We start from the raw sequence: 57671 nt of genomic DNA on the forward strand, positions 1-57671 counted from the left end.
CGCAGTACGTAAGGTGGCAGTTCAATACGCCCGACGTACAGCAGTTACAAACATTAAAGATGTAGATGGCGCAAGACAATATATTCCGTTAAAATTAAATGCAGCGGGAGTTATGCCAATTATCTTTGCTCAAGCTATTATGTTTTTACCAGTAGCTTTAGGACAAAAATATCCAGCTTTAAATAGTTTAACTGATAATTTCGGTTTATGGTACAATGTTATCTTTGCTCTTTTAATTATCATATTCAGTTATTTTTATACGGCGATTACAATCCCAACAAATAAAATGGCAGAAGATTTAAAAAGAAGTAATGGTTTTGTACCAGGATATAAACCAGGTGAAGAAACAGCTAACTTTTTAGATTCGGTATTATCTAGAATAACACTACCAGGATCTATCTTTTTAGCAGGATTATCAATTTTACCAGCATTTATTGTTAAGTTTGGGGTTGCTCAAAATTGGGCAATGTTTTATGGTGGTACTTCTTTAATCATTATGGTTGGAGTAGCAATTGATACTTTACAACAAATAAATTCATATTTATTAAATAGTCGTTACGACGGTTTAATGAAAACTGGTAACAGTAACAGAAAATCATTAAAATAATATGGCTAAGCAATCAGCAATTCAACAAGATGGAACCATAACAGAAGCGTTATCTAACGCAATGTTTCGTGTAGAATTAGAGAACGGACATATTGTTACGGCACACATTTCTGGTAAAATGCGTATGCATTATATAAAACTATTACCTGGAGACAAGGTAAAGTTAGAAATGAGTCCGTATGATTTATCAAAGGCAAGAATTACTTACAGATATTAAAAAACAAAACTGATGAAAGTAAGAGCATCATTAAAGAAAAGAAGTGCTGACTGCAAAATAGTACGCAGAAAAGGCAGATTATACGTAATTAACAAAAAGAATCCTAGATTTAAACAAAGACAAGGGTAGTTATGGCAAGAATCGCAGGTATAGATATTCCAAAGAATAAAAGAGGTGTAATCGCTTTAACATATATCTTTGGTATAGGAAACAGCAGAGCTAAAGAGATTTTAGCAAATGCAAAAATTGATGAGAGTATCAAAGTTCAAGATTGGACAGATGATCAAATTGCAGCAATTCGTGAGCAAGTTGGAACTTTCACTATTGAAGGAGAGTTACGCTCTGAAGTTCAATTAAGCATTAAGCGTTTAATGGACATCGGATGTCAAAGAGGTATTCGTCACAGACTTGGTTTACCATTAAGAGGTCAAAGAACGAAAAATAACTCTCGTACAAGAAAAGGTAAGAGAAAAACTGTAGCTAACAAGAAAAAATAATCATTGATTATTTTTTACTAATAGTAAAGAATTATGGCAAAGTCTAAAGTAACAAAAAAACGTAAAGTTGTAATAGAATCAGTTGGTGAAGCTCACGTAACTGCATCTTTCAACAATATTATTATTTCTTTAACAAACAAAAAAGGTGACGTTATTTCTTGGTCATCTGCCGGTAAAATGGGTTTTAGAGGTTCTAAAAAGAACACTCCATACGCAGCTCAATTAGCAGCAGAAGATTGTGCAAACGTTGCAAAAGAAGCAGGTTTACGTAAAGTAAAAGTGTACGTTAAAGGACCAGGTAACGGTAGAGAATCTGCAATCAGATCTATCCACAATGCAGGTATCGAAGTAACAGAAATTATCGATGTTACTCCAATTCCTCATAATGGATGTCGTCCACCTAAAAGAAGAAGAGTATAATTTATATTTTAACAAAAGTAGGATTTTAGATTATCGAAGGAGTTAGCCTTAATTCATAATCCCTACTTTAAATTAATTTGAAATGGCAAGATATACAGGACCAAAAACTAAAATTGCTCGTAAGTTTGGCGAAGCAATCTTCGGAGACGATAAGAACTTCGAAAAAAGGAATTACCCTCCAGGACAACATGGAGCAGGTAAAAGAAGAGGTAAAAAATCAGAATATGCTATCCAATTAATGGAAAAGCAAAAAGCTAAATATACTTATGGTATTTTAGAGCGTCAATTCCGTAATTTATTCAAGTCAGCTCAAGCTGCCGGAGGTATTACAGGTGAGGTTTTATTACAATATTGTGAGTCTCGTTTAGATAATGTTGTTTACCGTTTAAGTATAGCAAATTCACGTAGTGCTGCACGTCAGTTAGTATCTCACCGTCACATTACAGTAAATGGTGAAATAGTGAACATTCCATCATATAGATTAAAAGACGGAGATGTTGTTGCAGTAAGAGAAAAATCTAAATCTTTAGAAGCTATTGAAAATGCTTTAGCTGCTAATAGTAATGTTTACGAGTGGTTAACTTGGAACGCTGATCAAAAATCTGGGACTTTTGTTAAAGCTCCAGAAAGATTACAAATTCCAGAAAACATCAAAGAACAATTAATCGTAGAATTATATTCTAAATAATCCTGATAAACTTACTATGGCAATTTTAAATTTTCAAAAGCCCGACAAAGTAATAATGATAGAATCTACTGATTTTTCAGGTAGATTTGAATTCAGACCTTTAGAGCCAGGTTTCGGTTTAACCGTAGGTAATGCTTTAAGAAGAGTGTTGTTATCTTCGTTAGAAGGATTTGCCATTACATCATTAAGAGTTGACGGTGTAGAACACGAATTTTCAACAATTAAAGGTGTTGTAGAAGACGTTACTGAGATCATCCTAAATTTAAAACAAGTTCGTTTTAAAAAGCAAATCGAAGAGTCTGATAGAGAAACAGTATCTATTGCAATATCTGGACAAGAGCAATTAACTGCTGGAGATTTACAAAAATTCATTTCTGGTTTTCAAGTATTAAACCCAGATTTAGTTATTTGTAATTTAGACAAATCTGTCAAATTAAACGCAGAAATCACTATTGAAAAAGGTAGAGGTTTTGTGCCAGCAGAAGAGAACAAAAGAGCAGGTGCACCATTAGGAACAATTTTTACAGATTCTATTTACACTCCAATTAAGAATGTAAAATATGCTGTTGAAAACTTTCGTGTAGAGCAAAAGACTGATTATGAAAAATTAGTTTTTGATATCGATACTGATGGTTCAATCAATCCTAAAGATGCGTTAACAGAAGCAGCAAAAATTTTAATCCACCACTTTATGTTATTTTCAGATGAGAGAATTACATTAGAGGCAGATGAAATTGCACAAACTGAAACATACGATGAAGAGTCATTGCATATGCGTCAGTTATTAAAGACGAAATTAGTAGATATGGATTTATCTGTTCGTGCTTTAAACTGTTTAAAAGCTGCAGAAGTTGATACATTAGGAGATTTAGTATCTTTTAATAAAAGTGACTTAATGAAATTTAGAAATTTTGGTAAAAAATCATTAACTGAACTAGATGAGTTAGTGGCTAATAAAAACCTAAATTTTGGAATGGATTTAAGTAAGTACAAATTAGATAGAGATTAATCTTTCATAATTTGCTCCTCAAAGAGAGTTGAGCAAGATGAAAGCACAAAACAAAGGTCATGAGACACGGAAAGAAATTTAACCATTTAGGAAGACAAACAGCACATAGAAAAGCAATGTTAGCAAACATGGCTTGTTCTTTAATCGAGCACAAACGTATCAATACAACTGTTGCTAAAGCGAAAGCCTTACGTCAGTATGTTGAGCCTTTAATTACAAAATCAAAGGCGGATACAACTCATAATCGTCGTACTGTATTTAGTTATTTACGTAACAAGTATGCAGTTACGGAGTTATTTAAAGAAATATCTGTAAAAGTTGCTGACAGACCAGGGGGTTATGTTCGTATCATTAAATTAGGAAATCGTCAAGGAGATAATGCTCCTATGGCAATGGTAGAATTAGTTGATTACAACGAATTATACAATCCTAAAGGAGATAAAGCTAAAAAATCTACTCGTCGTAGCCGACGTGGTGGAGCTAAAAAAGCTGACACAATTCCTGCAGTTGATGTTGCAACTCAAGAAGAGGAATAAATTTAAAAAAGGTGTTTGATTTTCAAACACCTTTTTTTATATTAGTGCTAAATTTAAAAACCTTATTATGAAAAAAAACTTACTACTAATCGCTTTATTTTTTTGTGTAATCTCTTCCTATAGCCAAGGAACAAAAGCAATAACTACTGGACGAATTTATAAAGATATGATAGATACTGGTTTTTTTCGTAGTATTGTTCATCATGATAATAGAGTTGAAGGGACACCTTATTTATTTAAAAATTGGTTGAATAGTATGGCAATAACAGCAAGTGACGGGAAGAATTATACTATACCCAATTCTAATTATGATGCACTATCTGATTCTTTTGTAGCTGAGATCTCAAAAGATTCAGTATACCGCTTTAATGATTCTGGAGTTGATTATATTTTTTTGAAGGGAATTAAATATAAAAAATATAAGTTAGACGGAAAAAATAATTTCTATGCGATACTGTTTGATGGAGAAAGAATAAGTATGCTTAAAAGATATATTAGCGAGATTAAAGAAGGTAAGGTAAATCGAATGACGGGAGCAAAAATAACTAAAAATAAGTATATTTTAAAAGAAAAGTATTACGTATATAAAAATAGAAAGTTGACTAAAATAAAATTGAAAAAGAAACAAATTCTAAATTTACTAAAAGACAAAAAACAGAATGTAAAAAAATTTGTACTTAATAAAGATTTATCTTATAGTAAAGAAGAGGATATTCTTAAAATTTTTGAATACTATAATTCAATATAAAAGCAAAAGGATAAACGTTTTAGTTTATCCTTTTTTTTATATTATTTTTGTAAAACTTTTTTACACAACTAAATGAAATATCAAACTCAAAAAAAAGCATTAGTTTTATTAGCAGACGGCACCATTTTTTATGGAAAATCTATTGGAATAGAAGGTATAGCAACAGGTGAAATTTGTTTTAATACAGGTATGACTGGATATCAAGAGATTTTTACAGACCCTTCATACTTCGGACAATTAATGGTCGCTACCAATGCGCATATTGGTAATTATGGAGTTAATAAAAACGAAAATGAATCAGAAGGAATTAAAATATCAGGATTAATTTGTCGTAATTTTAGTTTTACACATTCTCGTGTAGATTCTGATGGAAATTTAAAAGATTGGTTTCAAGAAAATAATATTGTAGCTATATCAGATGTTGATACAAGAGCATTGGTTTCTTATATTAGAGATAATGGAGCTATGAATGCTATTATTTCAACTCAAACAAATAATATTGATGCTCTAAAAGAACAACTTGCTAAAACGCCTAACATGGAAGGTTTAGAGTTAGCTTCTAAAGTATCTACTAAAGAACCATATTTTATAGGAAATGAAAATGCTACTTATAAAATTGCAGCATTAGATATTGGAATAAAGAAGAATATCCTCCGCAATTTTGTAAAGAGAGACGCTTATATAAAAGTATTTCCTTATGACGCTAAATTTGAAGAATTAGAAGCATGGAATCCTGATGGATATTTTATTTCCAATGGACCTGGTGATCCAGAGCCTTTGGAAGACGCTCAAAACTTAGCCAAAGAAATTATTAAGAGAAATTTACCTCTTTTCGGGATTTGTCTAGGGCATCAAGTGATTGCATTAGCAAACGGAATTTCTACATACAAAATGCATAATGGTCATCGTGGAATTAATCATCCTGTAAAGAACTTAATTACAGGAAAGGGAGAAATTACTTCACAAAATCACGGTTTCGCAATCAATAGAGAAGAAACTGAAGCCCATGCAGATATAGAGATTACACATGTTCATTTAAATGATCATACGGTAGCGGGTATTAGAATGAAAGATAAAAATGTATTTTCTGTTCAATACCATCCAGAAGCAAGTCCTGGTCCACACGATGCTGAGTATTTATTCGATCAGTTTATAGAGAATATTAAAAAAGTACAAGTAGAAGCTTAAAATAAAATCCCGCATTGCGGGATTTTATTTTTTGAAATCGTTTTCGCAAAATCATATAAAAATTAATTATAAAGATAGCTGTATTTCGTAAATTGGCTAACCAAAAAACAAACTAAAAATATAGAATTATGAGTATGATTATCAATATTCACGCACGTCAAATTTTTGATTCACGAGGAAATCCAACTGTTGAAGTAGATGTAACTACAGAAAATGGTGTTTTAGGTAGAGCAGCAGTTCCATCTGGTGCGTCTACAGGAGAACATGAAGCTGTTGAATTACGCGACGGAGGAAAAGCTTATATGGGTAAAGGCGTTTTAAAAGCAGTTGATAATGTAAACTCAGTAATTGCACAAGAATTGTTAGGTGTATCTGTTTTTGAACAAAACATGATTGATCAGTTAATGATTGATTTAGATGGAACTCCTAATAAATCAAAACTAGGAGCAAATGCTATTCTAGGAGTTTCATTAGCATGTGCAAAAGCCGCAGCAAATGAATTAGGAATGCCTTTGTATCGTTATGTAGGTGGAGTTTCAGCGAATACTTTACCTGTTCCTATGATGAATATTATTAATGGAGGATCACATTCTGATGCGCCGATTGCTTTTCAAGAGTTTATGGTAATGCCTGTAAAAGCTAAAAACTTTACGCAAGCAATGCAAATGGGGTCAGAAATTTTTCATCACCTAAAAAAAGTGTTACACGATCGTAACTTATCTACAGCAGTTGGAGATGAAGGAGGTTTTGCACCAACTTTAGAAGGAACTGAAGATGCATTAGATACAATTGCGTTAGCAGTTAAAAACGCGGGGTATAAATTAGGGGATGAAATTATGATTGCTTTAGATTGTGCAGCAGCAGAATTCTATGTGGATGGTAAGTATGATTACACAAAGTTTGAAGGAGCTAAAGGAAAAATACGTTCGAGTAAAGAACAAGCAGACTATTTAGCTGAATTAGCAGAAAAATATCCAATTATATCTATTGAAGATGGCATGGATGAAAATGATTGGGATGGATGGAAATACTTAACTGAAAAAGCAGGTGATAAAGTACAGTTGGTTGGTGATGATCTATTTGTAACAAATGTAGAACGTTTATCAAGAGGAATTGAAAATGGAATTGCAAATTCAATCTTAATTAAAGTAAACCAAATTGGTACGTTAACAGAAACGATAGCTGCAGTTAATATGGCTCACAATGCAGGCTACACATCTGTAATGAGTCACCGCTCTGGAGAAACAGAAGATAATACAATTGCCGATTTAGCGGTAGCGTTAAATACAGGGCAAATTAAAACAGGTTCTGCTTCACGTTCAGATAGAATGGCTAAGTATAATCAATTATTAAGAATAGAAGAAGAGTTGGATAATATTGCTTATTATCCACAAGAAAAAGCTTTTAAAATTTAATTTTTTCGCTTCAATATTATAAAAGAAAACCTTGTAAGTAAAATTACAAGTTTTTTTGTTTTTTATCATATTTATAATAAAGAAAAGGTATTTTTATATATTAAAAATCTATAAGATACTATTTTCTAAATAGTACAAAAAATGGTATCTTCGTGCTTCACTGAAATAAATAAAAATTAAGATATAAAAATGTCAGATATAGCAAAACTACAGATAGGTGAAAACACTTATGAATTCCCTCTAGTTAAAGGAACTGAGAATGAAGTTGCCATCGATATAAAAACACTTCGAGGAGCGACTAATGGAGTAATTACAATCGATCCAGGATATAAGAATACAGGATCTTGCGAAAGTGCAATCACATTTTTAGATGGAGAAAAAGGAATTTTACGTTACCGTGGTTATGCTATTGAAGAATTGGCAGAAAAAGCAGATTTTTTAGAGGTAGCATATGCTTTAATTTTTGGTGAATTACCGACGAAAGAACAATTAGATAAGTTTCATGAAGATATCATGAAACAATCGGTTGTTGATGATGATGTAAAAAAGATTTTAGATGCGTTTCCTAAAAATGCACACCCAATGGGAGTTTTATCTTCATTAACATCGGCATTAACAGCGTTTAATCCTTCTTCAGTTAATGTAGATTCAGAGGAAGAAATGTATAATGCTATTGTTAAAATAATGGGTAAATTCCCAGTTTTAGTAGCTTGGACAATGCGTAAGAAACAAGGTTTACCTTTAAATTACGGATCGAAAAAATTAGGTTATGTAGAAAACGTATTAAAAATGATGTTCGAACAACCTAATGAAGAATATACACAAAACCCTGTTTTAGTAAATGCTTTAGACAAATTATTAATTTTACATGCAGATCACGAACAAAACTGTTCTACTTCAACAGTGAGAATTGTTGGGTCATCTCATGCAGGTTTATTCGCATCTTTATCAGCTGGTATTTCTGCACTTTGGGGGCCACTTCATGGTGGAGCTAACCAAGCAGTGTTAGAAATGTTAGAAGCTATTAAGGAAGATGGAGGAGATACTAAAAAATATATGGGTAAGGCAAAGGATAAAGAAGATCCTTTCCGTTTGATGGGATTTGGACATAGAGTTTATAAAAACTTTGATCCACGTGCAAAAATTATTAAGGTTGCTGCAGATGAAGTTTTAGCTGAATTAGGAGTGAAAGACCCAATTTTAAATGTAGCTAAAGGATTAGAGCAAGAGGCATTAAATGATGATTATTTCGTGAAAAGAAAATTATATCCTAATGTAGATTTTTATTCAGGTATTATTTATAGAGCCATGGGTATTCCTGTAGAAATGTTTACTGTAATGTTTGCTTTAGGTCGTTTACCAGGATGGATTGCTCAATGGAGAGAAATGCGTTTACGTAAAGAACCAATTGGTCGTCCAAGACAAGTTTACATTGGCGAAAATGTTCGTCCGTTTGTAAACATCAATAAAAGATAAATTTTATTAAAATGATAATTAGTCATTTTGAGTGAAACGAAAAATCTCAATACGATTTTTCAATTCTTTCAAAATGACTTTTTTTTGATATATATGTTAAAACTCAACGTTAAAAACGAAACTTCTAGGTTAAGGGCTGTCGTTTTAGGAACAGCAAAAAGTAATGGTCCAACCCCTACGGTAGAGGAAGCATACGACCCCAAATCTTTAGAACATATTCTAGCAGGAACATATCCAATAGAGGCAGATATGATTAAGGAAATGGAAGCCGTAGCTAAGGTGTTTGAAAAATATGGTGTAGAAGTTTATAGACCTCAAATAATCGAAAATTGCAATCAAATATTTGCAAGAGATATTGCTTTCGTAATAGATGATATTTTTATTAAAGCTAACATCTTACCAAATAGAGAAGAAGAGTTAGAAGCAATTCAATATGTTATCGATAAAATTGATCCTAAAAAAGTAGTTAGACCTCCGGAAGAAGTACATATTGAAGGAGGAGATGTAATGCTTTGGAACGATCATATATTTATAGGAACTTATAAAGGAAGTGATTATAAAAATTACATCACAGCCAGAACCAACATGGAAGGTGTAAATTTTATAAAAGAATTGTTTCCTAATAAAATTGTTAAAGAATTCGATTTGGTTAAATCGAAAATAGAACCTAGAGATAATGCATTGCATTTAGACTGTTGTTTTCAACCAGTAGGTAAAAACAAAGGAATTATTTATAAAAGTGGTTTTAGAGAAGAAAGTGATTATATTTATTTGGTAGATTTATTTGGTAAAGAAAATCTTTTTCATATTTCTAGAGATGAAATGTATTATATGAATAGTAATATATTTTCTATATCTGATGATGTAGTAATCTCTGAAAAAAACTTTACAAGACTAAATACTTGGTTGAGAGAACAAGGTTTTACTGTTGAAGAAGTTCCGTATGCAGAAATTTCAAAACAAGAAGGTTTATTACGTTGTTCAACTTTACCTTTAATAAGAGATTAGATGCATCAAACAACCAATACTATCTTAATGATTCGTCCAATTAATTTTAGGATGAACGAGCAAACAGCAGTTAATAATTATTATCAAAAAGTATTAGATAATTTATTACCAAGTACTGTAAACGCAAAAGCACAACAAGAGTTTGATGATTATGTTGAAAAACTGAAAAGTTTTGGAGTTAATGTAGTTGTGGTTTCCGATACTGAAGAGCATGATACACCAGATTCTATTTTTCCCAATAATTGGGTGTCTTTTCATCAAGATGGAACAGTAGCGCTCTATCCAATGTTTGCTGAAAATAGAAGATTAGAAAGAAGAGAGGATGTTTTAGAAGTTCTTGAAGAGAAAGGGTTTGTAATTGAAAATATTGTAGATTATACGTCTGCTGAAGAAGAAGGAATTTTTTTAGAAGGAACAGGAAGTTTGCTGTTAGACCGAATAAATAAAAAAGCTTATTGTGCACTTTCACCAAGAGCCGATGAAGATTTATTTATAGAGTTTTGTGAAGATTTTGAATATACTCCAGTAGTTTTTACAGCAAACCAAACAGTTAACGAAAAAAGGAAAGCGATATATCATACTAACGTAATGATGTGTTTGGCAGAAACTTTTGCGGTAGTTTGTTTAGCGTGTATCGATGATAAAAAAGAACGTAAAAACCTATTAAAACATCTTAAAGAAGATGGAAAAGAAGTTATTGATATAACGGAAGATCAAGTTAATAATTTTGCTGGAAACATGTTACAAGTTAGAGGTACTGATGATGAGCGTTTTTTAGTAATGAGTCAAGCGGCATTTAATAGCCTTACACAATCTCAGATTAGTCGAATAAATAAACATTGTAAAATCATTTCAAGTTCGTTAGATACTATTGAAGTATGTGGTGGAGGAAGTGCAAGGTGTATGATGGCGGAAGTTTTTCTTCCGAAGAAATAAACAATAAAAAAAATCCGCAATTGCGGATTTTTTTATTTCTAAATTTTTAAAAACACAAACTAGTTAAGATTAAACAATATTTTTAAAATTAGTGTATATTTCAAATATGAATTTACTCCTTTTAGCGGTTGCACCAGCAATGATAATTGTAGCTTATATTTATTTAAAAGATAAGTTTGAAAAAGAACCCATTAACTTTCTAATAAAGAATTTTGTTTTAGGAGCTATTGTAAGCATTTTAGTAACTATAATTTTAGGAGCTGTATTAAATGGGTATTTTATAGTGACAGACTCTAGAAATATTATACAAATTTTGGTAAAAGCTTTTGTTGTTGTTGGGTTTGTAGAAGAGTTTTCAAAATATATAATAGTACGCTATTATGCCCAAACTAATAAAGAATTTAACGAACCTTTTGATGGTATAGTATATGCAGTTATGGTGTCTATGGGGTTCGCGACATTAGAAAATGTATTGTATGTATTTCAATACGGAGCAGGAACTGGAATTATAAGAGCATTTACAGCAGTTCCAGCACATGCTACTTTTGCAATTTTGATGGGTTTTTTTATGGGAAAAGCTAAGTTTTCAAAAAATAAAAGGTTATTTAACCTCATTGGACTTTTATTAGCAATTCTTTTTCATGGAGCGTATGATTTCTTTTTATTCATTGATTTTGTTCCAGGAATTTCAGTAGGAGCATTTGTTTCACTTCTAACAGGCTTTTTTCTAGCAAATAAAGCGATTAATGTGCATCAAAAGGTGAAATAAATTTTGATGCACATTATAATTATGATAGTATTTACTGTATTTTTTATTCTAAAACTTCACCAATTATTTTTCCAGTATTTCCATTTGGAAATTCAATTTGTAATAAATTAGAAATAGTTGGAGCTATGTCTATAATTTCATATTTCTTTTTAGAACTCCCTTTTTTAATACCATTTCCGTAGAAAATCACAGGAATATGGGTGTCATATGAATAACCAGAACCATGCGTAGTTCCTTTTTTAGGATAGTTGATCGTAGACGGAGTAGGAACTAATAAAACATCACCCGAAAATTTTTGGTTGTACCCGTTTTGAAGCGTGTTTAAAATTCCAGTAGTAAAAGTGGTCGACTGCATAGTTTTAGCAGTAACTGATTTGTAAATTCCTTTATAATTAATAGCTGCGTCAGCTAAGGTTTGAGCAATTTCGTTAGCATTTAACTTTAATTGTGCTATTTTTTCTTTATTTAAAAAGATTTGAAAATTTGAAATATTTTCTATTAAATCACTCGATTTAAAATGTTCTTCAGTTACCCCATCCATAAACTCTTTAAATTTTTTATTACTGAAATAGCTGCCTGGTATTTTTACCGAATGTAAGTATGCAGGGACCTGTGTTGCTGCATGATCTGCAGTTAAGAACAGAGTGTAATTTCCTTTTCCTACTTGAGTGTCTAAAAAGTTAAAAAAACTTTCTAAATCTTTATCTAAACGTAAATAAGTATCTTCAATTTCTTTAGAAGCAACTCCAAATTGATGACCAACATAGTCGGTAGAAGAAAAACTTACGGCTAAAAAATCTGTATAGTTATTTTTTCCTAGATTTTCAGCAATAATGGCGGCTTTGGCAAAATCAGCAGTAATAGAGTTTCCCGCAGGTATAGCTTTTAAAATACTATAGTTGTTGTTTTTGCTTCTCAAAGTTGGAATGTTATGTGGAAAAACAGGCTTCTCCTCACCTTTAAAAGTTTCTTCAAAATTATTATCATCAGTAATACTTTCAGTATATGTTTTAATATCATATAAAGTCTCCCAAGGTTTGTTTAAATATTCATCGGCCTTCCCAGATTTATTAAATTCTTGAACCCATGTAGGTAAATCATTCATATAATATGAAGAGGAAATCCATTCACCTTTACTACCCCCATCAAACCAATATGCTGCATTTGCTGAATGACCTGCAGGTAAAATAGCAGAACGATCTTTAATGGCAATACCTATTGTTTTTCCGTTCATATTTTGTGCTAATCTAAGTTGATCAGTAATTGTTGTAGTTTGCAATCTATAAGGTGATTTTTTACCACCATCTGCTTCATTTCCCACAGTTTTGTAATTTTCATCATCAACACAGTATATAGATTTTTTTAAATATTTATCATACCAATTATTACCAATTATCCCATGGTTTGTAGGAGTTGTTCCTGTATAAATAGAAGTATGTCCTACAGCAGTGTATGTTGGAATGTAATTATAATGAGCATTCTCGAGAGAAAACCCATGTTTTAATAAACGTTTAAATCCGCCTTCTCCATATTTACTTTCAAATCTGATAAGGTAATCATAACGCATTTGGTCAACAACTATTCCAATAACTAACTTAGGTTTTACAACTGTTTTCTTTTCAATGGTACATCCAAAAATTAAAAAGAGAGAGAGAATAGCAAAAAGATACTTGGTTTTCATCTAGTTTGTGTTTAAAGAAAAATCAAAAGTAAAGATTTTCAACAGGAAAAACTCAAATTGTTTTCGGGTTAATGATTTTTTAATATGATAAACATTTTTATTCAAATGAATATTCTTACTACTTTAGCAAAACAAAAAGAAATTGGATGAATTATATCGAGCATATCGGTAAATATTTTATAATGTTGAAAGAGGTTTTTAAAAAGCCTCAAAGAGCTAGAGTTTTTCGTGAAGCTTTATTTAAAGAAATAGAAGAGTTGGGTATAAAATCTTTAGGGATTATTGCTTTTATATCATTTTTTATTGGAGGTGTAATAGCCTTGCAAACTGCATTAAATTTAGAAAGTCCTTTTATACCAAAATCACTTATCGGTTTTGCAGCTAAACGATCGGTTATATTAGAATTTGCACCTACATTTTGTTCAATTATTCTAGCAGGAAAAGTAGGGTCTTATATTACCTCGAGTATAGGCACAATGAGAGTTACAGAGCAAATAGATGCTTTAGAAATAATGGGGATAAACTCACTAAATTATTTAGTGTTGCCAAAAATTTTAGCTACAATTTTTTTCTATCCTTTTTTGGTTATTTTAGGAATGTTTTTAGGAATTTTTGGTGGATGGGTTGCTGGGGTTTTATCTGGGTTATTTTCTGGAGCAGATTTTATTATAGGTGTACAAACAGATTTTAATCCTTTTTTAATTACCTATGCTTTAATTAAAACAGTCGTTTTTGCTTTCTTAATAGCTACTGTTCCTTCATACCAAGGTTATTATGTAAAAGGAGGATCTTTAGAGGTAGGAAAAGCAAGTACACAATCAGTTGTTTGGACTACAGTAACTATAGTAATAGCTAATTATTTCTTAACCCAAATGTTGTTAACTTAATTATGATAGTTGTAAACGATATATATAAGAGTTTTGGAGATACTGAGGTTTTGAAAGGGATTTCTACAACTTTTGAAGTAGGTAAAACAAGTTTAATTATTGGGCAAAGTGGTGCCGGTAAAACGGTTTTTTTAAAATCATTACTTGGTTTACATACGCCAGAAAAAGGAACTATTGTTTATAATGGTAAAGTAAACACAGAAATGACCATTGAAGACAAAAGAGAGTTTCGTCAAGAACTTGGAATGGTTTTTCAAGGTAGTGCTCTATTTGATTCACAAACGGTTGAAGAAAATGTAATGTTTCCTCTAAAAATGTTTACGAAAAAGCCTTTTGCTGAAATGTTAGAAAGAGTAAATTTTGTACTGAAAAGAGTGAATTTAGAAAACTCTAACAAAAAATTTCCAGCAGAATTATCAGGAGGTATGCAAAAAAGAGTAGCCATTGCGAGAGCTATTGTAATGAATCCAAAATATTTGTTTTGTGATGAACCAAATTCAGGTTTAGATCCCAGCACTTCAATATTGATAGATAATTTAATTAAAGAGATTACGGAAGAGTATCAAATAACTACAGTAATTAATACGCACGATATGAATTCTGTTATGGAAATTGGAGATAAAATAGTTTTTTTAAAAGATGGATTAAAAGCATGGGAGGGAAGTAGTAAGGAAATTTTTAAAACAAATAACCAAGATGTGGTTGATTTTGTATATTCTTCTAACCTATTTAAAAAAGTTAGAGAAGCATATTTAAATGAAAATTAGCCCTAACTTATTGATTTGTAAAACACTGCTTTTTAATGATAAGAAAAGGTTAAAATAAATTTAAAAATATGCTTGTTTTTTTAAAATAAGGCTCTATATTTGCACCCGCTAACAGAAAAGGAATAATGACCTGGTAGCTCAGTTGGTAGAGCATCTCCCTTTTAAGGAGAGGGTCCTGGGTTCGAGCCCCAGCCCGGTCACTTTTAAGCTTCTCTAAAGAGGAGCTTTTTATTTGAAAATTTTGGGGAGATTCCAGAGCGGCCAAATGGGACGGACTGTAACTCCGTTGTCTTACGACTTCGCAGGTTCGAATCCTGCTCTCCCCACTACACATAAACTTTTTTTGGGGATTAAAAGTTAAACACCGAAGATATACTATATATGTTCGGTGTTTTTTTTAAGAGTAATAATTATGGAGATATTTTTTAACTAGTAATGAGAGATAATTATAATTAGATATAAGTTACTTTTCGTATATTTCACTTAAAAAAATAATACTAAATTATTAATGGAAAAAGATATTAAAAAGACTGGAAATATTCAGTCTAATGAAGGGGTAAATTCAAAAGATGAAATTGCTAAAGATGCTCAAGGATTATTTGAAAAAATAAAACACTTTTTATACGAGTTACTTGATTTTAGAAATGATACAGACCAAGAGGCTACTATAAAAGCAATAGAGCAAGATATTCCTCTTAAAGGAGCCACATCGTGGATTTTGGTCTGCTCTATATTTATTGCATCTATTGGGTTAAATGCTAACTCGACAGCAGTAGTAATCGGTGCTATGTTAATATCACCGTTAATGGGACCTATTTTAGGAGTGGGTTTATCTATTGCTATTAATGATATTGATACTTTACGTAAATCGCTAGTCAACTTACTGGTAATGATTACACTAAGCTTGTTGACAGCTTTTTTGTTTTTTGTGTTGTTTCCTTTAAAAGAAGATACATCTGAATTATTAGGTAGGGTTCAGCCAGATATTCGTGATGTACTAATTGCTTTTTTTGGTGGATTAGCGCTTATTATTGCAAGAACTAAGAGAGGTACGATTGCTTCGGTTATCTTTGGTGTGGCAATTGCAACTGCATTAATGCCACCATTATGTACAGCGGGTTATGGTTTGGCAATTGGTAACTTTGAGTATTTTAGTGGAGCTATGTATTTGTTTACCATTAATACTATTTTTATTGCCTTAGCAACATTTTTAGTGTTAAAGTTATTAGGGTTTACAATGATTCGTTATGTAAATTCTGCAAAACGTAAACGTATTGCACAAATGGCTTCTTTGATAGCTGTTTTAGTAATGATACCAGCTATGATTACTTTTGTTCGAGTGTATAAGAAAAGCGTCATAGATGCTAATTACAAGCAATTTTTAAAAAAGGAAGTTTATTCTAATAATAGTTTGTGGTTACAAAGAGAAAATATTGACCCTAGTACTAAAAAGATAAATCTATTTTTTAATGGTGATATTACGGAGGCTACAGAAACAGATTTAAGAAATGAATTAAAAGCATACGATAATTTAAAAGATTTTGATTTAGCAATTAATGCAAATAAAGCTAGAAGTGTAGATAGAGTAATGGATGCTTATGATAGAGCCATAGCAGATTTAGATTCAAAAGACAATATTATAGTTGGTTTGAATAAGGAAATAGAGGACTTAAAAGTGACAATAACTTCGTTAAATCAAAGAATAGAACAAGAAGCACAGCTAAGAAATGATAAGTTTATTCCTTTTAGCTCTATAGCTAAAGATGCAAAAATTCGCTATAATGATATTAAAGAGATTAGTTTTGCGAATATATTAAGTTCTAAAGATTTCATTAAAGTGGATACGATACCAGTAGCAACTATTAAATGGAATACTAAATTAGCAGATTCAACAGTACTAAAAAAGGAAAAAGAATTAAGAGTTTGGTTACAAAAGGAAATGAAGTTAGATACACTATTTATTAAAAGAAATTAATCACATACTAATTATAAAATTAAAAGCGCTCTTATTTAGAGTGCTTTTTTATTTAACTGCTGTTGGGAGATATAGTAAGGAGAAAGTGTTAAATAGATGTGTTTATAAATGAATTTGTTGGGTAAAATTTTCCGATGTAATTATGGAGTACTGCCAGGGAATATGTTTTTAACTTAGATAGAAAAGCCTTAGAGTCGGTATTTAACTTCTTGGTGTAAATTAATTATAGTTTACTTCTTGTTTGATGAAATATGTATTGTTTTTAATTTGTGAAAATTATATAAATAGAAAAACCCAAGTGTTAGCTTGGGTTTTAATTTTGATTCTATAATTAGAATTTTATGTTACTAATTACCAACCAAGAATTAATTTTGATTGATAACTCTAAATGTAGTTCTTCGGTTTGCAGCATGCTCACGTTCGGTACAAGATACACCATCAGCACATCTATTAGTTAATTTAGTTTCACCAAAACCATTAGCAGTTAATTGACTAGGATTAACACCTCTAGTAACTAAATAGTTTACTACAGATTGAGCTCTTCTTTCTGATAAAGATTGGTTACTAGTTTTACTACCTCTAGCATCAGTATGAGATTCAATAGCTACAGCAACACCGTCTGTTAATACTGGTAATAAACGAGCATCAATAATACGTTTGGCTGCAGGAGTTAAAGTTGAACTACCAGTATTCCAGTTAATAGGTAAAGGTGTATTTGTCACTAATTCACAATCTACAGTCTTCCATGAAGTTAACCCTCCTTTAGAAACCAGAACCTCTTTAGTGACAGTTTTGTATTTAGCAGGAACCGTAATTTCGTCTGTATAAGCATCTTTTTCTAAAATAGTTTTCTTAATAGAAGTATATTTTGGATCAGATTTAACAATTCTAGTTGTAGGAGGAGTAGCCATTACTGTTTTTTTCATAACAGTAGTTACTTCTGGTATTGCTACTACAGCAGTTGATTCTGTTGCAGGTATAGTTTTTTGAACAGTAGTAGTTTCTTCAGGAATAGGAATTATTCTGGTTGTTGGAGGAGTAACCATTACTCTTTTTTTAACTACTTTGGTTACAGCTGGTACTTCAACTTCTCTTGTCGATGGAGGAGTAACCATTACTGTTTTTTTTATAATTTTAGTCACAGCAGGTATATCAATTACTCTTGTAGTAGCTGGCGTATCAACAACGGTTGTTTTCACAAGGGTTGTTTCTTCAGGAATAGGTACAACTCTAGTTGTTGGAGGAGTAACCATTACACGTTTTTTAACTACTTTAGTTACAGCTGGTACATCAATAGTTCTTGTTGTAGGTGGGGCAATCATTACTGTTTTCTTAACAACTTTAGTTACCTCAGGAATAGTTACAACTCTTGTAGTTGGAGGAGTTTTCATAACTCTTTTGGTATAAGTAGCAAAACAATTAGGGCTGTTATCTCCATCTTGACATGGCCCTTGAGAAGTTTCAACAGCTGCATCTCTATCTAATACTGTTTTATTTACAGTTGTAAATTGAGCAGGAACTTCTTTATAACACCAGTAACGACAATCGTTAGGGTCTGAAGAAGTACAATCAGGAGCTCTTTCGCTCATTTGCCATTGCGCAGATTTAGCTCTTACCTCTATGGTTTCACTATCGTTTCTAAAAGCAGCAGGAACTGCTTTTAAAGTAGATCCATAATCTCTCTTTTTATAAGTAATAGTTTCTGTGTCATAAACGGCAGGAACAATTTCCAAACGTTGAGAAGCTTCTTTTATAATTACCACTTCATCTCGCGTTTCATATTTTGCAGGAACAACTTCAATTCTCTGTCCTGCTTCTTTAACTGTTACTATAACATCACGCATTTCATATTGAGCAGGAACGGTTTCAAGCCTTTGAGAAGCTTCCTTAACGACTACAGTTTCGGTAACTGCTTTCATTTTAGCAGGTATAGTCTCTAAACGCTGACTAGCTTCTTTAATAGTCACAACCACATCTTGTTCTTCGTATTTTGCAGGTACAGGTACTAGTTTTTTGTATCCTTCTTGTACGGTTACAATAACATCTCTCATTTCATATTGAGCAGGCACTACTTCTAAACGCTGGCTTGCCTCTTTAGTAACAACAGTTTCTGTCGCTATTGTAGGTTTAGATGCTGTTTTTGATAAACGTTGACTAGCCTCTTTAGTAACTACAGTAAAGTCTTGAGCTTCATATTTTGCTGGTACAACTACCAATGTTTGTTCGCCTTCGTCTACTAAAACACTTTCAGTAACAGTTTTGTATTGTGCTGGGTGAGTAACAATTCTTTTGTAAGCGGGAGCAACTTCAATTGTTACATCTTGATTTTTCCAGACCTCTGGTGTTTTACAACGGACATAACATTTTCCAGGTTCAGCATTTGTCGGCAAATCTTGAGCCAACGTAGTAAATCCAGCAGCCAACAAAGCCCCAGATAAAAATAATTTTTTCATAACGAATAGAATTTGAATTTTATTATATAGCTTATCTAGCTATGTGAGGTGGGGAAGTTTTTTACATAGCCGCTACAAATATAAGCAAAAAAAAAAAGAATGTTAAAATATGTTAATTAAAATTATAATTTATTGAAATACAGACTTTTAATAATTCCGTCAGAGAGCCCGATTTTAGGAACATAAATTTTACGTGCGCCACTCCATTTCATAGCGGAAAGATATATTTTGGTTGCGGGTACAATTACATCTGCACGATCTGGATTTAAACTTAACTCGGAGATTCGTTCTTTATAACTCATCTTTTTAAGAAATTGGTATTGTGCATTCATATATATATAGGATATAGGTTTTCCCATTTCTCTTCCAGACATTTTGAAGATTTTATTAATATTACCTCCAGATCCTATTAAAGTAATACGTTTATATTCTGTAGTATTTAATTTAATCCATTCTTCAACCTTTTTAAAAATTCGTTTGTTTTCTTCTTTAGGGTTGTTAATAAGTCTAACAGTCCCTATTTTAAATGATTTAGAATTAACGATTCTTCCTTTAGAAAATAATGTAAATTCTGTACTTCCACCGCCAACATCAACATACAAGTAAGTTTCGTCGGAATTTATAAGCTCTTTTAAATCAGTAGAAGAAATAATAGCAGCTTCTTTTTTGCCATCAATGATTTCAATTTCTACTCCAGTTTTTTCTAAAATAGCAGCTGAAACCTGTTTACCATTAATGGCTTCTCTCATCGCTGAGGTTGCACAAGCTTTGTACCTTTCTACACCATGCACATTCATTAAAAGCTTAAAAGCTTCCATGGCGTCAATCATTCTTTTCGTATTCACTTCAGATATTTCCCCAGCAACAAAAGCATCTGCACCTAAACGTATAGGAACACGAACCAAAGATGATTTTTTAAACAAAGGTTCTTTGTTTTTTTCCTCAATAACGTTGGCTATTAATAAACGAACAGCATTTGAACCTATATCTATGGCTCCGTATTTTTTTATTTTCAAGAGAAAATTATTTATAGTTTTTAGGAAATTCAACTAAAATAGTGGTTCCTTTTTTAATATCTTTCCAATGTTTTGTGTCAAATTGAATTCCAATAACACCACATGTAGTAACGTGAGCTATTGGTTTGTTTCCAAATTTATTAACAAAAAAATTAATTCCGTGGTCATGACTAAAAATAATAGCGCTATCAAAACTATCATCTAAGGCCTTAACAGTTTTTGTTAAATACCCATCACTAAAATTATACAATTGTTTGCTTATTTTAAGGTTTGCCATTGGGTAACCAAAATTTTCACAAAAAATAATACCGGTGTGTAACGCTCTATTTGCACTACTCGCTATAAATACATCTGGACGTTGCATTTTCTTAGCTAAAACCTTTGATATTAAATGAGCATCATTAATTCCTCTTTCCTTTAAAGGTCTATCATGATCCTTAACACTTGTATATTCCCAAGAGGATTTTGCGTGTCTAACTATGTATAGTGTTTTCATTCAATTTTATAAAATGGCAGTCAAATATAAATATTTAAGGAGCTAATCGCTCAATCTTCCAGAAAAAATCTTTTTGTAAAGTATATCGAATTCTGTCGTGCATTCTGTTTGGGCGACCTTGCCAAAACTCTATAGAAACAGGTTTTACTATAAAACCACCCCAATGTTTTGGTCTTGGAATTTCTTTATTTTGAAATTTAGTTGAAAGAGATTTTAGGTCTTTTTCTAATTGATCTCTAGATGAAACGACCTCACTTTGGTTGGATGCCCAAGCTCCTAGTTTACTTCCATCGGGTCTTGTTTCGAAATATCCGTCAGATAAATTTTCTGCAATTTTTTCTGCTTTTCCTTTAATAATAATTTGTTGCTCTAAACCAGACCAAAAAAAGGATAAACAGACGTGATTGTTTTTTGCAATGGCTTTTCCTTTTTCAGAATTGTAATTCGTGTAAAAGATAAAGCCTTCCCAAGTATACTTTTTTAACAAAACTACGCGATTTTTGGGAAATCCATCTAAACCAATTGAAGAAATAGTCATCGCATTCGATTCATCAACTAGTTCAGAAGCATCGGCAGTTAAAAACCATTTTTGAAATAATTCAATAGGATTTTCAGGGCAATTTTGCTCTAACAGCTCTTCTTTTTCGTAAGATTTTCTATAATCACTTAAATCGTGCGACATGTACATCTAATTTAACGCGATAAAAGTACAACTTTACATTAAAAAACAATTCAACTATAAAAAATAACAATTCGGTAGTTCATTTTATTACTGCTTTTAGAATCCTAACATCTTTGTGTCATCAAAATCAACACAATGAAATCAATATTTTTATTAAGTCTACTATTTTTATCAATTTTTAGTTTTTCCCAAAAAAGGGTGATTTATGGAAAAGTAATCGATAATAAAGGAATACCTATAGAAGGGGCAAATGTTTATTTAGAAGGAACTTATGATGGAACGTCTTCTGATATTGAAGGGAAATTCAATTTTACAACGTCTGAAGTAGGAGTAAAAACGTTAGTTGTTTCTTTTATTTCGTTTGAAACACACTCTCAAACAGCTGAGGTAACTTCTTTTCAAAATCTAATTGTAAAACTTCGAGAAGATGTAAATACATTAGACGCTGTAGTCATAAACGCAGGAAGTTTTGAAGCGGGAGATAACGCAAAAGTAACGGCTTTAAAACCATTAGATGTAGTAACAACGGCGAGTGCACTTGGTGATGTTTTTGGAGCTTTTCAAACTTTGCCAGGGACTTCTACTAATGAAGAAGACGGACGCTTGTTTGTACGTGGAGGAGATGCTGATGAAACTCAAATTTTTATTGATGGAGTTCGAGTATTTAATCCGTTTATACCTACGGCTAAGAATATTCCTACACGAGGAAGATTTTCTCCTTTTTTATTTAAAGGAATGACATTTTCTACAGGAGGATATTCGGCTGAGTACGGACAAGCATTGTCGAGTGTATTAACATTAAATACCATCGATCAACCCGATCAAGAGAAAACAGAAGTACAGTTAATGACAGTAGGAGTAGGAGCTGGTAACACACAAATTTGGGGTAAAAATTCATTTAGTATTAATGCATCGTATGTAAATTTAGCACCGTATCAATGGGCTTTTCCAGATAAAAATGAATGGATTAAACCTTATGAAGGTACAAGTGGAGAAATGGTGTATAGATACAAGCCTAATGATGATAGTTTGTTAAAATTATATAGTTCGTTTAATTATACAGCTTTAGAACTTATTCAAGAAGATATTAATACACCAAATGGATTTCATTTCGGATTACAAAACAGGAATTTATACTTCAATGGTTCGTACAAAGAACGTTTGGGTAATGGTTGGTCTATCTTTGGGGGAATTGGTTATGCCAATGATACTTCAGATATAAATTTAGAAGATGATGAAGTGGATGATACAGAAAATTCTGCTCATTTTAAAATTAGGTTAAACAAACGGTTTTCTAATCGTTTTAAATTAAATTTTGGTACAGAATATTTCATGACTGATTTTGACGAGGATTTTAGAGAATCATTAGGAGAAGATTTTAATTTAGGATTTACAAATAACCTGTTTGGGGCTTATGCAGAAGCAGATATCTTTTTCTCAAAAAAACTCGCTACAAAAGTAGGAGTAAGAGTAGAAAACTCAGCGTTGTTAAATCAGTTTACGATGTCTCCTAGAGCATCTGTTGCGTATAAATCTGGTAAGAACACGCAGTTTTCATTAGCTTACGGAAGTTTTTTTCAAAACCCGAAGAATGAATATTTAAAATTCAATACTAGTTTTAAAGCCGAAAAAGCTACTCATTTTATTGCTAATTATCAGTTTGTAAAAGATCGTCAGATTTTTAGAGTAGAAGGATACTATAAAAAGTATGATGACTTACTTAAGTACGATAGTCAGTTTGTAGCTTCAACAACAAATTTCACCAATAACGGAAACGGATATGCAAAGGGTGTTGATGTTTTTTGGAGAGACGGAAAAAATATTAAGAATTTAGATTATTGGGTGTCGTACTCATTTTTAGATACCCAACGAGATTATAAAAATTATCCAACTCAAGCAAGGCCAAATTTTGCTTCAAAACACAATGCCTCATTAGTAGGTAAATACTGGATTAACGATTGGAAAACACAAATAGGAATGACTTATAATTTTGCTTCAGGGAGAACGTATACGAATCCGAATGCAGGTGGTTTTTTGAATCAACAAACAAAAAACTACAATTCTGTTAGTTTGAATGCCGCATATTTAATCAGTCAGCAAAAAATATTATATTTCTCAGTAAATAATGTGTTAGGTACTAAAAATGTGTATGGATATAATTATAAAAATCAACCAGAAGCAAACGGTATATACAATCATCAAGCGATTGTGCCAAGTGCAGACCAATTTTTCTTTGTAGGTTTTTTCTGGACGATTAGTGATGATAAAAAGAATAATCAATTAAATAATTTATAAAAACAGCAATTCATCCGAAGAAAAGAACAATTCGGTAAGAATATTGAGGAATACTCATTTTACATTTAGATATTTGAACAACTAAAAAAAATAATATGCAACGAATCATTTTAATAATAGTACTTTTTGTAACAGGATTAACAGCTATAGTAGCACAAGAAAATTATAGTATTACAATTGAATTTAAAGGATTGGAATCTGATAAAGGGAGTTTGTTTGTAGCTCTTTATAATAAAGAAGACGCCTTTTTAAAAAAAGGATTTAAAGGTGATATTGTAAAAATTGTTGATAAAAAAGCGACCGTAGTTTTTAAGGATATTCCTAAAGGAGAATATGCAATTTCAGCATTTCATGATGAAAATGACAATAAAAAAATGGACACGAAGATTTTTGGAATTCCAAAAGAGCCTGTCGGAATTTCTAACGATGCAAAAGGATTTATGGGACCTCCAAAATATAAAGATGCCAAATTTGAGGTGACAGAAGATGTTAATTTAATGATTACAATCAATTAAAATTATTTGTATGAAAAATCTAATCACACTTATATTGTTAGTTTTTGGAGCTTCTATTTCTGCACAAACTAATTACGAAAAAGGCATGGAAAAGGCGTTTAAATTATGGGGAGAAAATAATATAATTGAAGCGTCACAATTATTTGAAAGAATAGCAAAGGCTGAAAAAGAAGAATGGTTGCCTGCCTATTACGTTGCAACAATTGAAATTTTAGCGAGTTTTGGTTTGAAAGATGAGGCAGTATTGAATTTAAAATTAAAAAAAGCACAAGAATTTTTAGAGGAAGCAAAATCGATTTCAACAAATAACCCGGAGATTATTATTAATCAAGCATTGTTAAATACAGCTTACATTGCTTTTGATGGGCAAAAATATGGAATGACCTTATCAGGAAAAAACGCAGCCTTGTACCAACAGGCTTTAGAGTTGGCGCCTAATAATCCGCGAGTAGTTTTAGGAAAAGCAGAGTGGGATATGGGAAGTGCTCGTTTTTTTGGCCAGTCTACAGAAGTTTATTGTAAAGACGTAGCACGTGCTTTAGAGCTTTTTAAAACAGAAGAATTGCCAAAATTTTATCCGAATTATGGAGCAAAAAGAGCAGAGGAAATTTTAAAGCAATGCGGTGAAAATTAAAAATCAATGAAATTTTCTTATGAAACTGACTTTGATGGTTAGTTTTTGTTTATATCAATTAAAAAAGCCTCGATTTCTCGAAGCTTTTTTTTTGAAAAGATTATTAATTGCTTATTATTTCCATCCTCCTCCTAAAGATTTGTAAACATTAATATTAGCTAACATTTGATCTTTTTTAGTTTCAATGAGCTCTATTTTAGAGTCTAATGCTTCTCTCTGAGTTAGTAATACTTCCATATAATCTGCCCTAGCTGATTGAAAGAGTCGCGTTGAAAGATCAATAGATTCGGTAAGAGCTTCTACTTGACTTTCTCTTAATGTATAAATCTTTTTAAGATTTGTTATTTTCGAAAGTTGGTTTGCCACTTCAATATAAGCATTCAAAATAGCTTTTTCGTATTCATAAATCGCCTGTAATTGTCTATCATTAGCAGTTTTATATTCCGCTTTTAAAGCATTTCTATTTATTAACGGTCCAACAACATCACCTGCTAAAGAATATATAAGAGATTCTGGCGTTTTGGTAAGATACTTGGTGTTAAAGGCTTGTAGTCCTATACCTGCTTTAATGCCTATAGAAGGGTAAAAATTAGCTTTGGCTATCTTTGTATTTAACCTTGCGGCTGACAATTCAAATTCTGCACTTCTTATATCGGGACGATTTTGTAATAATTGAGAAGGTAATCCTGCATAAATTGTATCAATTGACTTGTTAATGAAATCATCTGAATTTCTTTCAATATGTTGAGGAGATTTACCTATTAAAAAATTGATTTTGTTTTCTGTTTCAATTATTTGTTGCTGTATTTCATGTTTGTGACTTTGGTTTTTTAATACTTCTGCTTTAAACCTACGAACAGCTAATTCTGTTGTTTTTGCCGCTTCCTTTAGTAACTTTACCATTCTAAGAGCATCCTGTTGAATTTTTAAGTTTTGTTCAATAATATCCAATTGATTGTCTAAAGTAACAAGCTCATAATAGGTGTTGGCAATTTCAGAAACTAGATTGGTAACCATAAAATTCTTACCCTCTACAGTAGACAAATATTCTAACACAGCGGCTTTTTTTCCGTTGCGTAGTTTTTTCCAAATATCGAGTTCCCAAGATGCAGAAAGACCCAATGAATAATTTGTGAGAGGTTCAGGAAAATCTTCGTCTTCACTAATTTTCAAATTTTCTTCTACGGCACCATTTCTGGTGTATTTACCAGATTTTTCTATTTCTGCTCCACCATAAATATTTACAAAAGGGAGATATTCTCCTTTTTTTGCTTTAATCTCATTTTTACTCATATCTACTTGTTTTAGCATAATATTGAGCTCTTGGTTATTAATTAACGCTGTGTCGATTAAAGAAATTAAATAAGGGTCAGAAAAGAACGTTTTCCATTGTGTATCTGATGTATTAAGACTATCATTAGATTGGTTTTTATAACTACTAGGAACACTTATGTTTTCATTTCTAATTGCTTTAGTAGGGACGCATGAATATAAAAGTATTACTACGAAAACCCCAACCAAAGGTGTTATCCTAATCTTTAATTTATTTATCATTTTATTATTCATCTTCTTTTCTTTTGGTTAGTTTTTTTAAAAGTTTATTAATTTCTTTGAGTCTAACTTTAATCTTACTTGGACTTTCATCTTCGCTAACTCTCATAAACTCTTCAGAAATTGGTTCAACACTTTCATCTTTAATAAGGTTTTTACCTTCACTCATTTTACCAAAAATGTAGTATAGGCCTGGTATAATAATAACACCAAAAAGAGTTCCAATGAGCATGCCTCCCATCGCAGACCCACCAATAGTTCTATTTCCAATAGCTCCTGCTCCTGTAGCTACAACTAAAGGAATTAAACCAGCAACAAAAGCAAAAGAAGTCATTAAAATAGGTCTAAACCTCGCTTTAGATCCTTCAATGGCAGCTTCTAAAATTGTAGCTCCTTGCCTATGTTTTTGCACTGCAAACTCTACAATTAGCACGGCATTTTTACCTAGTAAACCAACCAGCATAATAACTCCAATTTGAGCATAAACATCGTTGGCTAACCCCATCATTTTTAACAAAGCAAAAGAACCAAACACACCAACAGGAAGGGAAAGTATAACGGCAAAAGGAAGCAAGAAACTTTCGTATTGAGCTGCAAGAACGAAATACACAAATATTAACACTATAATAAAAATGTATAGTGATTCGCTACCTCTGTTAGCTTCATCATAAGTAAGTCCCTCCCAAGCAACATCATATCCTCTAGGGAGCTCCTTTGCAGCAACTTCTTTAATAGCTTTAATTGCGTCTCCACTAGTGAAACCTGAAGCAGGAAGCCCTCTTATTGATGCAGAATTATATAGATTGTAACGTGTAATTTCGTTAGGACCTAATTCTTTTGTAATGGTCATAAATGCTGAGTAAGGAACCATTTCTCCTTCTTCATTTTTAACAAAAAGCTTTTCAAGATCGGAAGGTAATCTTCTATATTCTGGTGCGGCTTGTGTATATACCTTAAAAAACCTACCAAAACGTATAAAACCTTGTTCGTATGTACTACCTATTAAAATGTTGAGGTTTTCCATAGCTTTACCTATAGTAACCCCTTTTTGCATTGCTTTTTTGTTGTCTATTTTTAATTTATACTGCGGGTAATTTGCAGAGAAGAAAGTAAATAATCCTGTTAATTCTTTACGTTTAGACAATGCTTCTATAAAATCATTATTTATTTTTTCAAAATGATGATAATCGGTAGAATTGGTTTTGTCTAACAAACGCATGGAAAATCCACCAGAAGATCCAAAACCAGGTACAGCAGGCGGCTCAAAATATTCTATAATGGCACCCAAATCTTTTGTTTCTTCCTCTAATTCTTCCATTATTTCGTGAACTGAGTGATGACGTTCTGACCAAGGCTTTAGGTTAATCAAACAAGTTCCTGCATTAGATCCTCTACCTTCTGTCATAATTTCGTAACCAGCTAAAGACGAAACAGACTGAACACCTTCAGTTTCTTCACAAATTTTTTGCAATTTTTTAGCAACATCATTTGTACGTTCTAAAGTTGCTCCAGGAGGTGTTTGAATAATTGCATAGATCATACCTTGATCTTCATTAGGTATAAAACCGGCAGGTAATGTTTTGTTGGTGAAAAAGATACCAGCGCAAAACACAGCTAATATTCCAAAGGTTATTATTCTTCTTGCAACAATTTTGTTTAAGATGTTAACATATTTACCGGTAAGTTTTTCAAATCCGTTATTAAACCAATTTATAAATTTATCTATGGGCGATTTTCTTTTAGGTTTACCATGATTATTTTTTAACATCATAGCACAAAGCACAGGCGTAAGTGTAAGAGCAACTATTGCTGAAATTACGATAGAGCCAGCCATAGTAATGGAAAATTGACGATAAAAAACACCCACAGGACCTGTCATAAACGAAATAGGAATAAATACCGAAACCATCACTAAAGTAATAGCCACAATTGCCCCTCCAATTTCTCCTAAAACTTCATAAGAAGCATTATAGGGGCTAAGGTTTTCTTCTTCCATTTTAACGTGTACAGCCTCTACCACTACAATAGCGTTATCTACCACAATACCAATGGCAAGAACCAAGGCGAAAAGAGTTATTAAGTTAATAGAGAGTCCAAAGAGTTGCATTACAAAAAAGGCACCTATCAATGAAACAGGGACAGCAATAATTGGAATTAAGGTAGAACGCCAGTCTCCCAGAAACAAGAAAACTACTATAGCTACAAGTATAAAAGCATCTCTTAGTGTATGTAAAACTTGTTCAATTGAAGCGTCTAAAAAGTTAGATACATCATAACTAATTTGAAAATCGACACCTGGCGGCAAGTCTACTTTTAATTCTTTTAATTTAGCTTTAACAGCTTCAATTACATCGCTACCATTACTACCGAAGGTTTGTTTTAGAACTATTGAAGCTGAAGGTTGTCCATCTAAATTTGAATAAATATCAAAAAATTCACTTCCTAACTTTACATCTGCAACATCTTCTAATTTTAAAATTTCCCCTTCTTTGTTAGCGCGAATAATAATGTTTTTGTATTGATTAGGTTCGTTATATCTATTTTCATAGGTAAGTACATATTCTAATGATTGTGAAGTTTTCCCTGAACTTCGACCTAATCTACCAGGTCTTGCTAAAATACTTTGATCTTCCATTGCTTCTAAAATTTCTTCAGCAGAAATATTATAAGCACGCATTCTGTCTGGTTTTAACCAAACCCTCATTGCATATTTTCTACTCCCTAGTATTTTAGCACTTGCAATACCATTAATACGTTGTATTTCTGGAATTATTTTAGTGTACGCGTAGTTGTAAAGAAATTTTTCATCGTTATTTTTTTCTTTGCTGAAAAGATTCACATACATTAACATACTAGGTTGAACAGGAGTAATTACAACACCTTCTCGCTGAACTAGCTCTGGAAGTAATGGCATTACTTGGTCGACTCTTGTTTTTACTCTAACGACTGCTTGGTTAGGGTCTGTTCCGGGTTCGAAAATTACACGTAATGTTCCTTCACCAGCACTTGTTGCATCAGAAGCGATATAACGCATTCCTTGTACCCCATTTATAGCTGTCTCTAAAGGAATAAGAGTTGAGTTTACCAATACATCTGCACTAGAGCCCGGGTACGCTATAAAAATATTTACCGTAGTAGGGGCAATTGGTGGGAATTGAGATATGGGTAATTGCTTTATGGCAAGCAAGCCCGTAAAAACTATAATTACGGAAATGACAATAGCCAATACCGGTCTATGTATAAATTTACTAAACATATTTTGTTTACTTTAAGATTTAATTATTCGGCATACAGATCTAAGTTAGATAAGACAGAATTTGGCTCTACAAATTCAACATTTATCTTCTCTTGATCTTTTACCATTCGTATGCCTTCAAGTAATATTTTATCATTTTCAGACACTCCATTTTCTACAACAAATAAATGTGGTAATTCAGCTCCTACAGTAATTTCTCGTTGTTTTACAACATTGTTTTCATCAACTACAAAAACATATTTTTTATCTAAAATTTCAAAAGTGGCTTTTTGAGGTATGATTGTTACATTTTTAAAAGGAACTTTCATTAAAATGCTTCCCGTTTCACCATGTCTTAAAATACCATCTGGGTTCGGAAAAGTTGCTCTAAAAGCAATGTTACCTGTTTCATTGTTAAATTCACTTTCTATTGTTTCAACAATACCAGTTTGATTAAACAATTTATTGTTAGCCATTAAAAGACCAACTTCTTTTTTGTTACTCTTATCTTTGCTGGTTATATAATCTAGGTATTCTGCTTCTGGTACGTTAAAGTAAACCCACATTTTATTATTATCAGAAAGAGTAGTTAATAATTCACCTTCATCTAAAAGACTTCCTTCTCTCACGTGTAAATGATTCATTATTCCATCAAAAGGAGCTCTAATATCAGTAAAGCTTAAATGAGTTTCAGCTAAAACTACTTCAGCTTTTGCTTTTTCATAATTAGCTTTCGCCATGGCAAGTTCATTTTTAGAGACTACATTTCCATCTGCTAAAAGTGCAGTATTTTGAAATTCAATTTCAGCTACTTTTGCTTCAGCTGTAGCTTTTTGCAAGTCTGCTTTATATATGTTTGGCATAATTTGAAACATTCTCTGTCCTTTTTTTACATACTGCCCTTCATCAACATATACTTTTTTTAAGTATCCTTTTTCTAAAGCTCTTAGTTCAATATGTTGTACAGAATGAATTTGACTTACATAATCTTTAGTAATTGAAGTGTCTTTTTTAATAGGGTTTGTGACTAAAAATTTAATGTATTCTTTTTTTGTCTCTTTTTTTGTTTCGCAGCTTGTATGAATTAGCAGCACAAACAAACTAATGAAAATGAAATTTTTTCTCATTGTTTTACTAGTTTAAATATTTGATTTTTATAAAATGATTATGTATAAGGAAGTTCAAATCCGTCATGGATAAACTACCCTTAAGGTTTTAATAGAAAGACTTAGATTTTCATCTATTTACAGACTATAGAAGTTATTATATTAGTCCGTTTGTGTGTGTATTAAATTCTAAAGACTTGGAATTTTACGTAAAGTCTTAAAGATACCTTACCAAAATAAGGTTTAAAATACTGTATTTTATTCTGAAGTTTAGAAGAAAACCATCCTAATATTTGACTATTACCAAATAAAGTAGATTTGTGATTAAAAGATAAATTTTCATTAACTTCCTCTAGGTTTTCAAGGTCTATAACCTCGGTAATAATTTTGTTTTCATTTTCTTGTTGTGAAGGATTAAATGAAACAAAATTTAGGTGTTGATAAAGAGAATCAGACTTTACGTCAGCGATCTCTTTATGATTATTAAAAAAGGGATTACCTATTGTATTATAATCTTGATTTGCAGGTAGATTTGCAAACCCGCTAAGTAATAGCGCGATTATAAAAAACAAATATTTATTGAATGGTTTTCTCATCAAGAAGGCAAAATTATAGAAATTCGTTAATTCTACCAAGTGAGGTTTGTTTAAAATTAAAGAGTCTCTGTACTTTTGCGAAAAGTGTTGTATTTTGTGTTGGTTTTTAGTTAATTATAATATTTCTATTCGTTTTCTTAGAATTATTTAAATATATAAGGCAAAGTAAAGATGAAACAAAAAAGCTTTTAACTTAAGTTTAAAAAGAAAAGTTATTTTACAGGCTTTTTTTATTGGTAGTTTTATTTGCTATTAAGAGTGAATTAGTTCCTAATATCTTTTCATATTGGAAAGTTTTGTATTCCTTTTTGTTATAAAAATAATTTATAACCGAGTTTCTTTTGTCTTTATTAATTTGATTAATTCCTAAATTAAATATAATAGAGCCTTTTGTAGTGATGATATTAGACAAATTATTACAAAATTCTTCGGTGTAAAATTGTTTAGGAACTTGGTTATCAATAAATAAATCAACAATTATTAAATCGTATTGATTGTTACTATTCTTTACAAAATTAAAAGCATCATATTTTTTAATAACTAAGGTATCTGAAGAAGAAATAAAAAATTCTTTTTGAGCTATATCAATAACTTTCTGATCTAATTCAACTGCTATTATTTTTTTATTGAAACCAAACTTGTTTCTTAATGAAGAAACTATGCTTCCTCCTCCCAGCCCTAACAATAATATAGAGTCAACATTTTTTAAATCGATTTTCGAAATTCCTATTTCCAGTATTTGTTGTAAAGAACCAAAGGAATAATTAGCATTTTTACTATCTAGTATTTTTCGCCCATTGATGAATGTTACTTCCAATATTCCATTATAATCTGAATTTACTTTTGTTGTCTGAGGCCATATATAACTTAAAATTCTTTTCATTTTTAATTACTACTAAAGGGTTTTTGTAAGAATAGAGGGGCTTTATTACTATAATTTTTTATGAAAAATTTATAGATAAAAAAATTGAACAAGTCTTTGATTAGGTACTAAAATAACAATTATTTTAATATCCAAATTATAGCAAGAATTATTTTTTTAGAATATCAATTGCTTGCTCAAACCGGTCTTGGTTATAGTCTAATTTTTTGTTAGGTTGTTTCCTATTACATCATATTTGTATAGGGAATTATATCTTTTTGGAGAATGAGATAAGCAATAGCATGGTGTATCGTATACAGGGTAATCCTGTAAAGTCACTATAATTATCTCCAAGTAATACTGTTTTTTTAGAATGTTTAGCTTTGAATAGTATATCTTTTCTGGCACTTGTACACCATTGTTGTATATAATTCCAACTTTTTCAAGACGTTTTTAGGTTTCATAATTAAGGAGTCAGTTTCTCCTTGAGAAATAAAAGAATTTAGTTCTGCTTTTTCATTTCTCTTAATCCTTTTCTAAAAGCCTGAATAGTTTCTGAATTTATTTGGGTAGAATCTTTCATAATCTCAATACAATAAATCTTGGTGCAATTGAATAATATCCTTAGTTTCATATAACTCTACTGTTTCGTTATCAATTATTGGATCTGTGTAGATGTATAGAATAAGAGAATAAAAGTTTGAAGAATTTCCTCCACCATTATTTCTAACATCAATAAAAAAATAGGGGTTTTTCTCTATGTCTGATATCGCATTATAAAGGGAATTAATATTAAGATGGTTAAAAGGTTAATTATAAGTAGTAAAATTATACATAAAGCTACAAAAATCAGATAAATTGTATGTATTTAGATGTTTAGTTTCTCCTTACTTTTTTAATTCTTTAGATAGTTGTTTTAATTATTGATATATGTGTGTTTTTCAATGTTTTAATGCTGTTGAATAATATATATTTATTTTAATATAAAAAATATAGATAAAAATTATTCAATAGATTATCGTAAATTAGGGGCACTAATTAAATTTTTAATCTATCAAAAATGGAAAAAAAGAATAATTTCGATCATGGAACAGATGGTAAAGCCTGGGAAGTAAATGAGTCAAGTGCAAAATGCCCTTTTTTGAGCAGTGAAATGGATCACGTAGCTGGAGGTGGTACAAGTAATAAAGATTGGTGGCCCAATCAGTTGAACTTAAGTATTTTGCGTCAAAACTCAAATATGGTGGATCCTATGGGTAAGGATTTTAACTATGCAGAAGAGTTTAAAAAATTAGATTTAGAGGCGGTTAAGAATGATATTTATAAATTAATGACAAATAGTCAAGACTGGTGGCCTGCAGATTATGGTCATTACGGTCCTTTATTTATTCGTATGGCATGGCACAGTGCAGGTACTTACCGTATACAAGATGGTCGAGGTGGTGCTGGTTCTGGTTCTCAACGTTTTGCACCACTTAATAGCTGGCCTGATAATGCTAACTTAGATAAAGCCCGATTACTTTTGTGGCCTGTTAAAAAGAAATTTGGTAAAAAATTATCTTGGGCAGATTTATTGATTTTGGCTGGGAATTGTGCTCATGAATCGATGGGATTAAAAATGTTTGGATTTGCTGGTGGACGTGAGGATATTTGGCAACCAGAAGAAGATATTTATTGGGGTTCTGAAACAGAATGGTTAGGCAATAAAGAACGCTACGCAGAAGGAGATTTAGAAGGGCCTCTTGGCGCTGCACATATGGGATTAATCTATGTAAACCCCGAGGGACATAATGGTAACCCTGATCCATTAGAGTCTGCTCGTTATATACGAGATACTTTTGGACGAATGGCAATGAATGATTATGAAACAGTTGCGTTAATTGCTGGAGGGCATACTTTTGGGAAAACGCATGGAGCAGCTGATCCAGAAAAATATGTAAAAGAGGAACCCGCTGCTGCAGGCATTGAAGCTCAAAGTATGGGTTGGAGCAATAGCTTCGGAAGTGGTAAAGGAGCAGATACTATTACTAGTGGTATTGAAGGAGCATGGACAAACACACCAACAAAATGGAGTCATACATTTTTTCAAAATTTATTTGGATATGATTGGGAATTAACGAAGAGCCCAGCAGGAGCTCATCAATGGAAACCAAAAAACAATGAAGGCGCAGGTACAGTTCCAGATGCACATAGACCTGATGTTAAGCATGCTCCGTTTATGTTGACTACAGACCTTTCCTTAAAAATAGATCCAGTATATGAGAAAATATCAAGACATTTTTTAGAAAACCCTGAAGAGTTTGCAGATGCTTACGCACGAGCTTGGTTTAAATTGACGCATAGAGATATGGGACCTATAGAACGCTATTTAGGGCCAGAAGTGCCACAAGAAAAATTACTATGGCAAGATCCTATTCCTCCTGTTGATCATGAATTGATTGATGATCAAGATATAGCTGAATTAAAAGAAAATATCTTAGCTTCTGGTTTGTCTATTGCCGAGTTAGTTTCTACAGCTTGGGCATCTGCTTCTACTTTTAGAGGCTCAGATAAACGTGGTGGAGCCAATGGAGCGCGTATAAGATTAGAGCCTCAAAGAAGTTGGAAAGCTAACAACCCCGAACAATTAAGTAAAGTTTTAGATATATTTAGTCGTATTCAGATAGAATTCAACGAATCTCAATCAGGAAATAAAAAAGTTTCTTTAGCTGATCTTATTGTTTTAGGAGGCTGTGCAGCTGTTGAGAAATCGGTTAAAAACGGTGGTTTAGATATTGAAGTGCCTTTTACTCCAGGTCGTACAGATGCAAGTGCCGAACAAACAGATATTGAAGCTTTTGAAGCTCTCGAGCCACATATAGATGGTTTCCGTAATTTTACTAAAAAGGTCTATAGAGCTACAGCAGAAGAACTTTTATTGGATAAAGCCCAATTACTAACTTTAACGGCTCCAGAAATGACTGTTTTGATAGGAGGAATGAGAGCTCTCAATGCTAATTATGATCATTCTAAACATGGTATATTTACTGATCGACCAGAAACACTTACTAACGATTTCTTTGGAAATTTACTAGATTTAAATACAACATGGAAGGCAGTTTCTGAAGATGAAGAATTATTTGAAGGTAGAGACCGTAATACAGGTGAAATAAAATGGACAGGAACGCGTGTAGACCTTATTTTTGGTTCAAATTCTGAATTACGTGCAATTGCAGAAGTTTATGCATGTGATGATGCTAATGAGCGATTTGTAAATGATTTTATAGCGGTATGGGATAAAGTGATGAATTTAGATCGTTTTGATTTAAAATAAATTAAAAGTAATTATAAAAAGGAGTGAGGTTTTAGGCTCACTCCTTTTTAGTTTTAAAATTAGGAAATGAAGGAGATAAATAGTTTGTTTGAAAGTATTCAAACAAGAGATGATAATAGATTAGAAAAATTACTAAAGGCAAATCCTAAATTGGTAGAGGTAAAAGACATGCGTGGTTTTACCCCATTAATTTTTGCAACGTATTTTGATAATGAAATGGCCACTAAATTATTAATTGAGCATCACGCGCCGATTGATGCTAAGGACGACTCGGGAAATACTGCTTTAATTGGTGTGAGTTTTAAAGGAAACAATAAGATAGCCTCCTATTTAATTCAACATGGAGCAGATGTGAATGCAGTTAATAATAAAGGGACTACACCATTGATTTTTGCGACAGAATATAATAAAAAGGATATTGTTAAATTACTTTTAGAGAATAATGTAGATATATCTATAAAAGATAATGAAGGAAAAACGGCTTATAATTATGCAGATGAGAAAGGTTTTAATTCGTTAGCTGAATTACTTAAATAAAAAAGTACTTTTAACGAAGTGTTTTTTGTTCATCAGATAAAATTCGAGTTCTTTTGGTTGGTTTAGATTTTTTTATGTCGTAAAGACCTGTTGTGTCAATATTACATACTTCACCTAAAATAGTATAGATGTTTTGGAGGTTTTCATTAGAATTCTCTACATACCAACATTTATTTGAAATACTCCATTTTGCACCTTTTATAGATTTTACAAGAGCAATAAGTTCTTTGTTATAAGAAAAGCGAATAGCTATTTGGTCTTTATTGTGATGATGAATAAGAGATAATTTAACCTTTTTCATAAGCAGAATTTAATCTATTAAAATAATAAAAAATATTTATAGTGTGAGGTTAATCTTCTATAGAGCTTGTACGTTTGTTTTTATTGAAAGTCGTATTTTTACTTTCCAAGAAGTAAGTTTTTTATGAAAATAATTATATCACCAGCAAAGTCGTTAGATTTTGAAACCAAAGCACCAACTAGTTTACATACAACTCCGCAGTTTTTAGAGCAATCAACAAAGTTGAATAAGAAACTAAAAACCTTATCGAGAAAAAAATTGTCAGAATTAATGAAGATTTCTGATGATTTGGCTTCGTTAAATTATGAACGAAATCAAAGCTGGGAAACTCCATTTACGGCTAATAATGCCAAACAAGCAATTTTTAGTTTTACAGGTGAAGTATATCGCGGTATAAATGCAACTACGATTTCAGAAGAAAAACTTCCTGTATTACAAGATAAATTACGCATTTTATCAGGTTTATATGGTTTATTAAAGCCGTTGGATTTGATTCAGCCTTATCGCTTAGAAATGGGAACAAAACTAAAAGTAGGGAGAGCTGATAATTTGTATAGGTTTTGGGGTGATGATTTGGTAAAATCATTAAATGAAGAGATGAGTGATGATGAATTGTTAGTCAATTTAGCAAGTGCTGAATATTTTAAAGCACTTCCTAAAAAAAAGTTGAAAGTACCAATGATTACTCCAGTGTTTAAAGATTTTAAAAACGGACAATATAAAATAATTATGACGTTTGCTAAAAAAGCACGTGGTTTAATGGTGCGTTATATTATTGATAATGATGTTGAAACATTAGAAGAATTAAAAGGTTTTAATGTAGATGGATATGGTTTTTCTGAAGAAATGTCTACAGATACAGAATTGGTTTTTACTCGTTAAATGAAAATCAGAGAAGCAACATTTGAAGATGCTGAGGTTATTTCATTACTAGCCAGAGTAACTTTTGATGAAACTTTTGGACATCTATTTAAAGATCGTCAAGATTTACTCGATTATTTTGACAGAACTTTTTCGGTTCAAAAACTTAGAAACTCAATAGCAAGTAAAAACAATAAATTTTGGCTAGCTTTTGTAAATGAATTACCTGTTGGCTATGCTAAATTAAAAGTGCATTCACTTTCAGAATTTATTTTGCAGAAAGAAAGAGTGTCTCAGTTGCAGAAAATTTATGTACTCAAAGATTTTTTGTCTAAAAAAATTGGCTTTCAATTGCAAGAAACCTTACTTTCAAAAGCCAAAGAACTTAATAGCAAAATAATTTGGTTGTCGGTATTACACACAAACGAGCGTGCAATTAACTTTTACCTTAAAAACGGATTTTCTTCCGTAGGAAAACACATTTTTTCTATAGGAAAAGAAGATTTTGAATTTGTAGCGATGGGTAAACCGCTTTAACAATCAGCTAAGCCTACTGTAATTGCCAATCCGCCTTCTGAGGTTTCTTTGTAATTACGGTTCATATCTTTTGCGGTTTCCCACATGGTGTCAATTACTTTATCTAACGGCACTTTCGATTCCTTCGGATTTGTTTCTAAAGCTAATTCCGCAGCATTGATAGCTTTAATAGCCCCCATGGCATTTCGCTCTATACAAGGAACTTGTACCAAACCACCAATTGGGTCGCAAGTTAATCCTAAGTGATGTTCCATAGCAATTTCTGCAGCTACTAAACATTGTGATGGAGTACCGCCCAAAAGTTCAGTAAGCGCAGCAGCAGCCATAGCTGAGGAAACTCCAATTTCTGCTTGACAACCACCCATAGCGGCAGAAATGGTGGCATTTTTCTTAAATATGGAGCCTATTTCACCAGCAACCAATAAAAACTTTTTAATGTGTTCAAAATTGGCTTCGTGATTTTCGATAACCAAATAGTACATTAAAACAGCAGGAATTACACCCGCACTTCCGTTAGTGGGCGCTGTAACAACACGTCCAAGCGCAGCATTCACTTCGTTAACAGCGAGTGCGCAACAACTAACCCATTTTAAAATTTCTCTAAACTTAACTTCCGTATTTCTAATAGCAACAATCCATTCTTGCGGATTCGTATACACTGCTTCTTTAATGAGTTTTTGATGGGTAGCGTAAGCACGTCTTTTAACGTTTAAACCACCCGGTAATATACCTTCGGTATGGCAACCAATATACATACTCTCTAACATGGTTTCCCAAATGCGAAGTAACTCTAAATCAATTTCGTTGGCAGGTTTTAAAACCAATTCATTTTCAAATACTATTTCAGAAATCGATTTGTTTTGATGTTCGCAATACACTTCAAGCTCAATAGCTCTGTTAATGGGAAACGGAAAGTTTTGTTTGGTAATTTCTATATCTTCATCCTTTTCGATGTCTTCTTGAATTATAAATCCGCCACCAATAGAGTAGTAGGTTTCGGCAGAAATTTCTTTTCTTTTGGATGAAAGCCCTCTAAAAGTTAATCCATTGGCATGAAAAGGGAGAAATTCACGATTAAAAACAACATCTTTAATAGAAAAGTCTATCATCTTTTCAAAATTGAAATGTAGTTGTTGTTTGTTGTTAATTTGGGTAATGATATTTTGAATTTCATCAATAGGAATAAATTCAGGATCTGTACCACTTAACCCTAATAAAATGGCTAAATCTGTCGCATGTCCTTTACCAGTTAGCGATAAAGAACCATATAGGTCTACTTTAATGTTATCAACTAAATGAAAAATATTAGAAGATTTTAATTGTTGAATCCATTGTTGTGCTGCACGCCAAGGACCTAATGTGTGAGAACTAGATGGGCCCACACCGATTTTTAGCATATCAAATACACTAATAAATTGAGCCATAAATTTGTTGTTTGTTTGTATATCAAAAATAAAGAATCCCATCATGATTTTACACATAATGGGATTTATTTTATAAAAAGAAAATTTTACATTCCGTAAACGCTTTCTTTTTTAAAGTGTACAGCTAACATGTAATATACAACAGCTCTATATTTATTTCTTTCAGACTTTCCGATTTTTTCTACAACAGAAGCGATAGCATCATCTAATTTTGGGCCATCACTTAGACCTAATTTCTTTATTAGGAAGTTTTTCTTCACAGTTTCTAACTCTTTAGCATCAGAACCAGAAACAGTTTCAGCATCTCTTTTATAAATAGATGGACCTAAACCTTTTGTTACTGCTTTTAATAAATCAGCATTGTATTTAAGGCCTTTGTCATCCATAAATTTTTGATACTGTGCTACTTTTTCATCAAATTTACTCATAATAATTATTTAAAAGTTTATAAAAAAATTAGTTAAATCATTTCAACCTCTCAAATATAGAAAAAATAATAATGCATATCAATAAGCTGATAGACAAATAATCATAAAAATTGTTTGGTATAGATACTGATAACTGTTAATTAAATTGTTGAAAACTAATAAGTTTTTATGTTAACAAACTACTTTGTTGTAGTAGTTTTATCTAGTAATTCAAATCCAATAGCCTATGTCTCTATCAAAATTTGAATCCATGTTGAAAACCAACAACGTGTACTTTTTCGATGCCACCGAATTTGAGGATATCATTCAGCATTATTTAAATATTGGCAAACATTCTTTAGCTAAAAAAGCAGTTCAATTAGGATTAGAGCAGCATCCTGGATCTATAGATTTAAAATTGTTAAAGGTAGAGTTGTTTATTTTTGAAGATAGATTAGAAACAGCAATTCAATTACTTTCAGAAATTGAAGCGGTTGAACCACATAATGATGAGGTTTTCATTCAGAAAGCAACCATATTATCAAAAAACAGAAAACACGAAGAAGCGGTTGTACTCCTTAAAAGATCTTTAGAATTTGCAGAAGATCCAGTAGATATCTGGGCGATGATAGGGATGGAGTATATGTATTTAGATGATTATGAAAATGCGCGTTTAAATTTTGCAAAATGTATTGATGTAGATTATGAGGATTACTCTTCTCTATACAACATTATATATTGCTTTGAGATGCAAGATAATTATGAAGATGCAATTCGTTTTTTAAATTCTTATCTAGATGAAAATCCATACAGTGAAGTAGCGTGGCATCAGTTAGGAAGACAATACTTTGAATTGAAGATGTTTAAAGAAGCGCTTACTTCTTTTGATTATTCGGTGTTGATAGACGAAGGTTTTATTGGCGGATATTTAGAAAAAGCCAAAACATTAGAACAGTTAGATCGTTACGAAGAGGCAATAGAAAATTATTTAATAACGTTAGAGCTAGACGATCCCACTGCATATGCTTATGTTAGAATAGGAGAGTGTTATGAGAAATTAGCTATTTTTGAAACAGCCATAAAATACTATAAAAAAGCGGTGTACGAAGATCCGTTATTAGATAGAGGTTGGGTATTGTTAACGAATGCCTATTGCGAAGCGGAAAACTATCATAAAGCAATATACTACATAAACAAAGCGTTGCAAATAGACGATTCAAATTTTATTTACTGGCGTAAGTATGCAGATATTAATATCAAATTAGAATTTTATGAAGAAGCGGTTAAAGCTTTTTATAAATGTTTAGATTTAGGTGATGAAGAAATTGAAATTTATATAGCTCTTGCTGATGTTTTGTTGTTTTTAGGAGAATTTGATGATGCTTTAAAAATATTAATCAAAGCAAAAAAAACATATAAAGAGTTTGCGGAAATTGAGTATCGTCTTTGTGGTTTGTTTACGATTTTAAGCAAAAAGGAATATGGGTTAACCCATCTTAAAAACGGATTAGCAATAGATTTTGATTACCATAACATTGTAAAAGATCTATATCCTACAGTGTTTGGTGCTAAAGAAATTAAAGAGGTAATTAAAAATTTTCAAAAAGCAGTAAAGTAATTATTCCCATTCAATTTTACATTTTCTTGGGGTACGTAATTTAATTTTACCTTTTTCGTAATCGTCAAATTGATTATCATTAAGTTTTAAAAGCTGAAGATTTTTTAAAGGAATTAAAACATCAGAAATCTTGTATAGGTTGTTTTTATGAAGTTTTAAGGCTTGTAATTTTGTTAAGTTGTTAAATGAAGCAGGTAAGAAAGCTAATATGTTATGAGAAGCATATAATTTTCGTAGTTGTTTTAACTCACCAAAATCGATAGGAAGCTCCGTAATCTTATTGCGTTGAATGTATAATCTTTCCAAGTTTTCTAATTCTATAATTGCATCAGGTAGCTCGGTTAAATTATTATAACTAAGGCTTAAATAACTAAGATTGGTTAAATAGGCTATTTGTTTCGGGAGTTTATGAATCGAATTTCTTGAGAAGTTAACATATTCTAAATTTTTTAAGCTGAAAAGAAGCGTGTCTATTTCTTGAATATTATTCTTTTTAAGATTAAGTTTTTTTAAGTTAATGAATAGCTCAATTCCCTTTGGAATCTCATTCAAACCTTGTTCTGATAAATCTAACTCAATTACAGTAGATGGATCTTTTAAGGCTTCTTCTAGCGAGGTAAATTCTTGAGCGTTACTAAAAGTAGAAATAAATAGACATAAAAGGGTAATTGTCTTTTTCATTGAATGTCTTTTGTTGAAAGGGGTAGTAGGTTTATTTTTATTTCGTCAATTTTATTTTCTTTTTGTTTTCGTATCGAAATTCATTTAAATTGTTTAGTTCAAGTGCAATTTTTTCTTTCCATTCCGCTATTTTTTTGTCATTCAGGCCTCTTCTTGTTTCTTTTGCTAATAATAGTCTTTCATTTGAAAATTCTGCCATTATTTCATTGCTGATTTGATTTAAAACATTAAAACCATTAGCTATTTTATTTTTGTTTTTTAGGAGGCGCTTTCTGAATTTACGAGTATAAATTTCAGATAAATCAAATTGTATTTGTTGAAAATCTATATGTTTATGAATATCTTTTATTTTAGTTGTATCAATCCATGAAGCATTTCTTAGAAATATAGAGCTAACTCTTTGGTTTAAATTTCGTTTAAAGAAATCAAATCCTTTAGCTTCATGAGATATTACTAATTGGGTGTAAATAGCATCGTTTGAAGAGTCACTTATTTTAATTTTGTAGTCATCAACGGTTAACTTATCAACAGAACTCCATCTTTTTTGACCTGATAATAAGTTTTGGCTGAAAGAAATACTAGAGATAAGTAGTGTAATAAGTAATATTCTTTTTTTCATAATTTCAATAACTAAATCTTTTTCCAAATTCTCTGTAAAATAAACATGCAAACTCCAGTTAAAACTGTAAATCCTAATGCCAAGGTAGTTTTACCATAAATCCAATTCCCTGTAGCAAATAAGAAGCTATACACACCAATCGTTCCGGTTACAAACGCTACAATTTTCGCGCCAATGTTTTTAAACTTGTCTTCGCCTTCAAAAATTAGGTTGTCAAATCTATCTAATGTTTTTGAATCGGTAGGCTGGGTGAGAAGTGTTATTAAAATCCAACCAATGGTAGTAATAACCACACCAGTTATTAATTGCCAATAACCAGCAATTTCAAACATAGGGTTTTCCATTTTTCCGTTTACAAAAAAGATCAATGCAATTACAAAAGAAATCGCCATAGCAGCCATTTCGCTATACGGATTTATACGATGCCAAAACCAACGTAAAATGAATAGTAAACCAGTACCTGCACCAATTTGTAATAATAAGTCAAAGACATCTTTGGCAGATTGTAGATAAAACGAAAACAAAGCAGCACAAACCATTAATAAAACAGTAGAAATTCTACCAATAATTACCTTTTGTTTTTCCGATGCTTCTTGGTTAATAAACCTTCCGTAAAAATCATTTACAATATAAGAGCTTCCCCAATTTAATTGTGTAGAAATGGTACTCATAAATGCAGCGATTAACGAAGTTAATACGATTCCTAGTAAGCCAGCAGGTAAATAGGTCATCATTGCAGCATAGGCAACATCATGTCCTTGCATTTCTGCTGATAATTTAGGAAAAGCAGTATTGATACTTTCTAAATTAGGGAATAAAATTAAAGATGCTAAACCTACTAAAATCCAAGGCCATGGACGTAAAGCAAAATGTGCAAAATTGAAAAATAAGGTTGCCCAAGTCGCATTTTTTTCATCTTTAGCAGCTAACATACGTTGCGCTATGTACCCACCACCACCAGGTTCTGCCCCAGGATACCAAGTACTCCACCACTGTACAGCGAACGGAATGATAAATAAAGTTATTAATGCTTCTTTATCAGAAAAATCAGGAAACATTGCTAATTTACTACTAACACCTTCATGAGTTAATAAGGTGTCGAGTCCACCAATTTCTGGTAGATTTACGATATAAATGGTGGCCCAAACAGAACCTATCATTGCAATTACAAACTGTACAAAATCAGTTAATAAAACACCTTTTAATCCTCCTAAAGAGGAATAGATTACAACAATTATAGATGAATATATAAGCATTTCTCCTTGAGAGATTCCTAATAAAATATTTGCAATTTTAGCTCCAGCTAAACAAACCCCTGCCATGGTAATAATATTAAAGATTACACCGAGGTATATGGCTCTAAAACCACGTAAAAAACTTGCCATTTTACCTGAGTAACGCAATTCGTAAAACTCTAAATCGGTTGTAATTCCTGATTTTCGCCATAATTTAGCATAAAAGAAAACGGTTAACATACCTGTAAGTAGCATTGCCCACCAAACCCAATTACCAGAAACGCCGTTTTTACGAACCAACTCGGTTACTAAACCAGGTGTATCTGCAGCAAAAGTGGTTGCAACCATAGAAACTCCTAATAACCACCAAGGCATGTTCCTGCCAGATAAAAAGAATTCAGAACTGTTTTTTCCAGCCGATTTTGAAGCCCATAACCCTATTAATAAAGAGATAAGGAAAAACCCGATAATAATTGCGTAATCTAAGATGCTTAAATTCATAGTATTGGTTTAAGCGCTAAATGTAACTAAATATTTTATAATGTTAAATCTTTGCGAATATCGAAAACGATTTCGCATTTTTTTGATTAAAAATGATAAATATTAAGTAAATTTGATATTCGATTTTTATGACAAAAAAACTAAAAAAAATAGCGGTGATGACTTCAGGAGGTGATGCTCCAGGAATGAATGCAGCGATTCGTTCAGTAGTGCGTACATGTGCATACTATAGTACGGAATGTGTTGGTATCTATAGAGGTTATCAAGGAATGATAGAAGGCGATTTTGTGACTATGACAGCACGAAGTGTAAATAATATTATTCAAAAAGGAGGGACGATTTTAAAATCAGCACGATCTAAAGAATTTATGACTGCCGAAGGAAGAAAAAAAGCCTGCGACAATTTAAAAGAACATGATATAGATGGTCTTGTGGTAATTGGAGGAGATGGTTCTTTTACAGGGGGTGTTGTTTTTAATAAAGAGCACAACTTTCCAGTAATTGGTATTCCTGGGACTATTGATAATGATATTTTCGGAACCTCTCATACATTAGGTTACGATACAGCTTTAAATACTGCGATGGACGCGATTGATAAAATTCGCGACACAGCATCTTCACATAACCGATTGTTCTTTGTTGAGGTGATGGGACGTGATGCAGGTTTTATAGCTTTAAATACAGGTGTTGGAGCGGGAGCAGAAGAAATTTTAATTCCTGAAGAAGATTTAGGTTTAGACAGAATGTTAGAGTCACTTAAAAAAAGTCGTCGTTCTGGAAAGTCATCAAGTATTGTGGTAGTAGCAGAAGGAGATAAATCTGGTAGAAACGTATATCAATTAGCTGAATATGTCGAGGAAAATATGCCTGAGTATGAAGTAAGAGTGTCCGTATTAGGTCACATGCAAAGAGGAGGTTCGCCAACTTGTTTTGACAGGGTTTTAGCAAGTCGATTAGGGGTAAAAGCAGTTGAGTTACTCATAGATGGTAAATCGAATTTAATGGTAGGTTTAAAGAATGATAAAGTTAGTACTACCGATTTAGAAAAAGCAATTAAAGGTCAATGTGAAATAGATATGGAGCTCTTACGAGTTTCTGATATTATGACCACATAGTTTATAAACAAACAAAAGACATGATAAAAATAGGAATTAATGGATTTGGAAGAATCGGACGTTTAGCGTTTCGTTCTGCAATGCAAAGAGATAATGTTCAAGTAGTAGCAATTAACGATTTGTTAGATGTTGAATATTTAGCATATTTATTAAAATATGATTCTGTTCATGGTCGTTTTAACGGAACAGTTGAAGTAAAAGACGGGCATTTAGTAGTTAACGGGCAAACAGTTCGTGTTACTGCGGATAGAAATCCGGAAAACTTAAAATGGAATGAAGTTGGAGCAGATTATGTAATAGAATCTACAGGTTTCTTTTTAACGAAAGAAAAAGCAGGTCTACATTTAGAAGGAGGAGCTAAAAAAGTAATTATTTCTGCACCATCTAAAGATGCGAATATGTATGTAATGGGTGTAAATCACAAAGGTATGACTGCGGGTGAAACTATTGTTTCTAATGCTTCTTGTACTACAAACTGTTTAGCACCTTTGGCAAAAGTAATTCAAGATAACTTTGGTTTGGTAGAAGGATTAATGACTACAATTCACGCTGCAACATCTGGTCAAGATGCAGTAGATAGTCCTAATAGTAATTGGAGAAGAGGTCGTTCTGTGTTAAATAATATGATACCAACAACAACAGGAGCAGCGGTAGCGGTAACAAAAGTTATTCCTGAGTTGAAAGGTAAATTAACAGGAATGGCGGTTCGTGTACCAACTGCGGATGTTTCTTTGGTTGACTTAACATTTAGAACTAAAAAAGCAACTTCATTAAAAGAAATATTAGCGAAATTAAAAGAAGCTTCTGAAGGTGAGCTAAAAGGAATTTTAGGATATACAGAAGATGAGGTCGTTTCTCAAGATTTTGTTACTGAAACAAGAACGTCGGTAATTGATGCAAAAGCAAGTTTAGAGTTAAACGAAAATTTCTTTAAAGTGATTTCTTGGTACGATAACGAGTATGGTTATGCAACTAAAATTGTAGATTTGGTCGAGCATACGGCTTCATTATAATGAAATAAGAAATCCCGCTTTTTGCGGGATTTTTTATATCTTGTTTCCTGCGAAAAGCAGGATTTTACTTTTTTAATTAAATATATGGAAATAGCAATTATAGCACATGATGGTAAAAAAGCAGAAATGGTTCAGTTTTTAAATGAACACGCTGAAATTTTGCATCAAAAAAATATAGATTTAATTTCTACAGGAACCACAGGGTCGAAAGTAGAAAAAGCAGGTTTTAAAGTAAGAAAGTTTTTATCAGGACCTTATGGAGGTGATGCGCAAATTGCAGTCAGAATTGCCGAAGGGTTATGTGATATGGTTATTTTTTTTAGAGATCCGTTGGAGAAACATCCACATGAGCCAGATATTTTTATGTTAATGCGTTTGTGTGATGTACACAATGTTCCGTTAGCAACAAACCCTGCGACTGCAGAGTTATTAATGAAAGCGGTATAAAAAGGAAAGCTGTGATAAGCTTTCCTTTTTATATTATATTATTTTTTTTAGTTCTAAAAGCCTTACTGCTATTTAACAGCAATCATGCTAATTTCCACATTTACAAATTTGGGTAAATTAGCAACTTCTACTGTTTCTCTTGCGGGTGCTGTCGCTTCATTAAAATAGGTTGCGTAAACTTTATTAATTGCTGAGAAGTTATGCATGTCAGAAATAAAAATAGAAGTTTTAACGACATTCTCAAAAGTCATTTCAGCTTTGGATAAAACCGCTTTCATATTTTCCATTACTTGCTTCGTTTCAGAAAAGATATCCTCTAAAACTAATTCACCTGTTATAGGATTGATCGCAATTTGACCAGAAGTATACAAAGTGTTTCCACTTAAAATGGCTTGGTTATATGGGCCAATTGGAGTAGGAGCATCATCCGTAGTTATTATTTTTTTCATAAGTTTTTAGTTTAAAAAAGTGTTCTATCTGGTGGTTTATTTTTATCCCATTTTAAGTCGCTTAGCATTGATGATTTCACTCCAATAAAGAAGTTGTACGAAGTTCTGGTTCCGAAAGGAATCCAGTTAAAATTAAAACGCCAACTATCTAAATCTCTCGAGAAATTTAAACGAGTGTATGAAAAAGCACCACTTTGAATATCATACCCTGAAGCAAAACCTACTTTCCATTTAGGAGTTAATTCAACGTTACCACTAAAACCTAAAGTATGCGATTGTATGCCCGCTATACTATAACCATTATTGGTGTAACTTGAAGAATATACAAAACTTACATTCCAAGGAATGTTTGCATGGTATAATTTAGCTGTTTTTTCAGTATCTTTTTTATTGGCACTGGCTCTTTGATTTGGAAAACCATTTGTAGGGTTAATATCAGTTCCTAAAACATCTGGAGGATTATTTTCTGCACCGTTACCACTCTTACTTTCATTATCATCTTCTTTGTTGTCAAAATCCTTGCTAGAAACACTATAGTTTGCAGTTAAAGTAGCTTGCTGTATTCTGAAAATTGAAGGGTTGAATTTATCTATTTGCACTCCTTCTGAAGTAACTTGGTAAGGATCTAAACTTCCCGATAAGTTGACCGCCATTTTATCTTTAAATAATCGTGTGCTAGCAGAGTAACTCACTTTACTCCAACGTAAACTATCTGCAGCAATATTGTAGCTCGTGCTAAAGTTTAAATTGTTTAAAATCATAACTTTTTTATCCTCTTCATCACTATCCTCATCTTTAGGTTTCACTTTGGCTTCTAATACGTTATTCAAGCTAATTCCTATTGAATTTGAAATTCCGCTTCCCGGTTGGCCATAAATACCACTCTCAAAAGGGGTGTAGGTTAAAATATTGTTAGGGTCCGCACTTTGTTGAACTTCAAGTTGATGTTGTGTTGCAAAATCTGGTCGATAGCTCCAAGATATTGAAGGTCTAACTGTATGGCGTAATGCTTTTAGTCGTCCTTTTTTAAAATTAAAAGTACCATAAATATTAGTTGATAATGATACGCCAACATTATATTCATTAAAACGAGTAAAGCCACTAATAGTGTCATTAACTGCGGCTCCTAAATTTCCATTAGAATTTAAAATATTTGGATCATAATGTTTGTTTATTTTATTAAAATACCAAACATCTTTGTAGCTCATATTTGGTGATAAAGTAAAAAACTTAAAAGCTTTTATATTCGTATTTGCGCTTGCGTTGTGTTGTATTCCTGTTTTTGCTTCCTCAAACATTTTAGACGTAAAAAACTCTTCATCTGTAGTGTTGATTAAATATTGACCTTGCATACTGTAGTTTAATCCTACTTTTTGTAAGGCATTTTTCTTAACACCACCTTTACCAGCAAATGGGTAAATTCTATCCATATTTAATTGTAAAGAAGGTAATGTCATTTTAATAACTTCAGTGTTGGAGTTTTGACTATGTGTCATAGTAACGTTCATGTTAAATGGCGTTCCAACAAACTTTTTATAATAACTAATAGATGAATTAAAAGTGTTAGTTAGATACTGAGACTGATCAATTTCATTTAACGATTCTTTATAAAACTTACTGCTTCCTAAATTTACAGAAGCCGATAAACGAGAGTTTGGACTTGATTTAGAATCCTGATTATGGCTCCAAGTTATATTATATTTAGAGGTTTTAGAGTAATCACTAAAACCACGAATTCCAGTGATTAAATTTTGGTATCTAAACCTTAATCCTCCAGAGAATTTGTAACGAACAGAATAATTTGACTCAGTATTTATAGCCCAGCTCCCATTGGAGTAAAGATCACCCGTAACTTGTAAATCGAAATAGTCATTAATAGCAAAATAGTACCCTCCGTTTTGCAAGAAAAAACCTTGCTGGTTGTTTTCCCCCCAAGAAGGGATAATAAAACCAGAAGTTCTAGATTGACTTAACGGAAAATAAGCAAAAGGGAGATATACTGGTGTGGGTACATCTGCTAATACTAAATTGCTCCCACCTACAATAATTTTTTTACCAGGAACTAATTTAGCTTTGTTAGTAGCGATATAGTAATCAGGATTTTCTTTTTTGGAAGTAGTAAAGCGTAGTTTACGCATGTAAATAGTAGAATCATTTACCCGTTTGGTTTGTTCGCCATAGGTAATCATTTCTCCTTGCATAGTTTTTACACCGTAAATAAGTGCCTTTTCTGTTTTAAAATTAAATAAGATAGAATCTTGTTCGGATTCTTGGCTTCCTTGTTTAAAAACAGGTCTTTGCACATAACCTGTGCTATCTTTAAATCCAGTAGCATAAACGGTATTGTTTTTATAATCAACAATAATTTTACCTGCTTTTAAATTTATATCTTGATAGGTTACATGTGCTTTGTTAAAAAGTGTAACTGTTTTATTTTTAGCGTTTTGAATAGTGTAGTCTTCTGCATTGTGGGTTATAATTCCATCAATAACTTCTTTCGGTTTCTTAATAGAATCAGCAACAATAGTATCTTTTTTTTTAGTGATTAAACTATCTGTTTTGTTAGTTAACAAAAGCTTTTTGATAGAATCATTTTTTTTGGGAATGAGAGTGTCTCTTTTAGTTTTTTGAGTAGGAATTATCTTTTCCCCAAGCTCTTGGGAGTTACCTAATTGAAAACAAAAAAGATAAAAAATCAAAAGTATGTACGATAGATTTGCTTTCAATACTATAAATACTATTTTTGTGTTAAGTAAATGTATGGCTCAATATTTGAAGCGCCAAATTATGAAAGCCAAAATTAGTTAATTTTTTATTGATGCAATTCCAAAATTTTCACAAATATACTACCAAACAAACAACTTTGTTTTTAATGTTGTTTTTCTCTTTTTTATTATTGTTTCCAATGTCTTCTCACTCGCAGAAGAAATATAAAGTAGTTTTAGATGCAGGTCATGGAGGTAAGGATCCAGGAAACTTAGGTAATGGATTTAAAGAGAAGTATATAGCGCTAAAAGTGGTGCAGGCTGTAGCAAGAGAGCTAAGAAATTTAAATGATATTGATGTTGTTTTAACGCGAGATAAAGATGTTTTTATAGAATTACATAACCGTGCAAAAATAGCCAATGATGAGAAAGCTGATTTGTTTGTGTCTATTCATTGTGATGCTTTTCATAGATCAGATCCTCATGGAGCAGGGACTTTTGTTTTAGGTTTGCGTGGTAATCAAGGAAATTTTGAAATAGCGAAAAGAGAAAATGCCGTAATTTTATTAGAGGATGATTATAAGCAAAATTATGATTATGATCCTAACTCACCAGAATCTGTGATTGGTTTATCAGTGTTACAGGAGGAAAATTTAGATGAAAGTTTAACATTAGCAGGATTAATTCAAAATAATTTTGTTGAGGTAAAACGATACGATCGTAGTGTTAAACAAGATAATTTTTTAGTTTTAAGAGAAACTGTAATGCCAAGTGTGTTAATTGAGCTAGGTTTTTTAACAAATAAAGCTGAAGGAAAGTTTTTAAATTCAAAAGACGGACAGATTAAAATGGCGAAATCCATAGCCAAGGCTATTGAAAAATATATTAAAAATTTAAAACTAAATACCGTTCAAAAAGTAGTTGAAGAAGTAAGTGTGGTAAAAGAAGCATCAGAAAACAATAAACAGGAAGTTGAAAAAGCAAACCAAGAGCTTACCAAACAAGACAACGAGAAAACTGTAGCTACAGTTGTTAAAGTACCAAAAATAGTTACAACACCCTATTTAGAGTTTAAAGTTCAGGTTGCTGCTTCAAAAAAATTTATTCCAACAGAGCCATATAATTTCAAAGGACTGAAAAATATAGAAATGAAAATGATAGATGAGTATTATAAGTATTACTATGGGAGTTCATCTGATTTTGAAGGTATTAAAGAGGCGTTGAAAGAAGTGAAACAAGCAGGGCATAAAGGAGCGTTTGTAGTTGCATTTCAAGATGGAGTGAAAATACCATTAAACCAAGCTTTAAAAAAGCAATAATTTAGAGACAATCTAATCTGTTCTACCAAAAATTATTAGTAATTTCGTCTTTGGTAATGCTAAATTATGTCAAAGGAATTAAAAACAGGAATTATATCGGTATTAATTATTGCTCTAGGAATCTGGGGTTATAATTTTTTAAAAGGTCAGAATTTATTTAGTCCTAGTTCTCGTCATTTTTATGTTGAATATAACAATATAAATGGGTTAAATGAAGCAAGTGTTGTTACTATAAATGGGTTGCAAGTAGGTAAGGTAGAAAAGATATCTTTTAATCCTAAAACAGACAAAAAAGGACATTTGTTGGTACGCGTATCTATAGAAAATAATTTTCGTTTTTCTAAAAATAGTATTGCGAAAATTTATCCAGCGGGTTTAATGGGAGGCCAAAACTTAGCAATCATTCCTAGTTATGAAGGAGAGGATGCTGTTTCAGGAGATTATTTAAAAGGAGAAATAGAATTAGGTATTTTCGATTCAGTTGGAGAAAAATTAAATCCCATACAAGGAAAACTTGATAATGTGTTGGTAGGGGCTGATTCCTTATTAATAGGGTTGAATAAAGTGCTTGATGAAAAATCAAGAAAAAGTTTAAATAGAAGTATAATTGGTTTAGAAAGCACTGTTAATGGCGTGCGTAAAACTTTAGCTTCTGTAAACTCCTTACTAGAAAATAACAAGTCAAATCTTGATGCTACACTTTCTAATACGAAAAAGATTACTGAAAATTTTTCAAAAGTATCAGAAGATTTAACAAAGGCTAACTTGGGTGAAACAGTTGAGAAATTAGAAACAACTTTGAAAAATGTAAATGCTTTATTAGCAAATGTAAAAGATGGTAAAGGTACACTAGGTAAATTAATTACCGACGAGAAAATGTACACTAATTTAACCAATGCTTCTAAAGAAATGGAAGAATTACTTCGAGAAATGAAGTTAAATCCAAAACGATTTGTACATTTTTCTCTTTTTGGTAAGAAACCAAAACCTTATAGCGAAGAAAATAATAATAGTAACATAAGCAATAGTCAAGTAAAAGACTAACCTCTTTAATAGATAATTTCAAATGGAAAAATACCTACCAAACATCTTTTTTGCGCTTATTTTAATTGCTGGAATCGGATATTTTACAATGAATGTTCGTAAGCTTATCCGAAATATTAAATTAGGAAAAGACATAGATAGAAATGATAGAAAGCCAGAAAGATTTAAAAATATGGCGAAAATTGCTCTTGGGCAATATAAAATGGTTCGCCGTCCGTTATCAGGAATTTTGCATATTATTGTATACGTAGGTTTTATCTTAATTAATATTGAATTATTAGAAATTGTTATAGACGGGTTATTTGGTACACATCGAGTCTTCCAACCAGTTTTAGGAGATGCTATTTACGGATTTCTAATAGGTAACTTTGAAGTTTTAGCGGCTTTAGTATTAGTAGCAGTTATTATTTTCTGGTTACGTAGAAACGTCGAAAAAGTAAAACGTTTCTGGAATAAAGAAATGACAGGATGGCCAAAAAAAGATGGTAATATCATTTTATACTTCGAAATGGTGTTAATGTCTTTATTCTTAATTATGAATGCTACAGATATTCATTTTCAAGAAGCTGGTGTAGGTAATGTAATTTCACAATTTATTGCGCCTTGGTTTGATGGATATTCAGCAGAAACAATTCATGCAATAGAAAAAACAGCTTGGTGGTTACATATTGTAGGGATTTTAATTTTCTTAAATTATTTATATTTTTCTAAGCATTTACATATTCTACTAGCATTTCCAAATACTTATTTTGCAAATTTAAATCCGAAAGGACAGTTTACAAATTTAGAAGCGGTAACCAAAGAAGTAAAAATGATGATGGATCCAGATGCAGATCCATATGCGATGCCAGAAGAAGGAGCAGAGGATGAAGTGCCAGAAAAGTTTGGAGCATCCGATGTTACCGATTTAAACTGGGTTCAGTTAATGAATGCGTATACGTGTACAGAGTGTGGTCGTTGTACTTCATCTTGTCCAGCGAATCTTACAGGAAAAGAATTATCTCCTCGTGCTATTATGATGAAAACTCGTGATCGTTTAGAGGAAGTAGGTAAAAATATAGATGCTAACGGAGGGGAGTTTAAAGATGATGGAAAGCAATTATTAAACGATTATATATCGCCAGAAGAATTGTGGGCATGTACAAGTTGTAATGCGTGTGTACAAGAATGTCCAATCGGTATCGACCCACTATCTATTATTATGGATATGCGTCGTTATTTAGTGATGGAAGAATCAGCAGCTCCACAAGAATTGAATATGATGATGACAAACATCGAAAACAATGGAGCGCCTTGGCAATATAGCCAACAAGATAGATTAAACTGGAAGGACGAAAATTAAGAGATTAATTATTCTAGTTAGCAGTAAGTAATTATCATCTCTAGCATAGTCTAGAGGTTAAAAAAATAGTTCAACAATTAAACGATAAAGAATTATGAACGTACCAACAATGGCAGAAATGATGGCTCAAGGTAAGCAACCAGAAGTGTTGTTTTGGGTAGGAGCTGCAGGAAGTTATGATGATAGAGCAAAAAAAATTACCAGAGCATTTGTGAAAATTTTACAAATGGCTAATGTTGATTTTGCAGTGTTGGGTACAGAAGAAAGTTCAACAGGGGATGCCGCAAAACGTGCAGGGAATGAATTTTTATTTCAAATGCAAGCAATGACCAACATAGAGGTTTTAAATGCTTACGAAGTAAAAACAATTGTAACGTGTGATCCACATTCATTTAATACTTTTAAAAATGAATATCCAGGATTGGGTGGGAAATACGAAGTATATCACCATACACAGTTTATAAGTAAATTAATTACTGATAATCGATTAACTATTGATGATGTTAATTTAAAAGGAAAACGATTAACTTATCACGATCCTTGTTATTTGGGGCGTGCAAACGATGTATATGAAACACCACGTGAATTAATTCGACGTTTAGGGGTTAAGATGACCGAAATGAAGCGTCATAAATCTACTGCATTATGTTGTGGGGCAGGAGGAGCGCAAATGTTTAAAGAGCCAGAAAAAGGAGATAAGGATATAAATGTTTTAAGAACAGAAGACGCCTTAGAAACCAATCCTCAAATTATCGCAACAGGCTGCCCTTATTGTAATACGATGATGACAGATGGAGTTAAATTCAAAGAAAAAGAAGCCCAAATAGAAGTAAAAGATATTGCAGAGTTAATTGCTGAAGCAAATAATTTATAATCCTATTAAAGTCATAAAATATGCCCTTTATTGAAGGAGAAGATTTAGTAAAGTTGTATGATGAAGTAGATAATTTATCTGTTAAAAATGAAGAATTAAGACAAGGATTTATTGATATTAAATTAAAGAACAATAAACACCTTAAGAAGCAAAAATACGGACAGTTCATTATATTAATATTGTCTTTGCTTATTCTTCTACTTGGCTTTATGTTATATCAATCTAAAGGAGATATTAATGAGTTTACATTAAGTCAAAAGAAGTTTTATGATTTAAAAGTAGACAGTATTAATAGGGTATACTTGGAAGAAAAAAAGCTAAGAGAAAATAATAAAGATAAAAGTAGACTTGTTTTTACCATACAAATTGGAGCATTCAAAGGCTTAAATTTAGATAGCTATCCTGAAGAAGAGTTAAAAAACTTTAAAAGGTCTTCAAATGAAAATTTATACACTTATTCTATTGGAGAGTTTTCATCGTTAGAACAAGCTAAAATTTTTATGAGAGATATCAAAAAAATAGGGATAAAAGATGCGTTCATTTTACCTCTAAAAAATAACAAGAAGATTAGTTTAGAACAAGCTATTTCAGAAAGTAATAAAAGTGTTTTTTATAATAATTAATGATTAAAAACTACCTTAAAGCAGCACGCTTACGTACATTGCCACTATCAGTTTCTGGTATTATAGTTGGGAGTTTTTTAGGAGTGTTACATATAGATTACACTGTTCAATCAATGTCCTTTATGGAATTCTCTAAATGGTATCCTTGGGAAACTTCAATTTTCTGGTTAGCAATTTTAACTACAATAGGTTTCCAAATCCTATCCAATTTCGCAAACGACTATGGAGATGGTGTAAAAGGAACAGATGATAACAGAAAAGGAGAAGCAAGAATGGTATCATCAGGAGTGATTTCTCCAAAACAAATGAAACGAGCTATGGTTGTTACTACAGTTCTTACATTAATAGTTGCTTTATTGTTAATCTATGTTTCCTTCGGAAAAGAAGATTTTTTGTTCTCTCTATTATTTTTTGGGTTAGGAATAGCTTCTATTGTTGCTGCGATTAAATACACCGTTGGTAAGTCCGCTTATGGTTATAGTGGCTTTGGAGATATTTTCGTATTTGTATTCTTTGGTTTGTTAGCAGTTGTAGGAACCTATTTTTTATATACAAAACAGCTTAATTTCACCATTTTCTTACCAGCATTTTCAATCGGTTTGTTATCTACAGCGGTGTTAAATTTAAACAATATGCGAGATCGAGTAAACGATGCGTTAGTGGGTAAAAATACATTAGTAGTTAAAATAGGAGCTGAATTTGCAAAATATTATCATTATTATCTTATTGGATCTTCTTTTTTATTTGCTCTTTTGTATACTGTAATTCATTTTCACTCTCCGTTTCAGTTTTTATTTGTCTTAGCTTATTTTCCTTTAGTAAAACATTTACTGTTTGTTGCTAAAAACAAAAATGAGATTGAATTAGACGGTGAACTTAAAAAAGTGGCGTTGAGTACATTTTTGTTTTCGATTCTATTTGGATTGGGACAAGTTTTGTAAATTGCAGTACAACTAAATCATTTTACCTTATGAAAATAACTTTCTACGGTCACGCGTGTTTCGGTATTGAAATCAACGGGACAAATATTTTAATAGATCCATTTATTACAGGAAACCCATTGGCTGCTCATATCAAAGTTGATGAAGTTAAAGCTGATTATATTTTGTTAACACATGCACATCAAGATCATGTTTTAGATGTAGAACATATTGCAGAAAGAACAGAGGCAACTATTATTTCTAATTTTGAGATTGTAAATTATTACACAGCTAAAAATTTAAAAGGTCATGGTGTAAATCATGGAGGAACTTTTAAAACGGATGTTTTTTCAGCTAAATATGTAAATGCAATTCATACTTCTTCTTTTGCAGATGGTACTTACGGTGGACAACCAGGAGGTTTTGTAATAGAGACAGAAGGAAAAGCTCTTTATGTTGCTGGAGATACGGCATTAACAATGGACATGAAATTGATTCCTATGCATAATAAAATTACTGCATCAATTCTACCGATTGGAGATAATTTTACTATGGGAATTAATGATGCGATGTTGGCAAGTGAGTTTGTTGAATGTGATAAAGTAATAGGGTGTCACTACAATACATTTCCTCCAATTCAAATAGATACTCAGGCAGCAAAAGATATATTTAAACGCGATCAAAAAGAATTGATTTTATTAGAAATAGGATCGTCAATAGAATTATAAAATGAAAGCAATCAAAATTATTTTAGGAATAATTTCTACAGTAGCAGTGGTGTTTTTCTCTACGGGTTTAATAGTTAAAGAAACAAGTTATTCAACTCAGGTAAAAATAGAGAAACCGATTGCTGACGTTTTTACATTGTTTAATGATCCTTCAAAATTAAAAGAATGGATTCCAGAATTTAAATCTATTGACACGCTTGAAGAAAAACCAGGGAAAACAGGTAGTACTTATAAGATAATTATTAAAAATAATGGTCAAGAAATTGTGATGAACGAAAAAATTCTAGCGTTTGTACCTAACGAAAAAGTTACCTTATTTTATAAGGTGGGAAATATGTTAAAGACAGATGACTACGTTTTTACTTCTGATGGAGAATTTACAATTATCACTAATAAATCAACTTGTAAAAGCGATAAGTATTTGCTGAGTTGTGTATTTCCTTATTTTAAATCAAAGTTTAAGGAGCAAAATCTAGCCTATTTAAATAATTTTAAAGCGCTTATAGAAAAGCAATAATTATACATAAATTTTGATAAAGGCTACTTTTCATAAATACATTTTAAATTTTAAGCAACCTAGCGGAACCTCAAGAGGAGTTTTAAGAACTAAAGAAACTTATTTTTTAATGCTGTCTGATGATGGTAAGCAAGGAATTGGAGAATGTGGTTTGTTTCGCGGTTTAAGTGTAGACGATAGTCTCGATTATGAAGAAAAGCTACAATGGGTTTGTGACAATATCAATAAAGGATTGAATTTCTTGTTGGGAGAACTGGTAGACTTCCCTTCAATTCA

Annotated in this window: 56 protein-coding genes and 2 tRNA genes (2 of these 58 cut by a window edge); 40 read left to right on the forward strand and 18 right to left on the reverse strand. The window is 31.8% G+C overall.

Annotated features, from left to right (window positions below; genetic code table 11):
* From secY to C7447_RS10150, 15 genes are all read left to right on the forward strand, one after another.
* On the forward strand, nucleotides 1–607 hold the end of the coding sequence (gene secY, locus C7447_RS10080) for a preprotein translocase subunit SecY (RefSeq protein ID WP_148870658.1). The gene continues 716 nt to the left of window position 1, outside the view; 607 of the gene's 1323 nt are visible here — the last part of the coding sequence; the start codon falls outside the window, past its left edge; the stop codon is at nucleotides 605–607.
* Between the two features lies 1 nt (nucleotide 608).
* Entirely contained in the window at nucleotides 609–824 is a 216-nt protein-coding gene (gene infA, locus C7447_RS10085; protein ID WP_004568721.1) for a translation initiation factor IF-1, read from the forward strand.
* Nucleotides 825–836: 12 nt separating this feature from the next.
* Nucleotides 837–953: a type B 50S ribosomal protein L36 gene (gene ykgO / locus C7447_RS10090; protein ID WP_010181906.1), complete on the forward strand. Its 117-nt coding sequence runs from the start codon at nucleotides 837–839 to the stop codon at nucleotides 951–953.
* A gap of 2 nt (nucleotides 954–955) precedes the next feature.
* Nucleotides 956–1321, forward strand: a complete 366-nt coding sequence (rpsM, locus tag C7447_RS10095; RefSeq protein WP_148870393.1) for a 30S ribosomal protein S13 — start codon at nucleotides 956–958, stop codon at nucleotides 1319–1321.
* Nucleotides 1322–1354: 33 nt separating this feature from the next.
* Nucleotides 1355–1741, forward strand: a complete 387-nt coding sequence (gene rpsK / locus C7447_RS10100) for a 30S ribosomal protein S11 (protein ID WP_068703467.1) — start codon at nucleotides 1355–1357, stop codon at nucleotides 1739–1741.
* Between the two features lie 82 nt (nucleotides 1742–1823).
* Nucleotides 1824–2429 carry a 30S ribosomal protein S4 gene (gene rpsD, locus C7447_RS10105; RefSeq protein WP_148870394.1) on the forward strand — a complete coding sequence of 202 codons (606 nt, stop codon included), beginning with the start codon at nucleotides 1824–1826 and terminating at the stop codon, nucleotides 2427–2429.
* A gap of 16 nt (nucleotides 2430–2445) precedes the next feature.
* Complete coding sequence (locus C7447_RS10110) at nucleotides 2446–3438, forward strand: DNA-directed RNA polymerase subunit alpha (RefSeq protein WP_148870395.1); 993 nt, start codon at nucleotides 2446–2448, stop codon at nucleotides 3436–3438.
* Nucleotides 3439–3497: 59 nt separating this feature from the next.
* On the forward strand, nucleotides 3498–3974 hold the full coding sequence (gene rplQ, locus C7447_RS10115; protein ID WP_148870396.1) for a 50S ribosomal protein L17: 477 nt from the start codon (nucleotides 3498–3500) through the stop codon (nucleotides 3972–3974).
* Nucleotides 3975–4041: 67 nt separating this feature from the next.
* Entirely contained in the window at nucleotides 4042–4722 is a 681-nt protein-coding gene (locus C7447_RS10120) for a hypothetical protein (protein ID WP_148870397.1), read from the forward strand.
* 72 nt (nucleotides 4723–4794) lie between these two features.
* Nucleotides 4795–5910 carry a glutamine-hydrolyzing carbamoyl-phosphate synthase small subunit gene (gene carA / locus C7447_RS10125; RefSeq protein ID WP_148870398.1) on the forward strand — a complete coding sequence of 372 codons (1116 nt, stop codon included), beginning with the start codon at nucleotides 4795–4797 and terminating at the stop codon, nucleotides 5908–5910.
* 128 nt (nucleotides 5911–6038) lie between these two features.
* Entirely contained in the window at nucleotides 6039–7325 is a 1287-nt protein-coding gene (gene eno / locus C7447_RS10130; RefSeq protein ID WP_148870399.1) for a phosphopyruvate hydratase, read from the forward strand.
* A 189-nt stretch (nucleotides 7326–7514) separates the two neighbouring features.
* On the forward strand, nucleotides 7515–8801 hold the full coding sequence (locus C7447_RS10135) for a citrate synthase (RefSeq protein ID WP_148870400.1): 1287 nt from the start codon (nucleotides 7515–7517) through the stop codon (nucleotides 8799–8801).
* Nucleotides 8802–8894: 93 nt separating this feature from the next.
* Nucleotides 8895–9809, forward strand: coding sequence for a dimethylarginine dimethylaminohydrolase family protein (locus C7447_RS10140; RefSeq protein ID WP_148870401.1), 915 nt, complete (start codon nucleotides 8895–8897; stop codon nucleotides 9807–9809).
* Nucleotides 9810–10745 (forward strand): citrulline utilization hydrolase CtlX, encoded by a 936-nt coding sequence (gene ctlX / locus C7447_RS10145; protein ID WP_148870402.1) that lies wholly within the window; start codon nucleotides 9810–9812, stop codon nucleotides 10743–10745.
* 106 nt (nucleotides 10746–10851) lie between these two features.
* Nucleotides 10852–11514: a PrsW family glutamic-type intramembrane protease gene (locus C7447_RS10150; protein ID WP_148870403.1), complete on the forward strand. Its 663-nt coding sequence runs from the start codon at nucleotides 10852–10854 to the stop codon at nucleotides 11512–11514.
* A 43-nt stretch (nucleotides 11515–11557) separates the two neighbouring features.
* Here the strand turns inward: C7447_RS10150 and pafA are convergent, their stop codons facing one another.
* Nucleotides 11558–13195 (reverse strand): alkaline phosphatase PafA, encoded by a 1638-nt coding sequence (gene pafA, locus C7447_RS10155; RefSeq protein WP_148870404.1) that lies wholly within the window; start codon nucleotides 13193–13195, stop codon nucleotides 11558–11560.
* A gap of 146 nt (nucleotides 13196–13341) precedes the next feature.
* On the opposite strand from pafA, the gene C7447_RS10160 reads away from it, so the two are divergent.
* The 5 genes from C7447_RS10160 (at nucleotide 13342) to C7447_RS10180 (ending at nucleotide 16824) form a co-directional block, all read left to right on the forward strand.
* Nucleotides 13342–14082: an MlaE family ABC transporter permease gene (locus C7447_RS10160; protein ID WP_148870405.1), complete on the forward strand. Its 741-nt coding sequence runs from the start codon at nucleotides 13342–13344 to the stop codon at nucleotides 14080–14082.
* 2 nt (nucleotides 14083–14084) lie between these two features.
* Nucleotides 14085–14849 (forward strand): ABC transporter ATP-binding protein, encoded by a 765-nt coding sequence (locus C7447_RS10165; protein ID WP_148870406.1) that lies wholly within the window; start codon nucleotides 14085–14087, stop codon nucleotides 14847–14849.
* Nucleotides 14850–14976: 127 nt separating this feature from the next.
* Nucleotides 14977–15049 (forward strand) — tRNA-Lys (locus C7447_RS10170).
* 43 nt (nucleotides 15050–15092) lie between these two features.
* Nucleotides 15093–15175: transfer RNA gene (locus C7447_RS10175), tRNA-Tyr, on the forward strand.
* Between the two features lie 182 nt (nucleotides 15176–15357).
* Entirely contained in the window at nucleotides 15358–16824 is a 1467-nt protein-coding gene (locus C7447_RS10180) for a DUF389 domain-containing protein (protein ID WP_148870407.1), read from the forward strand.
* A 365-nt stretch (nucleotides 16825–17189) separates the two neighbouring features.
* Here the strand turns inward: C7447_RS10180 and C7447_RS10185 are convergent, their stop codons facing one another.
* The 4 genes from C7447_RS10185 to pdxH all read right to left on the reverse strand — a co-directional run bounded on the left by C7447_RS10185 (nucleotide 17190) and on the right by pdxH (nucleotide 21471).
* On the reverse strand, nucleotides 17190–19277 hold the full coding sequence (locus C7447_RS10185) for an OmpA family protein (RefSeq protein ID WP_148870408.1): 2088 nt from the start codon (nucleotides 19275–19277) through the stop codon (nucleotides 17190–17192).
* Nucleotides 19278–19399: 122 nt separating this feature from the next.
* Entirely contained in the window at nucleotides 19400–20293 is an 894-nt protein-coding gene (locus C7447_RS10190; protein WP_148870409.1) for a Ppx/GppA phosphatase family protein, read from the reverse strand.
* A 7-nt stretch (nucleotides 20294–20300) separates the two neighbouring features.
* Entirely contained in the window at nucleotides 20301–20789 is a 489-nt protein-coding gene (locus C7447_RS10195; protein ID WP_148870410.1) for a SixA phosphatase family protein, read from the reverse strand.
* Between the two features lie 34 nt (nucleotides 20790–20823).
* On the reverse strand, nucleotides 20824–21471 hold the full coding sequence (gene pdxH, locus C7447_RS10200) for a pyridoxamine 5'-phosphate oxidase (protein WP_148870411.1): 648 nt from the start codon (nucleotides 21469–21471) through the stop codon (nucleotides 20824–20826).
* A 135-nt stretch (nucleotides 21472–21606) separates the two neighbouring features.
* Between pdxH and C7447_RS10205 the strand changes: the two genes are divergently transcribed.
* The 3 genes from C7447_RS10205 to C7447_RS10215 all read left to right on the forward strand — a co-directional run bounded on the left by C7447_RS10205 (nucleotide 21607) and on the right by C7447_RS10215 (nucleotide 24915).
* Nucleotides 21607–23766, forward strand: coding sequence for a TonB-dependent receptor (locus C7447_RS10205; protein ID WP_148870412.1), 2160 nt, complete (start codon nucleotides 21607–21609; stop codon nucleotides 23764–23766).
* A gap of 95 nt (nucleotides 23767–23861) precedes the next feature.
* Nucleotides 23862–24281 (forward strand): DUF2141 domain-containing protein, encoded by a 420-nt coding sequence (locus C7447_RS10210; RefSeq protein ID WP_148870413.1) that lies wholly within the window; start codon nucleotides 23862–23864, stop codon nucleotides 24279–24281.
* Between the two features lie 10 nt (nucleotides 24282–24291).
* Complete coding sequence (locus C7447_RS10215; RefSeq protein WP_148870414.1) at nucleotides 24292–24915, forward strand: hypothetical protein; 624 nt, start codon at nucleotides 24292–24294, stop codon at nucleotides 24913–24915.
* A 114-nt stretch (nucleotides 24916–25029) separates the two neighbouring features.
* Here the strand turns inward: C7447_RS10215 and C7447_RS10220 are convergent, their stop codons facing one another.
* From C7447_RS10220 to C7447_RS10240, 5 genes are all read right to left on the reverse strand, one after another.
* On the reverse strand, nucleotides 25030–26481 hold the full coding sequence (locus tag C7447_RS10220; protein ID WP_148870415.1) for a TolC family protein: 1452 nt from the start codon (nucleotides 26479–26481) through the stop codon (nucleotides 25030–25032).
* Nucleotides 26474–29722 (reverse strand): efflux RND transporter permease subunit, encoded by a 3249-nt coding sequence (locus C7447_RS10225; RefSeq protein WP_148870416.1) that lies wholly within the window; start codon nucleotides 29720–29722, stop codon nucleotides 26474–26476. The genes C7447_RS10220 and C7447_RS10225 overlap by 8 nt, the downstream gene beginning before the upstream one ends.
* A 23-nt stretch (nucleotides 29723–29745) precedes the next feature.
* Nucleotides 29746–30828, reverse strand: coding sequence for an efflux RND transporter periplasmic adaptor subunit (locus tag C7447_RS10230; RefSeq protein WP_148870417.1), 1083 nt, complete (start codon nucleotides 30826–30828; stop codon nucleotides 29746–29748).
* A 161-nt stretch (nucleotides 30829–30989) separates the two neighbouring features.
* A complete protein-coding gene (locus tag C7447_RS10235) occupies nucleotides 30990–31442 on the reverse strand; it encodes a hypothetical protein (RefSeq protein WP_148870418.1) in 453 nt (150 codons plus the stop codon).
* Between the two features lie 178 nt (nucleotides 31443–31620).
* Nucleotides 31621–32286 carry a spermidine synthase gene (locus C7447_RS10240; RefSeq protein ID WP_148870419.1) on the reverse strand — a complete coding sequence of 222 codons (666 nt, stop codon included), beginning with the start codon at nucleotides 32284–32286 and terminating at the stop codon, nucleotides 31621–31623.
* Nucleotides 32287–33325: 1039 nt separating this feature from the next.
* On the opposite strand from C7447_RS10240, the gene katG reads away from it, so the two are divergent.
* Both katG and C7447_RS10255 read left to right on the forward strand, forming a co-directional pair.
* The gene (gene katG / locus C7447_RS10250; protein WP_148870420.1) at nucleotides 33326–35578 is read left to right on the forward strand and encodes a catalase/peroxidase HPI; all 2253 of its coding nucleotides are present in this window, start codon (nucleotides 33326–33328) and stop codon (nucleotides 35576–35578) included.
* Nucleotides 35579–35644: 66 nt separating this feature from the next.
* Entirely contained in the window at nucleotides 35645–36115 is a 471-nt protein-coding gene (locus C7447_RS10255) for an ankyrin repeat domain-containing protein (protein WP_148870421.1), read from the forward strand.
* Between the two features lie 10 nt (nucleotides 36116–36125).
* On the opposite strand, the gene C7447_RS10260 is transcribed toward C7447_RS10255, so the two are convergent.
* Nucleotides 36126–36416: a hypothetical protein gene (locus C7447_RS10260; protein WP_148870422.1), complete on the reverse strand. Its 291-nt coding sequence runs from the start codon at nucleotides 36414–36416 to the stop codon at nucleotides 36126–36128.
* A gap of 123 nt (nucleotides 36417–36539) precedes the next feature.
* Between C7447_RS10260 and yaaA the strand changes: the two genes are divergently transcribed.
* Together yaaA and C7447_RS10270 are read left to right on the forward strand one after the other, a co-directional pair.
* On the forward strand, nucleotides 36540–37298 hold the full coding sequence (gene yaaA, locus C7447_RS10265) for a peroxide stress protein YaaA (protein ID WP_148870423.1): 759 nt from the start codon (nucleotides 36540–36542) through the stop codon (nucleotides 37296–37298).
* Nucleotides 37299–37814: a GNAT family N-acetyltransferase gene (locus tag C7447_RS10270; RefSeq protein ID WP_148870424.1), complete on the forward strand. Its 516-nt coding sequence runs from the start codon at nucleotides 37299–37301 to the stop codon at nucleotides 37812–37814.
* Here C7447_RS10270 and C7447_RS10275 read toward each other — a convergent pair.
* Together C7447_RS10275 and C7447_RS10280 are read right to left on the reverse strand one after the other, a co-directional pair.
* Nucleotides 37811–39238 carry an L-serine ammonia-lyase gene (locus C7447_RS10275; RefSeq protein ID WP_148870425.1) on the reverse strand — a complete coding sequence of 476 codons (1428 nt, stop codon included), beginning with the start codon at nucleotides 39236–39238 and terminating at the stop codon, nucleotides 37811–37813. The genes C7447_RS10270 and C7447_RS10275 overlap by 4 nt on opposite strands.
* Before the next feature lie 86 nt (nucleotides 39239–39324).
* On the reverse strand, nucleotides 39325–39666 hold the full coding sequence (locus C7447_RS10280; protein WP_148870426.1) for a DUF2853 family protein: 342 nt from the start codon (nucleotides 39664–39666) through the stop codon (nucleotides 39325–39327).
* A gap of 250 nt (nucleotides 39667–39916) precedes the next feature.
* On the opposite strand from C7447_RS10280, the gene C7447_RS10285 reads away from it, so the two are divergent.
* Nucleotides 39917–41263, forward strand: a complete 1347-nt coding sequence (locus C7447_RS10285; RefSeq protein ID WP_246143056.1) for a tetratricopeptide repeat protein — start codon at nucleotides 39917–39919, stop codon at nucleotides 41261–41263.
* Here the strand turns inward: C7447_RS10285 and C7447_RS10290 are convergent, their stop codons facing one another.
* The 3 genes from C7447_RS10290 to C7447_RS10300 are packed head-to-tail and all read right to left on the reverse strand — an operon-like array spanning nucleotide 41264 to nucleotide 44299.
* Nucleotides 41264–41944 (reverse strand): leucine-rich repeat domain-containing protein, encoded by a 681-nt coding sequence (locus tag C7447_RS10290; RefSeq protein WP_148870428.1) that lies wholly within the window; start codon nucleotides 41942–41944, stop codon nucleotides 41264–41266.
* Between the two features lie 37 nt (nucleotides 41945–41981).
* Nucleotides 41982–42563, reverse strand: a complete 582-nt coding sequence (locus C7447_RS10295; protein ID WP_148870429.1) for a hypothetical protein — start codon at nucleotides 42561–42563, stop codon at nucleotides 41982–41984.
* A gap of 11 nt (nucleotides 42564–42574) precedes the next feature.
* Nucleotides 42575–44299, reverse strand: coding sequence for a sodium:solute symporter family protein (locus C7447_RS10300; protein WP_148870430.1), 1725 nt, complete (start codon nucleotides 44297–44299; stop codon nucleotides 42575–42577).
* A 128-nt stretch (nucleotides 44300–44427) separates the two neighbouring features.
* Here C7447_RS10300 and pfkA point away from each other — a divergent pair, with 128 nt between their 5' ends.
* From pfkA to C7447_RS10315, 3 genes are all read left to right on the forward strand, one after another.
* Nucleotides 44428–45414 (forward strand): 6-phosphofructokinase, encoded by a 987-nt coding sequence (gene pfkA / locus C7447_RS10305; protein ID WP_148870431.1) that lies wholly within the window; start codon nucleotides 44428–44430, stop codon nucleotides 45412–45414.
* A gap of 20 nt (nucleotides 45415–45434) precedes the next feature.
* Nucleotides 45435–46427, forward strand: a complete 993-nt coding sequence (gap, locus tag C7447_RS10310) for a type I glyceraldehyde-3-phosphate dehydrogenase (protein ID WP_148870432.1) — start codon at nucleotides 45435–45437, stop codon at nucleotides 46425–46427.
* A gap of 84 nt (nucleotides 46428–46511) precedes the next feature.
* Entirely contained in the window at nucleotides 46512–46874 is a 363-nt protein-coding gene (locus C7447_RS10315; protein ID WP_148870433.1) for a methylglyoxal synthase, read from the forward strand.
* A gap of 68 nt (nucleotides 46875–46942) precedes the next feature.
* Here the strand turns inward: C7447_RS10315 and C7447_RS10320 are convergent, their stop codons facing one another.
* On the reverse strand, nucleotides 46943–47323 hold the full coding sequence (locus C7447_RS10320) for a Rid family detoxifying hydrolase (RefSeq protein WP_148870434.1): 381 nt from the start codon (nucleotides 47321–47323) through the stop codon (nucleotides 46943–46945).
* A gap of 11 nt (nucleotides 47324–47334) precedes the next feature.
* The gene (locus tag C7447_RS10325) at nucleotides 47335–49896 is read right to left on the reverse strand and encodes a putative LPS assembly protein LptD (RefSeq protein ID WP_246143057.1); all 2562 of its coding nucleotides are present in this window, start codon (nucleotides 49894–49896) and stop codon (nucleotides 47335–47337) included.
* Nucleotides 49897–50141: 245 nt separating this feature from the next.
* On the opposite strand from C7447_RS10325, the gene C7447_RS10330 reads away from it, so the two are divergent.
* From C7447_RS10330 to C7447_RS10370, 9 genes are all read left to right on the forward strand, one after another.
* Entirely contained in the window at nucleotides 50142–51347 is a 1206-nt protein-coding gene (locus C7447_RS10330) for an N-acetylmuramoyl-L-alanine amidase family protein (RefSeq protein WP_148870435.1), read from the forward strand.
* A 66-nt stretch (nucleotides 51348–51413) separates the two neighbouring features.
* Complete coding sequence (locus tag C7447_RS10335; RefSeq protein ID WP_148870436.1) at nucleotides 51414–52391, forward strand: MlaD family protein; 978 nt, start codon at nucleotides 51414–51416, stop codon at nucleotides 52389–52391.
* Nucleotides 52392–52413: 22 nt separating this feature from the next.
* Nucleotides 52414–53733, forward strand: a complete 1320-nt coding sequence (locus tag C7447_RS10340; RefSeq protein ID WP_246143058.1) for a (Fe-S)-binding protein — start codon at nucleotides 52414–52416, stop codon at nucleotides 53731–53733.
* A 94-nt stretch (nucleotides 53734–53827) separates the two neighbouring features.
* Entirely contained in the window at nucleotides 53828–54607 is a 780-nt protein-coding gene (locus C7447_RS10345; protein ID WP_148870437.1) for a (Fe-S)-binding protein, read from the forward strand.
* 20 nt (nucleotides 54608–54627) lie between these two features.
* The gene (locus tag C7447_RS10350; RefSeq protein WP_148870438.1) at nucleotides 54628–55230 is read left to right on the forward strand and encodes an SPOR domain-containing protein; all 603 of its coding nucleotides are present in this window, start codon (nucleotides 54628–54630) and stop codon (nucleotides 55228–55230) included.
* Nucleotides 55230–56171: a 1,4-dihydroxy-2-naphthoate octaprenyltransferase gene (gene menA, locus C7447_RS10355; RefSeq protein ID WP_148870439.1), complete on the forward strand. Its 942-nt coding sequence runs from the start codon at nucleotides 55230–55232 to the stop codon at nucleotides 56169–56171. Before C7447_RS10350 ends, menA begins: the two co-directional genes overlap by 1 nt.
* A gap of 29 nt (nucleotides 56172–56200) precedes the next feature.
* The gene (locus C7447_RS10360) at nucleotides 56201–56878 is read left to right on the forward strand and encodes a metal-dependent hydrolase (RefSeq protein ID WP_148870440.1); all 678 of its coding nucleotides are present in this window, start codon (nucleotides 56201–56203) and stop codon (nucleotides 56876–56878) included.
* Between the two features lies 1 nt (nucleotide 56879).
* The gene (locus C7447_RS10365) at nucleotides 56880–57395 is read left to right on the forward strand and encodes an SRPBCC family protein (protein ID WP_148870441.1); all 516 of its coding nucleotides are present in this window, start codon (nucleotides 56880–56882) and stop codon (nucleotides 57393–57395) included.
* Between the two features lie 13 nt (nucleotides 57396–57408).
* Nucleotides 57409–57671: the 5' end (the start) of an o-succinylbenzoate synthase gene (locus C7447_RS10370; protein WP_148870442.1), read on the forward strand. 784 nt of this gene lie beyond the right edge of the window; 263 of the gene's 1047 nt are visible here — the first part of the coding sequence; its start codon is at nucleotides 57409–57411; its stop codon lies beyond the right edge, outside the window.

The organism is Tenacibaculum adriaticum (genome assembly GCF_008124875.1).
GTDB lineage: Bacteria > Bacteroidota > Bacteroidia > Flavobacteriales > Flavobacteriaceae > Polaribacter > Polaribacter adriaticus.

Coding starts and splice junctions, on each gene's coding strand:
- C7447_RS10120 (WP_148870397.1), top strand. CDS start 4,042: ATGAAAAAAAACTTACTACTAATCGCTTTATTTTTTTGTGTAATCTCT.
- pafA (WP_148870404.1), bottom strand. CDS start 13,195: ATGAAAACCAAGTATCTTTTTGCTATTCTCTCTCTCTTTTTAATTTTT.
- C7447_RS10280 (WP_148870426.1), bottom strand. CDS start 39,666: ATGAGTAAATTTGATGAAAAAGTAGCACAGTATCAAAAATTTATGGAT.
- rpsK (WP_068703467.1), top strand. CDS start 1,355: ATGGCAAAGTCTAAAGTAACAAAAAAACGTAAAGTTGTAATAGAATCA.
- menA (WP_148870439.1), top strand. CDS start 55,230: ATGATTAAAAACTACCTTAAAGCAGCACGCTTACGTACATTGCCACTA.
- pfkA (WP_148870431.1), top strand. CDS start 44,428: ATGACAAAAAAACTAAAAAAAATAGCGGTGATGACTTCAGGAGGTGAT.
- C7447_RS10260 (WP_148870422.1), bottom strand. CDS start 36,416: ATGAAAAAGGTTAAATTATCTCTTATTCATCATCACAATAAAGACCAA.
- gap (WP_148870432.1), top strand. CDS start 45,435: ATGATAAAAATAGGAATTAATGGATTTGGAAGAATCGGACGTTTAGCG.
- C7447_RS10350 (WP_148870438.1), top strand. CDS start 54,628: ATGCCCTTTATTGAAGGAGAAGATTTAGTAAAGTTGTATGATGAAGTA.
- ykgO (WP_010181906.1), top strand. CDS start 837: ATGAAAGTAAGAGCATCATTAAAGAAAAGAAGTGCTGACTGCAAAATA.
- C7447_RS10290 (WP_148870428.1), bottom strand. CDS start 41,944: ATGAAAAAGACAATTACCCTTTTATGTCTATTTATTTCTACTTTTAGT.
- C7447_RS10295 (WP_148870429.1), bottom strand. CDS start 42,563: ATGAAAAAAAGAATATTACTTATTACACTACTTATCTCTAGTATTTCT.
- C7447_RS10195 (WP_148870410.1), bottom strand. CDS start 20,789: ATGAAAACACTATACATAGTTAGACACGCAAAATCCTCTTGGGAATAT.
- C7447_RS10335 (WP_148870436.1), top strand. CDS start 51,414: ATGTCAAAGGAATTAAAAACAGGAATTATATCGGTATTAATTATTGCT.
- ctlX (WP_148870402.1), top strand. CDS start 9,810: ATGCATCAAACAACCAATACTATCTTAATGATTCGTCCAATTAATTTT.
- C7447_RS10220 (WP_148870415.1), bottom strand. CDS start 26,481: ATGAATAATAAAATGATAAATAAATTAAAGATTAGGATAACACCTTTG.
- rpsM (WP_148870393.1), top strand. CDS start 956: ATGGCAAGAATCGCAGGTATAGATATTCCAAAGAATAAAAGAGGTGTA.
- pdxH (WP_148870411.1), bottom strand. CDS start 21,471: ATGTCGCACGATTTAAGTGATTATAGAAAATCTTACGAAAAAGAAGAG.
- C7447_RS10110 (WP_148870395.1), top strand. CDS start 2,446: ATGGCAATTTTAAATTTTCAAAAGCCCGACAAAGTAATAATGATAGAA.
- C7447_RS10185 (WP_148870408.1), bottom strand. CDS start 19,277: ATGAAAAAATTATTTTTATCTGGGGCTTTGTTGGCTGCTGGATTTACT.
- rpsD (WP_148870394.1), top strand. CDS start 1,824: ATGGCAAGATATACAGGACCAAAAACTAAAATTGCTCGTAAGTTTGGC.
- yaaA (WP_148870423.1), top strand. CDS start 36,540: ATGAAAATAATTATATCACCAGCAAAGTCGTTAGATTTTGAAACCAAA.
- C7447_RS10320 (WP_148870434.1), bottom strand. CDS start 47,323: ATGAAAAAAATAATAACTACGGATGATGCTCCTACTCCAATTGGCCCA.
- C7447_RS10150 (WP_148870403.1), top strand. CDS start 10,852: ATGAATTTACTCCTTTTAGCGGTTGCACCAGCAATGATAATTGTAGCT.
- eno (WP_148870399.1), top strand. CDS start 6,039: ATGAGTATGATTATCAATATTCACGCACGTCAAATTTTTGATTCACGA.
- C7447_RS10210 (WP_148870413.1), top strand. CDS start 23,862: ATGCAACGAATCATTTTAATAATAGTACTTTTTGTAACAGGATTAACA.
- C7447_RS10215 (WP_148870414.1), top strand. CDS start 24,292: ATGAAAAATCTAATCACACTTATATTGTTAGTTTTTGGAGCTTCTATT.
- C7447_RS10240 (WP_148870419.1), bottom strand. CDS start 32,286: ATGAAAAGAATTTTAAGTTATATATGGCCTCAGACAACAAAAGTAAAT.
- C7447_RS10230 (WP_148870417.1), bottom strand. CDS start 30,828: ATGAGAAAAAATTTCATTTTCATTAGTTTGTTTGTGCTGCTAATTCAT.
- C7447_RS10180 (WP_148870407.1), top strand. CDS start 15,358: ATGGAAAAAGATATTAAAAAGACTGGAAATATTCAGTCTAATGAAGGG.
- carA (WP_148870398.1), top strand. CDS start 4,795: ATGAAATATCAAACTCAAAAAAAAGCATTAGTTTTATTAGCAGACGGC.
- C7447_RS10330 (WP_148870435.1), top strand. CDS start 50,142: ATGCAATTCCAAAATTTTCACAAATATACTACCAAACAAACAACTTTG.
- C7447_RS10300 (WP_148870430.1), bottom strand. CDS start 44,299: ATGAATTTAAGCATCTTAGATTACGCAATTATTATCGGGTTTTTCCTT.
- C7447_RS10140 (WP_148870401.1), top strand. CDS start 8,895: ATGTTAAAACTCAACGTTAAAAACGAAACTTCTAGGTTAAGGGCTGTC.
- C7447_RS10225 (WP_148870416.1), bottom strand. CDS start 29,722: ATGTTTAGTAAATTTATACATAGACCGGTATTGGCTATTGTCATTTCC.
- C7447_RS10340 (WP_246143058.1), top strand. CDS start 52,414: ATGGAAAAATACCTACCAAACATCTTTTTTGCGCTTATTTTAATTGCT.
- C7447_RS10285 (WP_246143056.1), top strand. CDS start 39,917: ATGTTGAAAACCAACAACGTGTACTTTTTCGATGCCACCGAATTTGAG.
- C7447_RS10270 (WP_148870424.1), top strand. CDS start 37,299: ATGAAAATCAGAGAAGCAACATTTGAAGATGCTGAGGTTATTTCATTA.
- katG (WP_148870420.1), top strand. CDS start 33,326: ATGGAAAAAAAGAATAATTTCGATCATGGAACAGATGGTAAAGCCTGG.
- C7447_RS10135 (WP_148870400.1), top strand. CDS start 7,515: ATGTCAGATATAGCAAAACTACAGATAGGTGAAAACACTTATGAATTC.
- C7447_RS10315 (WP_148870433.1), top strand. CDS start 46,512: ATGGAAATAGCAATTATAGCACATGATGGTAAAAAAGCAGAAATGGTT.
- infA (WP_004568721.1), top strand. CDS start 609: ATGGCTAAGCAATCAGCAATTCAACAAGATGGAACCATAACAGAAGCG.
- C7447_RS10360 (WP_148870440.1), top strand. CDS start 56,201: ATGAAAATAACTTTCTACGGTCACGCGTGTTTCGGTATTGAAATCAAC.
- C7447_RS10205 (WP_148870412.1), top strand. CDS start 21,607: ATGAAATCAATATTTTTATTAAGTCTACTATTTTTATCAATTTTTAGT.
- C7447_RS10165 (WP_148870406.1), top strand. CDS start 14,085: ATGATAGTTGTAAACGATATATATAAGAGTTTTGGAGATACTGAGGTT.
- C7447_RS10160 (WP_148870405.1), top strand. CDS start 13,342: ATGAATTATATCGAGCATATCGGTAAATATTTTATAATGTTGAAAGAG.
- C7447_RS10275 (WP_148870425.1), bottom strand. CDS start 39,238: ATGGCTCAATTTATTAGTGTATTTGATATGCTAAAAATCGGTGTGGGC.
- C7447_RS10255 (WP_148870421.1), top strand. CDS start 35,645: ATGAAGGAGATAAATAGTTTGTTTGAAAGTATTCAAACAAGAGATGAT.
- rplQ (WP_148870396.1), top strand. CDS start 3,498: ATGAGACACGGAAAGAAATTTAACCATTTAGGAAGACAAACAGCACAT.
- C7447_RS10365 (WP_148870441.1), top strand. CDS start 56,880: ATGAAAGCAATCAAAATTATTTTAGGAATAATTTCTACAGTAGCAGTG.
- C7447_RS10345 (WP_148870437.1), top strand. CDS start 53,828: ATGAACGTACCAACAATGGCAGAAATGATGGCTCAAGGTAAGCAACCA.